This window comes from Raineya sp. (assembly GCF_053497555.1).
Genome location: NZ_JBRCWE010000015.1, coordinates 1 through 44,518 on the forward strand (window position 1 = coordinate 1; position 44,518 = coordinate 44,518).

Genomic DNA, 44,518 nt, shown 5'->3' on the forward strand with positions numbered 1-44,518 from the left:
TGCCCAAAACGAATAAAATTAGAGGCATAATAGCTACCAATAAGAGCTTGCAATGTTTCCATTGCGTTCTCAATGCTTACTCCCTTTTTGGCGGCAACTTCTTGGTCAAGATGAATGAGATATTGCGGAAAATCTGCATTAAAAGTAGTAAAAGCCGTTTTGATTTCAGGGCGTTTTTGGATAGCTTCTATGAATTTTTGCGTAATTTGGGCGGTCTTGGTAAGAGAAAGGTCTTCGGTTTTGTTTTGCAAACGAAGTTCAAAACCACTTGAATTTCCAAAACCAGGCACCGTAGGTGGTAAGAAAAACTCTATTTCTGCTTCTTTAATCTCTTCGGTAAGTTGTGCAAAAATTCGTGTGAGTTCTTCGGCGGTTTCTTTGCGATCTTCCCAAGGTTTGAGGTTAATCATTCCCATACCATACGAGGCTCCTGTGGATTCAGTCAGAATACTATAACCCGCAAGTGTGGAAATAGACTCTACTGCCGCGTGCTTTTGCAAAGCTCTCTGAATTTTATCCAAAGTAGCAGATGTTCGCTCCAAAGTAGAACCCACAGGTGAGGTTACACTCACATAAATCATTCCTTGGTCTTCGGTAGGAATAAATCCTGTGGGTAAAATTTTGCTAATGCCTACCACTAAAACAATTGCCATCACGGTAGTGAGCAAAGTAACTTTTTTCAGCGGAGCTATACGGGCTACTATTTTCTTATAGAAATTTTCAAACCACTCATACTTTTGATTGAACTTTTCAAAAAATTTATAAATCCAAGCCTTTTTCAAGGATTCTTCACCCTCTTCGGGGTCGTGGTAATGCGTGTGTTTGAGCCACAAAGCACACAAAGCAGGTGTAAAAGTAAGAGCATTGATACCTGAAATCACTATTGCAAAAGCCAAGGTGAGTGAAAATTGTCGGTAAAAAATCCCCACTGGTCCTGAAAGAAATGCCACAGGCACAAATACCGCCGACATTACCAGCGTGATAGCCAAAATAGCCCCTGCAATTTCATTCATTGCTTCAATGGTTGCTTGCAAAGGCGAACAATGTTTTTCGTGCATTTTTACGTGAACTGCCTCTACTACCACTATCGCATTATCCACCACAATTCCGATAGCAAGCACTAATGCAAACAGCGTGAGCATATTTACCGAAAAACCCAAAAGTTGCATAAAAACAAAAGTTCCCACCAGTGCCACAGGCACAGCCAAAGCACTAATCACTGTAGAACGAAAATCTTGTAAGAAAAGATACACTACCACAAAAACCAAAATAAACGCCTCTATGAGCGTTTTAATAACTTCGTGAATGGAGGCATCAAGGAAGCGAGAAACGTCATAGGCAATGCTGTAAGTCATTCCAGGGGGGAAAGAAGTTTCTTTCAGTTCAGCCATTTTGGCTTTGATATTCTTAATAACTTCTGCCGCATTGGAGCCAGGGCGTTGTTTTATCATAATAGACGCCGAAGGTCTCCCATCTGTTTTAGAGACCATTGAATAAGTAAGCGAACCAAACTCTACATCAGCAATATCTTTCAGACGCAAAATAGAGCCATCTTTTTCGGCACGGATAACCAAATTTTCGTACTCTTCGGGGGTTTTGAATTTTCCCGTATAACGTAGTACATACTCTAAACTTTGAGCTTTTTTAGCCGAACTTTCCCCTGTTTTACCTGGTGCGGCTTCAATGTTTTGCTTGCGTATGGCTTGTATCACATCATCAGGGCTTATTTTGTACGAACTCATTCGGTAGGGCTTGAGCCAAATACGCATCGCATATTCTTTGGAGCCTAAAATTTCACAAAAACCTACCCCATCGATGCGTTTGAGTTCCTTAATAATATTGATGTCAGCAAAGTTGTAAATAAACTCCTCGTCTGCATTTTCATCACTGCTGTAAATATTCAGGTACATCAGCATACTATTCACTTCCTTTTCGGTAGAAACCCCTGCACGGATAACCTCTTCGGGAAGTTCGTCAATAACCGTAGCCACCCTATTTTGTACGCTTACTGCCGCTACATCGGGGTCAGTACCTACCTTGAAGTATACCGTAATGAGCGTAACACCGCTATTATTGATAACCGTACTCATATAAGTCATACCCGGAACGCCGTTGATAGCTCTTTCAAGAGTAATAGCAACGGCATTCATTGAGGTTTCAGCATTTGCACCTGTATATTTAGCTGTAACGGTTACGGAAGGGGGAGCAATATCGGGGAATTGGGTTACAGGCAACTGAAACAAAGCCAGCAAGCCTAAAAGCACAAAGAAAATAGAAATCACCAGCGAAAGAATAGGTCGCCGAATAAAACGCTCTACCATAATATTATTTACAAGTTTTCAGCTAATAAACTATCTACGGAAATGATTTTGGGCTGAACACTCACCCCCTCTTTCAAACTTTGGATACCTTCTACTACAATTTTTTCACCCACTTTCAGACCTGATTTTACGATATAAAAATTTTCTCTTCTTTTCAGCGGTATAAAACTTCTGAGCTGTGTTTTATTGTTTTTATCCAATACATACACATAGTTTTTATCCTGAATTTCCATTACCGCTTTTTGAGGAACAACAATAGATTTTTGTATTTTATTTGAAACTAAGACCTTACCCGTAGCACCGTGTTTGAGCAGGCGGTCGGGGTTAGGGAATTTGGCTCGGAAAGCAATAGAGCCTGAGCCGCCCTCAAAATCACCTTCCAGTGTTTCAATTACTCCCTCATAGGCGTATTGGCTATTATTGGAAAGTATGAGCTTTACAATCTGCTGTTTGATAGTAGTATCCGCCTGACGCTTTTTCATATACTCCAAATACTCGTTTTCTGTAATCTTGAAGTAAGCATACATTGAAGAGTTATCGGAAATCGTAGTTAGTAGAGTTCCTTCTTGCAAAAGACTACCAATTTTGAGCGGAATTCTATCTATCAAACCATCAAAAGGGGCGTGAATAATTGTATAAGAAAGTTTAAGCTCTGCTTTTTGAAGGTCGGCACGGGCTTCTTCTACTTTGGCAAGAGCGGCTTTCCATTTAGCTTCTGCCATTTTTAATTCTACATCAGAAACTACTTTTTTATCTACCAAAAGTTTAACTCGCTCTACTTCAATTTCGGCAGTACGAGCTTCTGCAATGGCGGTTTGCAAGTTTGCATTGGCGGTAGCTACTTCCGCCTTATACTCTAAATCATTGATTTTGAATAGAGCCTGTCCTTTGCTCACTCTTTTTCCTTCATCTACAAAAATTTGTTCCAAAAAGCCCGCCACCTTATTGCGTATTTCAACATTTTTTACTGCCTGAATATCAGCTACATAATATTCATAGTCTTCAATATCTTGCTCCTTGACTTCAACGACAGACAAAGACACAGGGGCTTGTTGTCCATCGTTTTTAGGGGAGCAAGCAACAAAAAAAATCGTGCAAAGAAACCAAGCACTAAAACACCTCTTAAACATAATCAAATGATAAATTTTTAGAAAAATTCAATTTAGACGTAAAACGGATAATTATTAGGAAGGGTGTTCAGAATTTTGGTTATTTTTTTGCAAAGTTAGCTAATTTTCTAAAAACATAACTCTCTGAAAGAAATTTTTGTTTGAAATTATCTTTTTTTGAAAGTAAAATTTATTTTTGCACGAAATTTGCTTGTAGATTTGCAACTTTCTCGTTTTTCTCTCATTTTTGTTTTTTTAGGAATAATCTTTATTTTTGAAGCCCCTTAATTCGTGTGCTTATTGAATATTTTTACGAAAAAGGCTAATTAAACTTTTACAAATTGTTACGTCAAGGCTTACACTTATGGATAGTGGGCAGTGTGTTGTTTTCGCTTTGTATCTGGAGCGGCAACCGCCCCGCCCTATATGATAGCAATTTTGATGAATGGGATTTCCCTTCCATTCCCCAAGATACCCCCAAGTATCAGAAAAGTCGCTTTTCTACCTATCAGTTTCCTGATAGGCGTGGCGATTTGTTTGGCTCACATCGCAGTAAATCTCTACTAGACCTCAAACCATCCAATCTTAAAACCAACTTCAAAGTAGATTTAAACGATACTGCTCGCAGTTATGTAGTGGAAGAAAAAATTGGCGAATACGACTACCGCCCCCCCTCACGCATTACACGCAAAGATTTAGACTACTTTCAAGATTTAGAAATTAACAAAAAGTTCTGGAAAATCAATGGGGCAAATACTGCCGAAGAAACTGCTACCCAAAATTCTCGTTTCAATTTCAAGCCTCGTATCCCTATTGGAAGCAAACTTTTTGGAAAAATATTTGGTGGCGATGCCGTAGATTTCAAATTCAATGGTTTTGTGAATCTGGATTTTGGCTATAAAAGGCAAAATGTTGCCAACCCCGCTATTCCTGCCGATAGGCAAAGCAACGGCGTTTTTGATTTTGACCCCCACGCCAATTTCAGCGTAACAGGCAAAATTGGCGATAAACTTTCTCTCGCTACCAGCTACGACACCAAAGCCAGTTTCAACTTTGAAAATACCTTTCGGGTGCAGTACAAAGCCTATCCCGAAGAAGCTCTGCAAGATGTAAAATTTGGTAATGTTAATTTTTCTCCTGGTGTAGCTCTTATTCAAGGTAGCCAAAACCTTTTTGGTATTCGTACCGATTGGCAATTTGGTAAGCTCAAAATGCAAAACGTAATTGCTAACCAACGTTCTACTGCTGATGAAATTCGTTTGCAAGGCGGCAGACAAGTTCGCCGTTTTGAAATACGAATGACTGACTACGAGGAAAATAAGCACTTTTTCCTTTCACAATTTCATCGCAGACGCTACGAACCTGCTCTTGCCACAATGCCTATCATCAATTCGGGCGTACTCATTACACGGGTAGAAGTGTATGTAACCAATCGCACCAACAACACCCAAAACCTACGTAACATCATTGCCTTCTTAGATTTGGGGGAAGCACAAAGCTATCGCAATGCCCTCCCCTTTGTGGGAGCAAATGCTAATCCCAATTTCCCTGCGGGCAACCAAGCCAACAATCTTTTTGCCAATATCAACAACAATACTTCGGTACGCAACCCGCAAACAGCGGCAGACTTTTTGGAGCTACAAGGCTTACGCCGAGGCACAGATTTTGAAGTGTTGCGTGCCGCCCGAAAACTTGAACCCAACGAATTTACCTTTCACCCCCAATTAGGGTATATCTCGCTGAATACTCCTTTGCGTAATGATGAAATTTTGGGCATTTCTTTTGAATACACCTTCAACGGACAGCAGTACAAAGTAGGTGAGCTATCCGAAGACTACGTCAATCGTCCCCAAGAGGAGGCTATTTTTGTAAAAATGTTACGCCCTTCTACCATTCGCACCGATTTACCTTCTTGGGATTTGATGATGAAAAATATCTATGCACTGGGTACTGCTCAAATTCAACAACAAGGCTTTCAGCTACGAATTATCTACCGAGATGATATTTCAGGATTGGATAACCCCGCCCTACAAGAAGGAGAACGCACCAAAGATGTTCAACTTATCAAAATTTTTGGTTTAGACCAACTCAACCCTCGTGGCGATAGGGTAATAGACCCACAAGGAAATGCCGTAAAAGACCGCTTTGGCAGAGCCATAGGCGATGGAAATTTTGATTTTGTAGAAGGCATCACTATAAATACCCAAAAAGGCTTACTCATTTTTCCTGTATTAGAGCCTTTTGGCAGAACGCTACGCAGCGAGTTCAATGCCGCCACCGAAGCCAATCTGATTGGTAAGTATGTCTTTCAAGAACTTTATACAGGCACTCGCAACGATGCCCAAAACAATTTCGCTACCAAAAATAAATTTTTTATCAAAGGGCAATACGAAGGCACTGCCACAGGAAACACGGTCTTTTTGCCCGGTATCAATATTGCCCAAGGTTCGGTAATTGTAAAAGCAGGCGGCGTACCCCTTACAGAAGGTACTGACTACCAAGTAAATTACTCCACAGGGCAAGTAACTATCACCAACGATGCCGTTCTCAATTCGGGTAAAGAAATTACGGTTAGCTTTGAAAAAGCAGACTTATTCAACTTGCAAGTACGCAACTTTTTAGGCTCTCGTTTTGAATACGAAGTAGATAAAGACCTAAAATTGGGCTTTACCATTGCAAACTTGCGGGAGCGTCCTGTACTTACGCGTGTAGCAATGGGGCAAGAAGCTATCAACAACACAATGATTGGCTTTGATGTAAAACTCAAACGAGATTCTCGCTTCCTAACCAAGCTCACCGATGCCTTTCCACTTATTCAAACCAAAGAAAAATCCACAATTCAGTTTGATGCCGAAATCGCCCAGATACGCCCCAATGCGGCACGATTGAGCGGAGCAGTTTCTTATATTGATGACTTTGAAGGCTCAAGAACCCCTTTTGATTTGGGCAATACAGCTCATTTACGTTGGAAATTAGGCTCTACCCCACGCCGTATTCTTGACCAGCAAGGCACGCTCTCCTCACCTCTGGAATATGCCTACCGCAGAGCAAGAATGGCTTGGTACAATGTAGATAACTCTATTTTTTACAACCAAAGCCAAAGACCTTCTAATATTTCTGCCACCGACCTTGAAAACCATTATATGCGGGTAGTAGCTCCGCAAGAAATTTTCCCTAACAGACAATTTGAAAACATTGCTGTCAATCAAAACTTATTTGAAATCGCTTATTTCCCTGACGAAAGAGGCTCTTTCAACTACAATCCCAACCTAACGCCTGATGGCAAACTGCCCAATCCTGCTCAAAATTTTGCTTCTATCACAAGAGCCATTACCCAAGAAGTAGATTTTGATAATGCCAACATTGAATACATTGAGTTTTGGCTATTAGACCCTTTCATTGCGGGTGAGCGTGGGCGTGTGATTGTCAGCGGCGACCAAGGTGCCAATAATACCACAGGCGGCGAATTGTACATCAATTTGGGCAACATTTCAGAAGATGTAATGAAAGATACTCGCCATTTCTTTGAAAATGGCTTGCCCGAAACCGCCGAAAGTACCGCCAAAGACCCAACAGCTTGGGGATTTGTACCCCGAAATCAGTTCCTCAATAATGCGTTTAGCAATTCGCCCGGCGTAAGAGGCTTACAAGATGTGGGTTTAGACGGCTTGCGAAATGCCGAAGAAAACGACTTTTTTCAAAACTATCTCAATAGCCTCCCTCCTGCGGTGCGTAGCCAAGTAGAGGCAGATGTTTCAGCAGATAATTTCAAGTTTTATCTGGACGGCGAATACAATGCCCGTAATGCCAAAATTATTGAGCGTTACAAATACTACAACAACACCGAAGGCAACTCGCCCGAAAATACAGGCGGGCAATTTACACAATCGGCTACCAACTTCCCCGATAACGAAGATTTGAATACAGATAACACCATTAGCGATTTAGAAGAGTATTACGAGTACCGCATTTCGCTTCGTCCATCAGATTTGGTAGTAGGGCAAAATTATATTGTGGATAAAGTGGAAGTCAAAGACCCACGCATTACCAAAAACCAAGACATTGTTACCTGGTATCAGTTTCGTATTCCTGTCAGAGAATTTACCGAAAAAGTTGGTAATATCAATGGATTCAAATCTATTCGCTTTATGCGTTTGTATATGACTGGCTTCCAACAGCCCGTTGTATTGCGAATGGCACAATTCCAAATGGTAGCCAATCAGTGGCGAAGATATTTAGGAGATTTGCGTGATAAAGGCTTACAACTCCCCCCTGAGCCTTACAATCCCTCTTTTGTGGTTTCTGTGGTAAATGTAGAAGAAAATGGAACACCAGCCACAGGCGTAATTCCTTATGTAATTCCGCCCGGGTTTGTGAGGGATAGAGATATTACGACTATCAACAATCGTGAGTTTAACGAACAATCTTTGCAGATTTGCGTAGATGGCTTACAAGATAGAGATGCTCGTGCCGCTTTCAAAAACGTGAATCTCAATATGCTTTACTACAAACGCCTTTCAATGCCTATTCACGCCCAATCACCAGATAACAACATTCAGGACGGCGAACTTTCGGCTATTGTACGTTTGGGCACAGATTTTAATGAAAATTACTACGAAATTGAAATTCCTCTCTCTTTTACAAGAATTTCTGAAGTCCAAGCAGTGCCTACTTTGGAAGCTCTGCAAAGAATTATTTGGAAACCCGAAAACGAATTGGATATTGCTTTGGAAGATTTGGTAGAAACCAAAATTCAGCGAAACAATACTTTTGGCTTTCGGAACAACTTATTTGTTCCTTTTACAAGGCAAGTAGGCAGATACAGGGTAACCGTGGTCGGTAACCCCGATTTGAGTGCAGTTTTGGTACTAATGCTCGGAATCAAAAACCCTAATTTGCCCAATGACGACCGCCGCCCCAAATCGGCTTGTGTGTGGTTTAATGAATTGCGTGCCGTAGGCTTTGACCGCACCAATGGTGTTGCCGCTAATGCCCGCCTGATGTTCAACCTTGCCGATTTTGCTCAAATTCAGGCTTCAGGGGCTATCCGTACCGCAGGTTTCGGGCAAATATCCCAAAAAGTTTCTGAAAGACAACTACGCAACGACTGGGAATTTGACACCCAAGGCACTTTCGCTTTGGATAAATTTACCCCTGCCAAATGGGGCATACGCTTGCCCGTATTTTTAAGCTACCAACGCCGAAATTCTACCCCTCTCTTTGACCCCTTCGACCCCGATGTGAGAGTAAAACGTTCTTTGGAAAAATTTGCTACTGATGGTGAAAGAGAATTTTTCAAAAGTCTTATTGAAGACCGAGAAACCCGCCGAAGTATCAATTTTACGAATGTACGTAAAATGAAAACCAACAAAGAACGCAAAACAATGCCTTGGGATATTCCAAACTTTGGCTATACGTGGTCGTATTCCGATATTCAGCGAAGTAGCCCGTATGTAGCAAGCTATTTGCAACAAAATTGGAAACAAAGCCTTACCTACAACTATACACGCGAGTTCAATTATATTGAGCCTTTCAAGAAAAGTAAAGCCAAATGGTTACAATCGCCTTGGCTCAAATTTATCAAAGAAACCAATTTCAATCCTTTGCCCAATGGCTTTACTGCCCGAGGCGATTTGGATAGAACTTTCATTCGTACCCAACTCCGTTCAGGTGATTTTAGGGTAGAAAATTTTGAGCCTTTTTTTGAAAAATTCTATAATTTCAACCGAGATTATAGCTTGCAATGGAATTTGACAAGAAACCTCACATTCAGCGGAAATGCCCAAGCCCAAGCCATTATAGACGAGCCTTTCGGCGAATTGAACGCACCGGGTAGCAGACAAGCCGTGCAAGAAAATCTGCTCAAACTGGGACGTATGAAAGATTATTCCCAACGCTTCAATGCCAGCTACAAATTACCTTTGGATAAATTCCCTATCACCGACTGGGTAACGGCAAACTACACCTATAATGCCAATTATCGTTGGACAGCCGCCTCGCTGGGATTAGAAAAAATCTTGGGTAATAACATTCAAAATAACCGAGAGCAAAGTCTGCGTACTACCGCCGATTTTACCAAATTATACAACAAAGTAAAATTGCTCAAAGCCGTCAATGACTATAAACCTGCGAGTAAGCCCAATCAGCCTAAATTGAGCAAAGCCGAACGCAAAAAGCAAAAAGAGGCTGAACGCAAAAAGCGTTTGGAAGAAAAGCGTCAGAAGGAACTTGAAAAGAAAAAAGCCAAAGAAGCTAAAAAACAATCCAAAGATAGTTTGCAAAAAGATTCTTTGCAGAAAAAGCCACAAAAAACCACCAAAACCAAACCCGCACCAACAGGAAAAACCCAAAATCCACAGGTGAATCCTATACTGCGTAGCGTATTGCGTCTGCTGATGAGCGTAAGAGGTGGTACTTTCAATATTTCAAGAAACGAAGGAACTATTTTGCCCGGCGTGATTGGCAATCCTCGCTATTTAGGACTTACCGATGGCTGGGGGGCACCGGGCTGGGACTTTGTAGCAGGTAGCCAAAACCCTAATCAGCGTTTTGATTTTGTAAATAATGGTTGGATGGTCATTCCACCCGATACAAGCCTTATTCAAAACAACCCTTTTCAGCAAAATCGGACACAAAACATTAGCTTTACGCTCAATGTTGAGCCTTTCCCCGATTTTAGAATTACCCTTGATGCCAAACAAGTTCGTACCGATAACTACCAAGAGCTATTCCGCTTTGATACCCTCAACAAAGTGTATGCCTCTTTCAGCCCTTACCGAAATGGTACTTTTCAAAGTACAATCATTTCTTGGGGTTCGGCTTTCGCCAAAGATAATGGTATAAATTCCGAAACTTTCAATCGCTTCGTAGCCAATTTGGATAAATATCAACAACTTTTTTCTGCCCAAAACCCTAATGCCATTACAGATAGCTCCTATCGCAGACGCTCCCAAGATGTACTCATAGCGGCATTTATGGAAACTTATGCAGGGCAAAAAGCAGGCAGTTCGGCATTTCCTCGCTTTCCTTTGCCCAATTGGCAAATAGATTACAATGGTCTAAGCAAATTATCCGCTTTCAAAGATATTTTCACAACCTTTACCATAAGCCACAAATATAGCTCCGAATATCGTATCGGCAACTATACATCGGCATTAGAGTACCAAAACACGGCACTTCTGCAACTCAATAACAATTTTGGTAGCTATGTTCAGCCTTTTGTACTAAATGCTAATGGCGAGCTTGTGCCTATTTTGGTATTGGGGCAAGTACAAGTTTCGGAACGTTTTAGCCCTCTGATTGGCATCAATGCTCGTACCAAGAGCGGTGCAAATATTCGTTTGGATATTAACCGAACTCGTGAAATAGGCTTGAACTTGGCAAATGCTCAAATTACCGAAGCCCGCAGTAACGATATTGTGATTGGTTTTGGTTTTGACAAGAAAAATGTACGTTTGCCTTTCCGAGATGCCGAAGGACAAAGGGTAATTCTCCGAAATACAATGAACTTCCGTGTAGATTTTACTATCCGAGATAGCAAAACCTTCCAAAGACGTATTGATGAAGAAACCGTTATCACTTCGGGTAATTACAATTTCCAACTTCGCCCTAACATCACTTACAAAGTCAATAACAACCTGACTACTTCTTTCTACTTCGAAAGGCTTATCAACTCCCCTGCTACCACCCTTTCGTTCCCAAGAAAAAATACCAATGTAGGTTTTCAGTTGAGGTATAATCTGACAGGAATGTAGAATTCACGTTCAAAATTTCATTGTTTGAGGTTCAAACCATTAAGTGCCTTATCTTTCATTTTTTCTGTCCGACATCTATTTTTTTACAATCCTATTTCCTGTATCTTGCTTCCTGTTTCCTATTTCCTTTCTACAAACCATATTTGAGCAATTACAAATTTTGTAAAACTGAATGGAAGAAAAACAAACAGCAAAATATTTTTTCAAATTTTAGGATTTTTTCTTGCTTTTTCGGAAAATAGTTTATATTTTTGCTAATTAACACATTTTGCGTGTTTTTTATGAATGAAGCACTATTAGCAAGGCTAAATCTCTTGGAAAATAAAGTTCGTGAATTGGTTGAAAAATACAGACTCATTCGCCAAGAATGTGCATATCTTTCAGAAGAGAATATGACTTTGAAAGAAACGATAAAAAAGCAAAGCTTACAACTAAATAATCTTGAAAACCAGTATAAAATCAGTAAACTTGTAGCCTCTATTGCCCCAGATGCCGAAAGTGCCGCAGAGTTGAGGGAAAAAATAGATGCCTACATCACCGATATAGACCGATGCATTGATTTTTTGAGCAAATAAATTATGGACTATAAACTTCCTATTCGCCTCAAAATAGCTGACAGAGAGTACCCTATGCAAGTAGATGCCGCCGAAGAGGCTATGCTACGCAGCGTAGGAAGGGAAATCAATACGGCTCTCAAATACTATCGTGAAGAATTTGAGGTGGATAACTATCAGGATATGCTCGCTATGTTTGCCGTAGATTGTATGATGGGCAAAAAAAATATAGAACTTTCCAAAACAGAGCTGGAAAATATTGTCCTGCAAAAAATCAATTCTATTGAAGAAATGCTCAATTCGGTGTTGTAGCTCTCTCTTTGCTTGCTTTTCGTGCTTTTGGGTAATTAGGCTTTTCACCTAAATACCTTAATTTATGGAAGTTATCTATATCGTTATTACCGCTGTGGTATCGCTGGTAGCAGGGATTGCTATTGGTAGATACATCTTACTGAAAATTTTTGGCAGAAGAGAAGAGGAAATGAAGCAAAAAGCCGCTATGATTATTCAAGAGGCTGAAACCAAAGCCGAAGCCATACGCAAAGAAAAAGAACTTGCCGCCAAAGAAAAGTATCTGGAACTGAAGAATGAGTTTGAGCAAGATTTGAACAAGAAAAAAACACTCCTGCAAACCAATGAAAACAAACTCAAACAAAAAGAAACTGAACTCAAAAAACTTGCCGAGCAAATCAAAAAACGTGAAACAGAACTGGAAGCCTTAGAAAAGCAACTCCAAGAACAAAACGAAATTGCTCATAAAAAACGTGAGGAAGCCGAAAAATTACGCCTTTCGCAAGTAAAGCAATTGGAAAAAATTGCCGAAATGACCGCCGAAGAGGCAAAAGCCCAACTCATAGAATCGCTCAAAGCCGAAGCCCAAACACAGGCTTCCAGCTACATCAAAGAAATCGTAGAAGAAGCCAAAGCTACTGCCGCCAAAAAAGCCAAAAAATTAGTGATTGAGGCTATCCAACGCAACGGCACTGAATATACCATTGAAAACTGCGTTTCGGTGTTTCATATTGAATCTGACGAGGTAAAAGGTAAAATCATTGGTAGAGAAGGGCGTAACATTCGGGCTTTGGAAGCCGCTACGGGTGTGGAAATTATTGTTGATGATACGCCCGAAGCTATTATTATTTCAGGCTTTGACCCTGTACGCCGTGAAATTGCTCGTTTGGCTCTTCACAAACTCGTTGCCGATGGCAGAATACACCCTGCTCGTATAGAAGAAATTGTAGCCAAAGTACAAAAGCAAATTGAGGAGGAAATTGTAGAAATCGGTGAGCGTACCGTCATTGATTTGGGCATACACGGAATGCACCCCGAACTGGTGAAACTGGTAGGTAGAATGCGTTTCCGCTCTTCTTATGGACAAAATCTGCTGCAGCACTCCAAAGAAGTTGCCAACTTGTGTGCTATTCTGGCTTCTGAGCTTGGGCTAAACGTAAAACTTGCCAAAAGAGCAGGACTCCTGCACGACATTGGAAAGGTAGTACCCGATGAAAAAGAACTCCCCCACGCTATTTTGGGAATGGAAATTGCCAAAAAATACAAAGAACACCCCGAAGTCTGCAACGCTATTGGGGCTCACCACGACGAAATTGAAATGACAACGCTCATCGCTCCTATTGTACAAGCTTGCGATGCCATTTCAGGCTCACGTCCGGGTGCGAGAAGGGAAATGATGGAAGCCTACATCAAACGTTTGAAAGAACTGGAAACACTTGCTCTTTCCTTTGAAGGAGTGCAGAAATGCTATGCCATTCAGGCGGGTAGAGAACTCCGTGTAATTGTAGATGCCGAAAATGTAACTGACGATAAAGCCAGTATGCTTTCTTTTGAAATAGCTCAAAAAATTGAAAAAGAAATGCAATATCCTGGGCAAATCAAAGTAACAGTAATCAGAGAAATGAGGGCTGTGAATTTTGCCAAGTAGTCAAAGAAAAAGCGAGGGGTACGTTCAAACCCTCGCTTTTTTGATATTTGCTTACGTTATTTATCCTCTAAAACCTTCTCTACTTCGTCCATTTTAGGCATTTCACCGCTTTCAGGGAAACCTTCTTTCATCTCAAATTGCTTTTCCCAACGCTCCATTTCTTTTTTACGAATCTCCTCCGATTTTTTAGCCATATCTATCAGCACCATCAAAGCGTTTCGGTTCTTATCGCTCATATTGATAGTGATAAGCGTTTGGTTTTTCTTATTTTTTACTTTATCAGAAGTGAAAGTTACACTTTCAAAAGGGAAATTAGCACCATATACTTCCCCAAAAGCCGATTCCTTGTATTTTTTGGAATTGACAAGAGCATTGAAAAAGGGCTTACCAATATAAATGGCAGAAGCAAAAGAAGTTGCTTTTTCTACAAGCTCACCTTTCAATTTACTTTCACCTTTATTGATACCCTCAAAGAAAGATTGTTTTACCGTAATGTAGGCAACATTTTTCTTTACTGCAATACCTCCAAAACCTTGTAGCTCATAATTATCACCATTTTTACGAATAGCTCCTTGTGCTTGCTTGCTCAAAATACTCATTAGTTCCTCAAAAGCGGCTTTATCTTTGATACCCAAAGAAATTACGAAATCAACGGGGATTTCTTGTGCAAGAATATTGGCATCAAAATTCACTTTTTCGCTTACACCAAAAATCTCACCTGTGAGAGCTTTTGCAAGCAATTCACCTTTCAGACCCGCCTCTTTGAGGCTGTTATCTACTTCGGCGGCTACACCTTTTTCTTGCAAAAGTTTCCAAATTCCTTCTAAATTCAAGGCTATGCTAAAACCTGTGCTGGCTTCTGCAAAAGGGATATTTTTAGTCAAGTCATCAGAAATGCTTTTACGAGCAATTTGGTCATTCATTTTTTGCATATAATCATTACCCGAATAGTCTATAGCAGTTGTGATTTTACCTTTTTCAAAATTGAAACCCAAAACCATATAACTATCTTTGGTATCGGCTGCCATACTCAAAGCCAAAGCCGCTTGCATATTGCCTTGTGTGCCTGCTTTGGCAGTTTTATCGGCATCTATCCACATCAAAATATCGTAATTTTTCCCGAGAGCTTCTTTGAAAGAGGCGTTGCTAAGAAGGCTCTCACTCTCACTCATTGAAAAATACTTCTTCATGTCTTCATCAGAAGGCTTTTCTGAACGCAAAAGAGCGATTTTACCTTGCCAAGCAATTTTATTTCCATTGCTGAAAGTAGCGATTTTGATTTTGTCTTTGTCGTTAATTTCAGGCTTTTTTTCACCTGTTTCTTGCCAAAAGGCATCATCTTTCAAGAATTTCAAGAACTTTTCTTCATTATCCAAAGCGAAGGCAAGTCCGCCAATGGGTTCTTCTTTTTCTACATCAATGAGAAAAATATAGGCACTATTGAGTAAATCAATACCTGAATCCAAGAATTTTTTAGCAGTTTTTGAGTTTTTCTTGGCTTCTTCGCTACCTTGTCCCATATTTTTCAAGTTTTCTTCACTTACAAGCTCTTGCAAAGAAATAGTTTTGCTTGTAAGGCTTTTCATATCCACTTTGAACACAATACCTGCATTTTTAGGAATGAGTTTGCTATGCTCAGGAGCAGATGATTTTTTACAAGAAGCTATCAGAGCTACTGCCAAAAGCAGTAAGGTTGTACGAAAGAGATTTCGTTGTATCATAATTTTCTATTTTTGAGGTTGATTTTTGTGGTAAAAGTCTTAATATTTTGGCTAAAATCCAAGAAAAACTTACATTCTTTCAGGCACTTCTATACCCAACAGATACATTCCTTGCTTAATGGTTTCGGCTGTCAGTTTGCACAAAAGCAAACGGAATTGCATTGCTTCTGCATTTTCGGCTTTCAGAATAGAACATTCGGCATAGAAAGTGCTGAAAATTTTACAAAGTTCATAAACATATTGAGCCAAAATATAAGGGGCATATTTTTCAACAGCACTTTGTAAAGCATTAGCGTATTCAGAAAGTTGATACACCAAACTTATTTCCAAAGGGTGCAAATCTGTATAAGTTTCCCAAGAAGCGTTATTCGTGTTGCTTTCTTGTGCCTTACGCAATACTGAGCAAATACGTGCGTGTGTGTATTGGATAAATGGGGCGGCATCACCTTCAAAACTCACCGATTCTTCGGGGTTGTAAAGCATTTTCTTATGAGGGTCTATTTTGAGCAAAAAGTATTTCAAAGCCCCCAAGCCAATCATTTCAAAGAGTTTTTCTTTTTCTGCCTCCAAAAATGAGCCTTCTGTACCCGCCGATTGCATTTTTTCTAATGTTTTGGCTTTGGCTAAGCCTATTACTTCTTCTATCAGGTCATCGGCATCTACTACGGTTCCCTCACGAGATTTCATTTTGCCTGTGGGCAATTCTACCATTCCATAACTCAAATGATACAAGCCCTCGGCATAGCTTCTGCCCAATTTTTTGAGAATAAGAAACAGCACCTTGAAATGATAATCCTGCTCATTGCCCACTACGTAAATCATTTTATCCATTTGTTGGTGCTTGTAGCGTAAATCGGCAGTGCCCAAATCTTGCGTAATATACACCGAAGTTCCATCGGCACGCAAAACGAGCTTATGGTCTAAACCTTCGGCAGTGAGATCAATCCATACCGAACCATCTTCCTTTTTGTAGAAAATTCCTTTTTCTAATCCTTCCTGAATAATATCTTTGCCGAGCAAATACGTATCCGATTCGTAATAAACGCTATCAAAATCCACGCCTAATTTGGCATAAGTAGCATTAAAACCCTCATACACCCAGCCATTGAGTTTTTTCCACAATTCAACTACTTGGCTATCCCCTTTTTCCCATTTTACAAGCATTTCTTGGGCTTTTTGGATAGCTTCTGCCCTTTTTTCTGCCTCTTCTTCTTTAAGTCCTTCGGCTATGAGTTTTTGCATTTGCTCTTTGTAGAGCTTATCAAACATTACATAATACTTACCTATGAGGTGGTCGCCTTTCAAACCACTGCTATCAGGGGTTTCGCCTTTGCCAAAAAGCTCATAAGCAAGCATAGATTTGCAAATGTGTATCCCCCTGTCGTTGATGATTTGCGTTTTATGTACCTTATAGCCAAATGCCGAAAATATCCGAGAAATTGAAAAACCCAAGAAAATATTACGCAAATGCCCTAAATGCAAAGGTTTGTTGGTATTAGGTGAGGAGTATTCTACAACGACTTTTAAGTTTTTAGCAGGTAAAGAGAAATGTTTTTTTTCTGAAAGTTGTTTAGCTAATGAAAGCCAAGCCGTTTTTTTGAGAGAGATATTCAAAAATCCTTGTACAACATTGAATTTTTCCACGATAGGGCATTTTTCTACTAAAAAATTTCCAATTTTTTGGGCTATATCAGCGGGCTTTTCGCCAAGCTCTTTGGTAAAAGGAAACACCACCAGGGTATGCGTACCTTCAAACTCTTTTTTAGTGGCTTGCAGAGCGATATTTTCAACTTTTTTTCCAAAAATCTCTTGAAAGGCTTGTTGTATGGAAGCAGTTAGAATTTCATTGATATTCATAGCAATTTTTTTGCCTGCAAAGGTAAGAAAAAATTTAGCCCAATCGGGAAATTTTTAGACTTCCTTACATACAGCAAAAATTTTTGGTAACAATTTTTTAGCATTTGCCAAACAGAAATTGTATTTTTGCAAAAAAGGCTTAACTATGGCACAACAACTATCTTGCTCATTTTGCGGAAGAACAAAAAAAGACGGAGCATTTCTCATAACAGGCGTAAAAGCAAATATCTGCGAGCAGTGCGTAATGCAAGCTCACGAAATTGTAATGGAGGAGTTCAAAGTTGCCCGCAAGCAATTTCCTGCCAAGCCCAATTTGCTCAAACCTGTGGAAATTAAAAAATATTTAGACCAATACGTAGTAGGACAAGATGATGCCAAAAAGGTGCTTTCGGTGGCAGTCTATAACCATTACAAAAGAATTATACACGCCGAAAATCGTCAGAAAGAGGAAATTCAGGTAGAAAAGTCTAATATCATAATGGTAGGACGCACTGGCACAGGGAAAACCTATCTGGCTCGCACCCTTGCCAATCTTTTGCAAGTGCCTTTTGCCATTGCCGATGCTACCGTTTTCACAGAAGCAGGATACGTGGGCGAAGACGTAGAAAGTATTTTATCAAGGCTCTTGCAAGCCGCCGATTTCAATGTAAAAGCCGCTGAAAAAGGCATTGTTTATATTGATGAAATTGATAAAATAGCTCGCAAAGCCGATAACCCTTCTATTACGCGTGATGTGAGCGGTGAGGGCGTACAACAAGGTTTGCTCAAACTTTTAGAAGGTTCTATCGTGAATGTACCGCCCCAAGGTGGCAGAAAGCACCCCGAACAAAAAATGACTCCCGTGAATACTGAAAACATTTTATTCATCTGTGGGGGGGCTTTTGATGGCATTGAGCGTATCATCGCTAAGCGTATGAATACCAACCCTATTGGTTTTACGAATGAAAAAAATAACCTAGTACAAGATACCGAAGACCTCTTGCAATTTGTAACCCACCAAGACCTCAAAACTTTTGGGCTTATCCCCGAACTTTTAGGACGTTTGCCTGTGGTTACCAGCTTAGAACCGCTTTCACGCGATACGCTCAAAAAGATTTTATACGAACCCAAAAACGCTCTTACTAAGCAGTATCAAAAACTTTTTGAAATGGAAGGAATTAGACTGATATTTGAGGAAAGTGCTTTGGATTATATCGTTGATAAAGCCACTGAACTCAATCTCGGAGCCAGAGGTTTGCGTTCTATTTGTGAAGCTATTATGAATGACGCAATGTTTGAGCTACCTTCACAAAAGGATATAAAAGTTCTTGAAATAGATGCCGATTACGCCGCCGAAAAATTTGAAAAGTCAAAATTAGCTAAATTAAAAGTAGCGTAAAGGGAGCAATAGTCCAATAGTTCAAAAGTTCAAAGGCTTTAAGGGATTTTATACTTCAAACATTCAAACCTCAAACCTTAAACCTCAAATATTCAAACCTCCCACAATGATTTGGAAAATTTTCAGGCAAATTAGTCAAATTTCTTTGGATTGTATGCGTAAAAAATTAGTTGTACTTTCAGGAGCAGGCATCAGTGCCGAAAGTGGTATCCGTACTTTCAGAGATACAGGTGGATTATGGGAAAATTATGATATTTTGGACGTAGCCAGTCCTATGGGCTGGGCTAAAAACCCCGCTCTTGTGCTGGATTTTTACAACCAACGGCGTCGTCAGCTCTTTTCTGTTGAACCCAATGCAGGTCATAGAACCCTTGCAGATTTGGAAAAATATTTCGACGTTGTAATAGTTACTCAAAATGTAGATAATTTACACGAAAGAGCTGGCTCCACAAAAGTACTGCATCTTCACGGCGAACTGTTGAAAGTCAGAAGTACCATAGACCCCAATTTGGTGTATCCTTGGGAAAAAGATTTACATTTAGGCGATTTGTGTGAAAAAGGCTCTCAATTACGCCCACATATTGTTTGGTTTTACGAAGAAGTACCGATGATGGAAGTCGCTGCCATAGAAGCCCAATCTGCCGATATTTTTATAGTAGTAGGTACTTCAATGGTAGTGTATCCAGCGGCAGGACTTATCAATTATGTTGCTCGCGAAGTACCTAAATTCGTTATTGATGTAGAACAGCCCAACATCAACCTAAATTACTTTCATAATCTCACTTTTATTCAAGAGAAAGCAGGAGTAGCTTTACCTCAACTTGCCCAGAAACTTATTGAAATGTATGCAAATTAGAAAGCAAGACAGAAGGCAGAGTAAAAAAAATACAAAAGAACTTGTACTTATAGCATTTTTTTTGTCTTTTGTAGGAATTGCCCTTGCTCAAACGTCTCAAAAAAACTATCCCCTCAATTTACGAAACTTTGACGAAAATAAAATCAAAGAAATCAAAAAAAATCCTGAATTTGACTATTCCGAAGATATTGACGAATATAAAGAATACGACCGCGATTGGCAATGGAAACAATGGCGTTACGAAGAGCATCAACGCAATAATAAAAAAGACAACTGGAAAGCCGAAAAATTCCGTGAAAGAGATATTCCCGAATTTCCTAACATTACCTTAGGCGAAAGTTTTGTTTATGTAGCTATTACTATTTTGATTATTTTCCTGATTTTGATGCTTTTAGGCTTCGATGTGAGGTCTTGGTTTGCTTTCAATAAGAAAGTAAATGACGAGGCAATTATCATTGAAGAGAATTTAGAAGCTATCAGCAAAGACCAATTAGAGGCTTCTTTGCAAAAGGCTATTACCCAAAAAAGATACAACGAGGCTCTAAGATATGCTTATTTGAAAGCATTGCAACTACTTGCCAATAAAAACCTTATAGAACTTTCTAAACAAAAAACCAACTTGGACTACCAAATAGAATTGCGGCAGAAGAGAGCTACTCTTTCAGAAAATTTCAGAGATATTTCCACAATCTTTGCCTACATCAAATATGGTGAATTTATAGTTTCGCAAGAGCAGTTTGCTAGCATTTATCCTCATTTTGAGAGTTTTTATCAAAAAATTTGATACCCTTTTCTATGGCTTGCACCGCCGAAAATAATCTCTGCTCGGCTTTTCCTTCAATAAGCTCATAAGGAAAGTGAAATTTGCGTAAATAAAACTCATAAAGCCTGTGAATTTCTTTTCTTTTTTCCAAACTCGGTTGCTCACGCAATACATCATATTCCCAAGGCAAATCGGTGTTGCAAAGCAAATATAAATCAAAGTTTTGCTTAGATAAATTTTCTGCTATCCAAGAATGATGCCTTCCAAACACATATTCGCACCAAATATGTGTAACCAGTAATTCGGTATCTATAAAAATAATAGGTAGAAAAGGATTTTGAGTAATACTTTCCGAAATAATTTTGCTTTGCCCTTGGGCAATGGCAAGCACATCATCAAAAGTGTATTTTCTGCCCAAGTGGGTCAGATACTCGCGAGCGTATTCAGGCACCCAAATAGTTTGGTAATATTTTGCCAAATTTTCGGCAAGTGTGCTTTTTCCTGTGGCTTCTGCCCCTACTATGGCAACTTTGAACATTCTGTATTTTTTTGACTTGCAATGTAGCATTTTTTGCAAAAAAAACTTTTATTTGCGAAAATGCTACATCTATGAGAAAGCGACTAATTGCCGCCGCAATGTCTTTCTTGGGAGGCACCTGGGGCATACAACATTTTTATTTAGGAAAGATAGGTAAAGGAGTGCTTTCTATTGTTTTTAGTTGGACAATCATTCCCACCATTATCGGTTTTGTAGATGCTATTCGTTTTCTTTCAATGACAGACGAACAATTTGATATAAAATTCAATTTTGAAGAGTACAAAAAGAAAATTATTGAAGAAGAAAATCGTAAGAGTTTATTCCACAGAGATATAGGCTCTGAACTTGAAAAACTCGCCCAACTCATGGAAAAAGGATATATCACTTTTGAAGAATTTGAACGCCGAAAACTAAAACTTTTACAATGATGCTCAAATGGAAACTCATGTTTAGCTCTATGCCTATTGCTTTGGGGGTAGTAGCTCTGAAATTTTTACTTATAGAAACTTTGAATTTTGATGGATGGGTAGAATTGAGCGATATGGCTCTGGTAATCAGTGCAGGGGTGTTTCTGATTGGCTTTATGCTTTCAGGTACTCTCGCCGACTACAAAGAAAGTGAAAGAATACCCGGCGAAATTGCTTCTGCTCTGGAAAGCATTGAAGAAACCTGCCTCAATTTAGCAGAAAAAGTTTCTTATCCCAAAGATACTGTCCTGAAATACTGCCAAGAAATAGCTATCTGTATTGATAACTGGTTTTTGAAAAAAGCCTCTGATGAACAGATGTTTGCCTCATTGCAAAATTTCAACAATTTACTCAACGATTTGGATAAACAAGGAGCCACCCCACCCGTACTGGCAAGAGTTTTCAATGAACTTGCCTCACTTCGCCGCACCCTCATACGTACAAGTGTAATTTCTCGTACAGGTTTCCTTACTACGGGCTATGTACTATTAGAAGTTCTGTTGGTTGTTACTTCAGCTACTATGCTCATTATCAAGTTCAAAAACTTAGTGGCAATGAGTCTGGTGGTGTTTTTTATTACACTGGTATACGTGTATATGTATCGCCTCATTAAAGATATTGATGACCCATTTGAGTATGTTGAGGGCAAAGAAAACGTTACTGAAGTAGCTCTTTTTCCATTACACGAATACATTGAACGTTTAAGAAAGCGAATGTAATACTCATTATGCAATTTACTTGGACACAAAACGAAAAAATAGCCGTTTGGGCATTGGGCTGTGTAACCGTGGGGTTTATTGCATATTGGTTTATATCGCAGTCTGCTTTTTTGGAAAAAATTTTTGAAAAAAAATATAAACCTCGCGAAAAAGCTATCTATTGGGTAGTTTTTCAAAGATTTGTTGGAGCAATTTTTTTGGGTATCTTACCAATGATTGCTATGAGTTTTGGGGCAAAATTCTTTCCAAATCAATATGGAGATGTATTGCCTGTCAGCAACTCTACTTGGTGGTGGATTGTGGGGCTTTCGGCTTTAGTTTTACCTATCAATTACCTAAATGCCAAAAAACCTGATAATTTGGCTATGTATCCCCAAATTCGTACCAAAGAATGGACACTGGCTACTTTCCTTTGGGAATATGGTACTTGGGTGCTTTACTTATACGCTTACGAACTACTTTTTAGAGGTATCTTGTTGTTTGCTATTTGGCAAGCAACCCAAATGGCTTGGCTGGCTATTGCAGTAAATGTTGCGATTTATGCTATAGCTCATATTCCCAAAGGGCAAAAAGAAGCAATTGGGGCTATCCCTTTGGGAATAGTGCTTGCGTATCTTACACTTGCCGAAGGTAACATTTGGATTGCAGTAATTGTACATATTCTTTTGGCTTTGAGTAATTCATTTTTTTCATTTTTAGCTCAACCCGAATTTAAGTTTGCAAGAAAAAAATAGTGGAAAAAATAACAAAAATCTACTTCCGTGCCGATGGCAACTCGCAAATTGGTTTAGGGCATATCACTCGCAGTTTAGCCCTTGCCGATATGCTCAAAGAGCATTTTGAAATTTACTTTTTGATACAAGAACCCTCGCAAGAAATTATTGCTCAAATTCAAGAAGTTACGAAAAATATTATCATTTTACCTCAAACACAAGATTTTTTAGCTGAAGCTCACAAGGTTGCACAAAGTTACCTCGTAGGCAAAGAAATTGTAGTTTTAGACGGCTACTACTTTCAAACGGATTATCAAAAGATTATCAAAGCAAAAGGTACAAAATTAGTTTGTATAGATGACCTACATGCTTGGCATTTTGTGGCTGATGTAGTAATTAACCATGCAGGGGGCGTACAAGAGAGCGACTACTCTTGCGAACCTTACACAAAGTTATGTTTGGGTTTGGAATATGCTCTTTTGCGAAAACCTTTTTTAGAAGCCGCCAAACAAGAACGAAACATTGAAAAAATTGAAAATGTATTTATTTGTTTTGGCGGTAGCGACCCACATAATTTCACCGAAAAAGCTCTCAAAGCCTGCATAGAAGCACAGATTTTCAAAGAAATTCACGTGGTGGTGGGGAGTGCTTATACACACTTTGAAAGTCTGAAAAATTTGACTATTCAAGAAAAAAATGTTTTTTTGTATCAAAATCTCAATGCACAAGATTTGTGTAATGTAATGCAAAAATGCCATTTGGGCATTGTCCCTGCCAGCAGTATCGCTTACGAATGTTTGGCTGTGGGTATGTATCTGATAGTGGGATATTATGTGGAAAATCAGAAGGCGATGTATGAGAAACTTGCTTCCTTACAATATGTAATTGCTGCGGATACTTATCAAAACTTTTCTTTCAATAAAGAAACTCTATCTATTCAAGACACATCTATTCCTAAATTCTCGCAAAATCATTTTTGGAGCATAAAAAAAGTTCTCGAAGTTTTTATAGAATTACTTATTGAAATAAGAATTGCTAATGAACAAGATATGGATATATGTTTTGAATGGGCAAATGATGTCGAAGTTAGAAGAAACTCTATCAATCAAGAGCCTATCCTGTATGAAAATCATTACAATTGGTTCAGAGAAAAACTAAATGATAAGAATACCATTTTTTATATTGGACAAATCAACAGCATTCCATTTGGACAAGTAAGAATAGATAGGAAAGGTGGGTATGGGTACATCAATTATACCATAGACAGGAAGTTTAGAGGTATGGGATTGGGAAAAATATTGGTAAGCAAAGTTATAAATCTACATAAAGATTTCAAGTGGATTGCTTATGTCAAAAACAACAACAACCAATCAAAAAGAATTTTTGAAAAACTCAACTTTACAAAAAAATCAGAAGAGGAAATAAAAGGAGAACTTTACAACATTTATATTTTAGAAAAGAACTAACCTATGCACCCAATCCACATTCAAGACCGAATTATTAGCCCTAATCATAAGCCTTTTCTCATTGCTGAAATGTCAGGCAATCATAATCAATCTTTGGAAAGAGCTTTGCAAATTGTAGATGCTGCCGCCGATGCAGGTGCCGATGCTATCAAACTGCAAACCTATACCGCCGATACCCTCACCATTGATTTCAGAGAAAACGAGTTCTTTATTGCCGATAAAAATTCGCTATGGCAAGGCAAAAGTCTGTACGAACTCTATCAAGAAGCCTACACGCCTTGGGAATGGCACAAAGCTATCTTTGAACACGCAAAGAAAAGAGGCATTATCGCATTTAGCACCCCTTTTGATGAAACTTCGGTAGATTTTTTAGAGGACCTGAACGTTCCCGCATATAAAATAGCCTCTTTTGAGAACAATCATTTGCCTTTGCTCAAAAAAGTTGCCCAAACAGGCAAGCCTGTCATTATGAGTACGGGCGCAAGCACGCTTGCAATGATTGAGGAAGCCGTACAAACGCTGCGTGAGAATGGTTGTAAGGATATTATTTTGCTCAAATGTACGAGTACCTACCCTGCAAGTCCCGAAAATTCAAATATTCTAACCATTCCTCATTTAGCACAACTTTTTAACTGCCACGCAGGACTTTCTGACCATACTATGGGCGTAGGTGTTGCGGTTGCCTCTATTGCTTTGGGAGCAAGGGTAATAGAAAAACATTTTTGCTTGAGCCGTGCCGAAGGTGGCGTAGATAGTGCTTTTTCGCTTGAACCGCAAGAGTTCAAAATGCTTGTAGAAGAATGTAATAGAGCATTTTTGGGCTTGGGGCAAGTGCATTATGGCATTTTAGAAGCCGAAAAGAAAAGTCTAACCTACAAGCGTTCTATTTACGTAGTGCAAGATATAAAAGTAGGCGAAAAACTTACTTCCGAAAATATCCGTATCATACGCCCAGGTTTGGGTTTGCAACCTAAGTATTACGATTTTGTTTTAGGCAAAACAGCCAAGCAAGACCTCAAACGTGGCACAGCTCTGCACTTGGATATGTTGATGTAATTTGTTATTTTTGTGAAAATTAAACTTAAACTTAAAATAACTATGGGATTAGTATATGCCAAAATTACCTTGCTCAATGCAGGCGATATAGAAATGTATAGACGTGCCAAAATTGCAGAAAATGAAATCCGACAGGTAGAAGTAAAAATGCTTGTAGATAGCGGAGCATATATGATGGCAATTAACGAAGTCGTAAAAGAGCAGTTAGGTCTTTTCATTGTAGATAAACGTAAAGCCCAATTAGCTGATGGTTCTGTGCAAGAATTTGACATTGCGGGTCCCATAGAAGTTCGTTTCGCAAACCGAAAAGCAGTGTGCAATGCCATAGTTTTGAAAGGTGATACAGAAATGCTCTTGGGGGCAATTCCTATGGAGGAGATGGACGTACTTATTCACCCACAAAAAAACGAATTAGTGGTCAATCCCGACCATCCTGTTATGGCTCAATTACCTATGAAATAATTTTGTTTGGATATGGAAACTTTGGTAGTAGAAAAAAAGCCCACCCTTAGTAAAAACGAATTTTTGGCTTTGCAAAACCAATCTGAAAAGATTTGGGAATATGATAAGGGTGAAATTACTGAAATTAGTGGTATGAAGAATACAGAAAGACTTATTGTTGCCAATCTTTTGAGAAAATTCTCAAAAACTAAATTGTACGAACAACGAGCTGAACTTCTACCCGAAACTGACTGCTGGCTTACCGAAACCCAAATGCGAAGACCTGATTTAGCTTTTTTTACCAGAGAACAAATTTTACAATCCGCTGAAAAGAAACACCCTATCCCTGCTTTTGTCATTGAAATTATTTCTGAAAATGATAACGTAAATTACACTGAAAATAAAGTTTTAGAATATCAGCACGCAGGCGTGCAAGTGATTTGGCATATCTACCCCGAACTCAAACTTGTCATTGTTATTCGTGGAAAAGAGGCTCGTTATTATGAAGGCGAAGAAATTTTTGATGCCTCACCCGTAGTGCCTGATTTTCAAATAAGTGTTGCAGAATTATTTGCCCAATAAACTATGATGAATAATATTGCCATTATTACGGCTCGTGGCGGCAGCAAACGCATACCTCGCAAAAATATCAAAGATTTTCTCGGCAAACCTATCATAGCCTATTCTATTGAAGCTAGTTTGCAAAGTGGTATCTTTCAGGAAGTAATGGTTTCTACTGATGATACCGAAATTGCCGAAGTAGCCCAAAAATACGGGGCGAAAGTTCCTTTTTTGCGTTCTGCCAAAAATTCTGATGACTTTGCCACCACTGCCGATGTGCTAACAGAAGTTTTGGAAAATTATGCCCAATTAGGACAAAATTTTCAGTATGCGTGCTGTCTGTACCCCACTGCTCCCTTCGTAACGGCAGAAAAATTACAAAAAGCCTTTCAGTTACTTACCGAAAGCAATGCCGATAGTGTAGTACCTGTGGCGACATTTAGCTATCCTATTTGGCGAAGCCTAAAAATTGAAAATGGCAAGTTGCAAATGAACTTCCCTGAAAATTTGAACAAGCGTTCCCAAGATTTGCCCCCTGCCTATCACGATGTAGGGCAATTTTATTTTTTTCAAGTAGCAAAGTTTCTATCTACCAAAAGATTATTTTCAGATTTTTCTGTACCTTTGCATATTTCAGAATTAGAAATGCAAGATATTGATAATGAAACTGATTGGAAATTGGCTGAATTGAAGTATAACCTAACAACATCTTTTTATGAATAATGACAGCTTCAAAGAAAATGATATTCGCCCAAAAAATCTGATGGGAAAACAGGCTATCGCAGCCACTATAGACATAGGAAGGCTACTAATCAAAGCAAATGAATTTACAGAAGTTAGTTGCCCTGCTTGTGAAAGTACAGATTACCAAAAAAAATATAACAAATATAGCCTTACTTTTGTAGAATGTAGAAAATGCAAAACAATTTTTACTAATCCTCGCCCAACAGAGGAAGTTCTTTCATATTTTTACAAAGATTCTGTCAATTATGCCTACTGGAACGAATATATATTTCCTGCATCAGAAGAGGTGAGAAGAAAAAAAATATTTGTACCAAGAGTTGATAAGACATTGATGTTTTGTCAAAAATACAATGTAGAAACAAATAGTTTATTGGAAGTAGGAGCTGGTTTTGGAACTTATTGTTTAGAAGCTAAAAGCAGAAATATCTTTCAGCGAATAGTAGCCGTAGAACCTACTCCTAATTTGGCTGAAACTTGCAGAAAGCGAGGTTTGGAGGTCATAGAAGATATGATAGAGAATATTCATTTTTCAGAAGAAGAGAAGTTTGATGTAGTAGTAAATTTTGAAGTAATAGAACATTTATTTTCTCCCAAAAACTTTATCATAAATTGCGGAAGGCTTCTTAAAAAAGGGGGACTTTTTATTGTTACTTGTCCCAATGGTCAGGGCTTTGATTTTATGGTTTTAGGTGAAAAATGTAATAGTCTTGACCACGAACATCTCAATTATTTTAATCCACAATCTTTAAGTTTGCTTTTAGAAAATTGTGGATTTGAAGTTTTAGAAAGTTTGACACCCGGTAAGTTAGATGCAGATTTAGTAAGAAACAAAATATTGGAAGGAGAATTTGATGTAAGCCAAAATCCTTTCTTAAAAAAGGTTCTGATAGAAGATTGGGATAACCTTGGTGATAAATTTCAGGAATTTTTGGCTGATAATGGCTTGTCTTCAAATATGTGGATTGTTGCAAGAAAATTATGAAATACTGCAAGAAATGCCTTCAAACCGATAAAAGACCAAATACCAAATTTGATGAGTTTGGTATTTGTCCTGCTTGTAATTACTTTGAAACGCTCAAAGAAGTTGATTGGGAAGAGCGTAAAGCCGAACTTCAAGAGATTGTAGCATTTGGTAAACAAAATAATCATTCAGGCTACGATTGTATTATTGGGGTAAGTGGTGGTAAAGATAGTACTAGACAGGCTTTGTACGTTCGGAATGTGCTGAAAATGAAGCCGCTTTTAGTTTGTCTTGCTTACCCACCCGAACAAATTACGCAAAGAGGAGCAGATAATATTTCTAATCTCATTAGCTTAGGTTTTGACTGCGTTACGATTGACCCCGCACCTGTGATTTGGAAAAAATTACTCAAAAAGGGATTCCAAATGTTTGGTAATTGGGCAAAATCTGCCGAATTGGCTTTGTTTAGTAGCGTTCCCAGATTGGCTATCGCTTATCAAATACCACTTATTTGGTGGGGAGAAAATCCTGCTTTACAATTGGGTGATATGGGAGCATTAGGCAAAACAGGAGGCGATGGAAACAACTTAAAGCACTTGAATACATTAGCAGGAGGGGACATTACTTGGCTTTTGAGTGAAGAAATTAAAAGAAACCAAATCTTGCAATATATTTATCCCAGTGATGAAGAAATGCAAAGGGCTAATTTACGGATAGTTTATTTGGGGTACTATTGGAAAGATTGGTCTTTGGTGAATAATGCTAATTATTCATCTTTGAGAGGATTGGACGTAAGAACTGATAAACCTTGGGAAATAGGAGAACCCTATGGTGTTACTGCTCTTGATGACAACTATGTAGCATTTAATCAGATGATAAAATACCTTAAATATGGTTTCGGTAGAACTACCGACTATATGAATGAAGAAATACGCATCGGCAGAATAACACGCGAAGAGGCTATCAAAATCACAGAAAAATTTGATGGTACTTGTGATGATAAATTTATAGAAATGTTTTGCAACCATATTGAAATTAGCAAGCAAGAGTTTTGGGAAATCATAGATAAATTTGTCAATAAGGATTTGTTTGAAAAAAATGCAGAAGGCAAGTGGGTGAGAAAATTTAAAGTTGGAGAGGATTATGAAATATAAACATACGCAAGTTGCTATCATAGACTACGACTTGGGCAATACTTACTCTGTACTAAATGCCATTGAATTTTTAGGCTACAAAGTATTTGTAACCTCCGACTACGAAAAGCTCAAAAAAGCTGATGCCATTATATTGCCCGGTGTGGGGGCTTTTGAAGCCGCTATCAAGTCTATTATTCGTAAAAATTTGGATAAAATACTTACCGAATTGGTCTTACAAGAGCAAAAACCTCTTTTAGGAATTTGCTTGGGTATGCAATTATTAGCCAACTCTTCTGAAGAAAATGGCTTTCATCAAGGATTAGGATTTATTGAAGGGGCTGTCAAAAAAATTATTCCTAAAACCAAAGCTACCGTGCCTCACGTAGGCTGGAACGACCTTAATATAGTTCAAGATAGCAAAATTTATTCAAAACTCAAAGATAGCAAAAACTTCTATTTTGACCACAGCTATCATTTTGAGTGCGAAAGTAAATATGTTTCTGCTACTTGCAATTATGGTGGTTTATCCTTAGTTGCTTCTGTACAAAAGAACAATATTTTCGGCGTACAATTTCACCCCGAGAAAAGCCAAAATAATGGATTACGCTTGTTTAGAGCCTTTATAGAAAATTCATAGGAAATGCTAAAAAGACGAATTATAGCGGTACTTACCGTAAAAGATGATATTGTAGTACAAAGCGTAGGTTTTCAGAAATACTTGCCTATTGGCAAGCCTGAAATAGCCGTTGAGTTTCTCAACAAATGGGGTATAGACGAAATTGCTTACAACGATATATCGGCTACCGCAAAAGGGAAAAAACCTAACTTTGAACTCATTAAAAAAGTTGCTAAAAAATGTTTTGTACCTTTGGCTGTGGGTGGAGGTATTAGTTCTTTGGAAGATGTAAGAAAACTCACACAATCGGGAGCTGATAAAGTGATAGTTAATCATTTACTTTTGCAAAATCCTGATGTAGTAAAAAGCATTGCAGAAAATTTTGGTAATCAATGCCTTATTGCCTCTTTGGATATAAAAAAAGATGTGGCTACCTATAAGCCTTACCATTATCTTACACAAAAATATTTGCCATATACTTTGCAAGAATGGGTAAGCCACATAGAAACTTTGGGAGCAGGTGAGTTGCTTATCAATAGTGTTGATAGAGACGGCTCTTATCAAGGATTTGATATAGAAGCCCTCAAAGCTATACAAAACTTTACCTCTATTCCAATGATTGCCTTGGGTGGAGCCAAAAATGCTCATAGCTTTATAGAACTATTCAAAGAAACCCAAGTAGATGCAGGAGCGGCAGGTAATTTTTTCCATTTTACCGAGCATAGTGTCAATATTTGTAAAGCACAAATCAACCGAGTTCAGGCTTGGGTTCGGTTGGAAACTAATGCTAACTATCAAGATAATCCTATTGATGAGGAAGGAAGACTTTTGAAAAAAGAAGATGATATTTTAGAGCATTTGCTTTTTGTAAAAATAGAAAAAGAAATTATTTGATGAAAATAAAAGTTTGCAGTCGTTGTCTTTATCACGAAAAGCACCCTTTGTATCTTACTTTTGATAAGGAAGGAGTATGCAGTGGCTGTCGTGTTCACGAAGAAAAAGATATTTTGAATTGGCAAGAGCGTGCCGAAAAACTGAGGAGTATTCTTGAAAACTATCGCAACCAATCGGGTAATAATTACGACTGCATTATTCCTGTGAGTGGTGCAAGAGATAGTTATTTTATTGTGCATACCATCAAAAATGTATTTGGTATGAACCCGCTGCTGGTTACCTACAATAAGCAATACAATACCGATGTCGGGGTGCGTAACTTGGCTAATCTTCGTATTCAGTTTGATTGCGATATAATGACTCTTTCAGTAAATCCTGAAACCTTAAAGAAAATCACAAGAGCTACTTTCAGACGCTTGGGCAGTATCTATTGGCATTGTTTGGCAGGGCAAACGGTTTTTCCTGTACAAATTGCAGTAAAATTCAAAATCCCTTTGATTATTTGGGGGGCTCATCAAGGGATTGACCAAGTGGGTATGTTTTCGCATCTTGATGAAGTAGAAATGACCAGAAAATACAGAAAAGAACACGACCTAATGGGGCTTGAAGCAGAGGACTTGATTGATGATTTTGATGAAATTACCGAAGAGGACATCAAACCTTTTATGTACCCCGATGATAAAGAATTGGAGCAAGTTGGTGTAAGGGGAATTTATCTAAACAATTACATTCGTTGGGACACCAAAGCCCAGCACGAAAAAATGATTGAACTATACGACTACGAAACACATAAACAAACCCGAACTTTTGATACTTACAATGATGTAGATTGTTGGAACTATTCTGATGTTCACGATTTTATTAAATTTGTAAAGCACGGCTATGGCAAAGTAACCGACCACGCTTGCCGAGAAATTAGGCTTCGCAGAATGACAAGAGAAGAAGGTTTAGCTTTAGTAGAACAATACCAGTACAAAGAACCTGAAAATTTGGAACTTTTTTTGAATTGGTTAGGCATTACGAAAAATAGTTTTTATTATATTCTAGACCAGTACCGCAACCCTATTTTTTGGGAAAGAGATGAAAATTGGCAATGGCGTTTCAAAAAAGAGGTTTTTGAACAACCTACTCCCGAACACATTGAAAATGCCAGATTAGAATTAAAAGAAAAAAATACTAATTTTGTACTTACAAGAGAAAAACACAGCTCAGACCACAAAAATAAATATATCATTATCGGTAAAGGAAAGTAATTTATGCAAATTGAGCAAAAAACATATATTTTAGAAGCACCTAAAAAGTTAATACTAAAAACAGACTTTATTGATACCGATAAGTTAAGCCCCAAACAAATAGTAGCTCAAACTCTTTTTTCAGCTATTTCTACGGGTACGGAATTAGCAGCTTATTTGGGAGTAGAACCTCTTAGAGAAGGAAAAGCCTATCCTCGCTTGCTCGGATATTGTAATTTAGCCAAAGTAGTACATAAAGGAAAAGATATTAACAACATAGAAATTGGAGATTTTATTTTAACCTTTCAATCTCATAGGAATTCTTTTGTTTTGAATGAAAATGATTTTTTCATTTTACTAAAAAATATAGATGAGGCATCAGTGCAAAAATTCACTTTCGCTTATCTTTATCATTTAGGCTATCACGCTCTACTTACTGCCTCTGCCAAAGCAGGGCATAATGTAGGAATTATTGGTATGGGAACGCTTGGATATACCACAGCTACAATGGCTTGCTTGGCTTCTTGTAATGTGTTTGTGTTTTCCAACCAGTCTGATATAACTTTTCCAAATGTTCAGGTCTTTCCCAAAAATATTGAAAGTTTAGATAAAATAAATCTTGAAACTAATAACATAGGTTTAGATATTGTAATAAACACCTCAAACACTTGGGAAGACTGGAAATTAGCCATAAAACTTGTTAATAAGGGTGGTACGATTGTAAATCTTGGTTTTCCGGGCAGGGGGCAAGATTTACCCCAATTTAATCCCCTTGACCCCAAAGAGTTATATGTAAAAAGTGTTACTATCAAATACTTGAGTGTATTAGATGAAAATTCACTGCCTTATTATCATCAAAGATTTAATATTGAGAGAAACTTGCAATATATTATCCGTTTAATAAAAACAGGCAAAATAAACGTTGAGGAAATTTGTTCAGAAAAAATATCTTACGATAAATTAGAAAACCAGTATGAAAAATACGCAGAGCAAAGAACCAAGCAGATGTATTCAACACTTTTAATTTGGTAAGAAATGAAATTAAATTACGGCTTAATAGGATTAGGGAGAATGGGAGCAGAACCTTCCACAAGAATAGAGCATTATATGAAAAATATCAATGATTGGTTACCTGTAAGCCACGCCGAAGTAGCTCTCAAATTATCTGATAGATTAAATTTTATAGCTTTATGCGATAAAAACAAAGAACGACTTAAGCATTTCTCTCAAATGTATGAAGTTCAGCATACTTACGATGATTATAAAAAAATGTTGGATAGTCATTCCTTTGAATTTATTTCTATTGCTACCCGAAGTGATGTCAGAGCCGATATTATAAAGTATGCTATTCAGAAAGGTATAGCGGGAATTTATGCAGAAAAGCCTTTTGTTCAAAGTCTTAAAGACTGCAAAGAAGTGCTGGCAATAGCCAAAGAAAAAAATGTGAAATTAGCCTTAGGTACTACTCGGCGGGGAATGGCTATTTATAGAAAAGCAAAAGAGCTTATAGAAAGCAGTCAGTATGGAAGTTTAGAACATATATCCATAGAGTATGGTGTAAATACTCTGATGTGGAATCACCCCCATTCAGCGGATATGATTGTGTATTATGCAGGAAATAATACAGCTATCCATAGCATACAAGCTAATGGCTACTACAACAACATACAAAATGATAAATTTATAGATGACGATTTGAATGTAAAGTCTGCTTATATTGAGTTTCAAAATGGAGTATCAGCTTCCTTTGTTGCTGGAAAAGGATATAACATCAGGCTATTTTTATCGGAAGCTATTATTACTATCATAGGTGATGGCTATTGCTTGGATATTGAAAAAAAAGGCGAAAATCCTTATTATTTTCACGAAAGAGAGCGTATTTTTTTAGAAAAAAGTATCAGCGGAGCAGAATACATTTTTAATGCTCTCGTGAGTAGCTTGACTGATAAGACAAAATTTAATATCTTTACCTACGATGAAATTCTGAAAGGAAATGAAATCATTTTTGGCATAGCTGAATCAATTATGAGAAAGGGAAGTATTATTTCGCCACAAGAAATAGACGAAGAGAGAGTAATAACTGGCAAATTTAATGGTTTGAGTGCATAAATTTCTAATATATGCAAGACACTCCCGATTTTATTCGTCAGAAGCAGTTTGAAATTATTGCTCAAAAAAGCGATGCCGAAAAATTACAAATGACTATGGAAATGATAGAATTGAGTTTGCAAATGGCTTACAATTTAATCAAAGGGCAAAATCCTCATTTCTCTCACAGGGAAATTATTGCCCATAGATTTGAAATGCTGTATAAGGATTGCTTTCAGCCTGATGAACTAGAGCGAATAAAAAAACATTTATTATTTGTAAAAGATGAATAATTGAGTAGTAATCTCATAATCCTGTAAAGTTTGGTATAAAAATGTCAAATATTGTATTAAGAGTAGAAAATCTTTGGAAGCAGTATCGTTTGGGGGTTACAGGAGCAGGCTCGCTACGCGAAGACTTGAACCGACTTTGGGCAAAAATAAAAGGCAAAGAGGATACTTTGGGAAAAATTGGAGAAACCAATGATAGAGCAACTATCCAAGGGGAATATGTTTGGGCTTTGCAAGACATCAACTTTGAAGTAAAGCAAGGAGAAGTATTAGGAATTATTGGTAAAAATGGAGCAGGAAAATCTACTTTGCTCAAAATACTCTCCAAAGTAACCAGCCCTACCCAAGGTAAAATTTATGCCAAAGGCAGAGTAGCAAGTCTTTTAGAAGTAGGTACAGGATTTCACCCCGAGCTTACAGGCAGAGAGAACATCTTTCTGAATGGTGCTATTTTAGGAATGACAAAAAACGATATTCGGAAAAAGTTTGATGAGATTGTAGAGTTTTCAGGAATTGGTAAATACATTGATACGCCTGTAAAAAGATATAGCTCGGGAATGTATGTGCGTTTGGCTTTTGCTGTTGCTGCCCACCTTGAACCTGAAATTTTAATCATAGACGAGGTGCTTGCCGTAGGTGATGCCGAATTTCAGAAAAAGTGCCTTGGCAAAATGAAAGACGTAAGCGGCGAAGGCAGAACGGTGCTGTTTGTAAGTCATAATATGGGGGCGGTTCGTGGATTATGTACCAAAGCCCTACTAATGAAAAATGGGAAATTAGATTTCATTGGAGAAGTTGAAAAAGTAATATCTCAATATCTTATCAATCCCACAGGAAAATTTCAGATAGGACAAGAAGGGAAAGACGAACAAGTAATTATTCAAGAAGTTACACTTTTTAATAGCAAAGGGGAAGCAACGCAAGACTTCAAAACGGGCGAAAGCCTGACCGTAGAAATAAAATATTTTGCAAAAAACCTTTTTGAAAGACCTTTCTTTTGGATAGGTGTAGAAAGCCAATACGGCTCTTTATTCGGAGCCAATATGTTTATAGATGGACAATGCCCCCAAAAAATTCAGGGAGAAGGTGTTATCAGATGTACTTTTAAGGAACTACCACTTCTGCCTCAAACATATAGTATCTGGGTAGGAGCAAGAGCCAATGATGCTCGCACTTTCCTTACCAAATCCAAAGAAGTTGCTTTTTTTAATATTAACAATAAAGTTGAAGGTAATTCGGACTATGCCGACATTATCGCAACCCAATCAAGCCCAATATTATTGCCGTATGAATGGAGTTACTAAAAAGAGATTGGTTGTTGTTCCGGGTATAAGTCATTTATTAGAAGTAGTTGCTTTACTGAAACAAGAAACATTAGAAAATGAAAAATTCGAAGACTATTTAATTTTAGCTCAATTCTGTGTCTATAATAATCCAACTAAACTATCTATTTTTGAAAAAACTTGTACTGAAATAGCCAATATTATACATAATTGGCATAGTGTCATTCAATTGAATGATGAAGAAGACTTTATCAAACTTCCAACACAAGAAGCCATCAGTTATATTTTATCAAAAACAAAGATTAAGCAAGCTCATAAAATATACATTGTTAGAAATTTTCAAGCAACCAACGAGTTATTATTAAAGACTTACCCTGATGCTGATGTATGTATTTATGGAGATTTAGGTTATTTTGATAGTAACATACCAGAACAAGTCGCTCATAAATATCAAATCTCTCTTTCAGTTCCTATTGAATTTAAGCCAATACCTCCTTATAAAACTTTTAGCCTAATTGACAAAAAAAATATAGCTCATAATCACCTACAAGTAGAAGAGTATGTAAATAAAAAATTACAGAAGTATCTTGAAATAAAAAAGAAATCTAATCAAAATAATATACTCATTTTAACCAATAATCATACGGAGTCTGGACTAATAAGTAGTCTTGAACTTGAAATTCAGTATTATTTAGATGTTTTAAGTAAATATATTTCTTCTGAAACGGTAGTTTACATTAAAGCACACCCAAGACAAACCTTAAACCAGTCTTATTTGCTTTCTGAAAAATTAGAAAAAGAATTAGGCATTGGCTCTGTTGTTTTTGATGAAGACATATCCGTAATTCCATCAGAACTTGTAATAAAAATACTTGATTTCAAAAGTGTAATTACCCTAGCCTCTGGAACTTATTTGTATATTAAATACTTACACAATATTACTACAGAGCAGGGAATAGATGAATATATTATTCGTAAATATTTTAGGCGAATATATCAAAACTATATGACCTATGCGGTGGAAATCATGAAAAAACTATACGAAAATGTGAATGAAATTGCTGATAACAAAACTTTATTAAAGTTTGAAAAATCCAATATGGTACAAGTACCTAATCCTATCATAAGCAATGGAGAAGTGAGTTTAGTAAAAACTATTGAAAATAGCACGATAATAAACCTTTATCACAAAATTTTCAATTTATCAGTAAATACATACTTCAAAGAAACCGAAACATTTATTCTAAAATGTAATACTACTGGATATAGGTTTTTATATCCTTTTGACATTGCCGGTGATGGAAGTTTTTATGAGTTCTTGCAACAATATGATTGGTATTATATGCCTTGGAAGTGGGAACATCAAAAAGTCAGAGATAGAATAAATGAACTTGGCGATGAATTGAAAATATTGGAAATTGGCTGTGCAAAAGGTTCTTTTATTGAAAGACTCTCGCAAGAAGGTTACAAATGTGTAGGGTTAGAATTAAATAAAAAAGCAAAGCAAGAAGCACAAGAGAGAGAACTAAATGTGCTTGCTGAAACTATACAAGAACATTCGCTAAAATTTGAAAATTATTATGATATAGTTTGCTCTTTCCAAGTTATGGAGCATATACCTAATATTGGAGAAGTATTGGAAGCCTCAGTTAAGTCCTTGAAAAAGGGAGGCAGTTTATTCATTAGTGTTCCTAATAATGCATCTTTTTTGGGATTAGACGAGAATAATCCGTTAAATATGCCTCCACACCATATGGGATTATGGGACGAAACAGCACTGAAAAATATTGCTCCTTTTTTTGGATTAGAAGTAAAAAGTATTTATTTAGAACCTCTGCAAGAATATCATAAATCATACTTTAACTCTATAATAAATAATTTACTTTACGAGCAGTACAAGTATTACAGAGAAAAATATGGAATTATTGGCAGATTATACTTCAAATTTTTTAAATATAAAGTCAGAAAAAGAATTTATCGGGCTATGCCACAAATAGAAAACTTTACAATTATTGCGGAGTATATAAAACTATGAAATCCTACCTCAATCTTGGCTGTGGGCAACGCTTTCACCCCGAATGGACAAATATAGACTTTGTAAGCCAAAGCCCTTATGTGCAGGCACACAACCTACTGAATGGTATTCCTTTTCCCAATGAAAGTTTTGAGGTAGTGTATCATTCTCACGTTTTAGAACATTTTACCAAAACCGATGGCAAAAAGTTTTTAGCAGAATGTTACAGAGTATTAAAACCCGCAGGAATAATACGCATAGCCATTCCTGATTTAGAAAGAATAGTAAGAGAATATCTAAAAAATTTAGAATTAGCCTTGCAAGGCAACAAGCAAGCAGAGCATAACTACGAATGGATAATGCTTGAGCTATATGACCAAACCGTTAGAACTCAAAGCGGTGGCGATATGGCTAAATACATATTTCAACCTGAAATTCCTAACGAAAGCTATGTTTTTGAGCGAATAGGCGAGGAAGGACGTTTATTGCGAAAAATGTATTTGGATAGCTTAAAAAATCCCACTAATCCTCAGCCCGCTGCCAAAGATAATAGGAGCTTTATACGAAAAACATTAAGTAAAGCGAAAACCTTACTCAAAAATATCCTGCTAAAAAATGAGGTACAATTTTATCAAGAAAATTTGAAATATACCTATTTAGGGCAATTTCGTCTGGGGGGCGAAATACACCAATGGATGTACGATAGATACTCTTTGAGTAAGTTATTAAAGGAAGTTGGGTTTGATAATATTCAAATCAAAACGGCTTTTGAAAGCAATATACCCCAATGGAACAGCTATGAATTGGAAAGCAAAAATGGCGTTATTTTTAAACCCGACTCGCTTTTTATAGAAGCTAACAAATAAACTATGAAAATCTTACACATCAATACTTACGATTTTGGCGGTGCCGCCAAGTCATGCATTAGATTGCATTTAGGACTACTCAAAACTAATCTTTCTTCAAAAGTCCTTCTCAATCAAAAAACACAAAATGTTGAAAATACATTTGTTTTTCAAGATACTACCGAGCATAGCTTTGGGAAAAAACTAAAAAATAAAGTCATTAGAATAGCCAAAGAACTGAAGATTCTACCCTTGTATAACGCACAAGAAAAACGAGTTATTCAGTTGCAAAAGGAACGTAAGGGTTTAGAGGCATTTAACTTTCCTATTTCTACATCAGACATCACCCAAAACCCACTCTACTACGAAGCAGACATCATTAATCTGCATTGGGTAGCCAATTTTTTGGATTGGAAAACCTTTTTTGCCCAAAACACCAAACCCATAGTCTGGACTTTGCACGACCAAAACCCTTTCTTAGGCATAGAACATTACGCAGAACGATTTATAGGCATTGATGAAAACGGCTATCCGATACCAAGAAAATATACTGACTTAGAACTCCAAGAAAGTGCGTATTGGCTCATCTACAAAAAAAAGTGCTTGCAAAACGTTAAAAATTTACATATTGTATCGCCCTCAAAATGGCTTTTAGAAAGTTCAAAAAATAGCGAACTCTTTGCCCAGTATCCACACTATCATATTCCGTATGGCTTTCCTACGGATATTTTCAGACCTCTTGACAAAAAAGTATGCCGAGAAATATTAGGCTTGCCTTTGGAAAAGAAAATTATCCTTTTTGTAGCTGATAGTGTTGAAAGTACCCGTAAAGGCTTCGCATTCCTAAAAAAAGCCTTAGAACAATTACAAAACCCAGAAGTTTGCTTGTGTGCTATCGGTTCTAAAACCCAACTTGAACAAAAAGAAAATCTCATAGAACTCGGAAAAATTGTAGATGAACGACTGATGGCTATGGCTTATTCTGCCGCCGATGTATTTGTTATTCCTTCATTAGAGGACAATTTGCCCAATACTATGATTGAATCCCTGCTTTGTGGAACACCTGTTGTGGGTTTTCCCACGGGAGGAATATGTGATGTTGTAGAAAATGGAAAAAATGGTTACCTTTGTGAAGAGATTTCAGTGCAGAATTTATATGAAGCCATTGGTTGGACACTTGAAAATCTCAATAGTTTGAATAGATACCTGATAAGCAATGATGCAATACAAAAATTTAGCTTAAACAAACAGGCAGAAGCATATAAGAAACTTTATCACTTTGTACTTTATGGAAATGCCTAAAATATCCATTATAACTCCTAGCTACAATCAGGGGCAATATTTAGAAGAAACAATTTTATCTGTAATTGGACAAAACTACCCAAACTTAGAATATATTATTATTGATGGAGGCAGTACGGATAACTCCGTGGAAATCATAAAAAAATATGAAAAATATTTGACTTATTGGGTTAGTGAAAAAGATAAAGGGCAAAGCCACGCTTTAAATAAAGGTATTGCAAAAGCAAGTGGTTCTATTTTAGCTTGGTTAAATTCTGATGATTTTTATGAAAAGGACACATTATCTTATGTTTCTAATCAATTTCTTTCTAAAAATATAGATGTTTTATGTGGGGCTTGCTGTATGATTACAAATCTTGGAGAGAAAAAATATTTGATGAGTAAAGATATTAACCTTTCTTCATTGCTGCGTTATTGGGAGATAGATTTCTGTCCTCCACAACCATCAATATTCTTTTCTAGAAGAGCTTTCCAAGAGCTTGGTAAATTTGATGAAAATCTTCATTATGCAATGGACTATGATTTATGGCTGACTATTTCCAATAAATACACTTTTTATTGTACAGAAAAATTACTATCTTACTATAGAGTTCATTCTACTTCCAAAACGGGCACTTCCGATGGTTTTGAGAAATTTAGACCTGAATGGCAAAAAGTGGCTCATAAGCATTTACAAAATGCCCCAACTATTGTCAAAACAATATTTTATCTTTCAAAGTACAAAAATCAATTGCCTAAACAAACTTTGTATTATATTAAACGTATGTATTCCTTCCTTAAAAATGGTAAGTAAATGAGGCAAGAAAACATAGAAATATCTATAATTATTCCTTGCTTTAATAGTGGGAATTTTCTTTTAGAAACTCTGAAAAGTATAGATACTTCTCACCCAATAATGAACCATACAGAAATAATCATAATTAACGACGGAAGTAGCGACGTTGAAACAATAAAAATATTAAATGATTTATCTGCTAAATTTCTAGTTTTACATAAAACTAACGGAGGACCAGCTTCTGCAAGAAATTACGGAATAAAACATTCTGTTGGAAAGTATATTTTTACATTAGATAGTGACAATTTAATTTTGATGGATTACTTAGTCATCGGAAAAGAAATATTAGATAAAAATGAGCAAATAGGTGTAGTTTATGCCGCTCCTGAATATTTTGGTGATATAAATTCCGATAGTCAAACTTGGCAAAATCAAAGTTTACTATCGTTAGCAGAAGCAAATTTTATTGATATGTGTGCTATGTTTCGTAAAGATATATGGTCTAAAGTTGGAGGATTAAATGAAAGTAAAATTTTAATTGGACACGAGGACTGGGAGTTTTGGCTCAAAATTGCATTATTGACAAATAAGCAATTTTATTTTATTGACCAAAAATTGTTCAAATATAGAGTTCGCTTGCAAGACTCTGTTAGTATTGTGTATAATAACAGTTGTAGAAAAACTGCATACAAGTTGCATTATCTGTATGATATAAGAAAAAAGTTTCTTTCCAAATTTCTGAAAAGAAGAGAAATCAGTAAAGAAAAATATTGTGAAATTTTAGGTAAAATAACTGGTAATACATCTATGTTACACTTACAGTGTGGCAGTATTTGGATTGCACTTGTAAATCTGTTTAGAAATATTTTTTTATACAGATACAACTCTTTTGAATTTATTAAAGGTTTTATTTACTGGCTTAAAATAAAAGTTTTTAAAAAAAGCAATGTTTTATGAGTTTGATTCACAGGTTACAAAGTATTTGGAGAATATTTTATTTCACTGAACTTGTTTATGCATTATACCACTTTTTCGTCACCAAAAAACTTGCTCAGAAAAATATTCAACTCCAACGGTTGCTTATTTTTGCAATTGCCTGTGCCGATAAGGGTTACAAACTCACCTTAGAAGGCAAGGAACTTATCAAAGTAGCAGGGATTGGTAAAGATAAGAATTTGAGTATTTTAGTTAGAAAATATACACGTGATTTGTTGGTTTTTGAAGGATTTTTTATTTTTGATGACTACCAAAAATTCATCACACAAATTCAAGAAAAAAAGACTGAAGTAAAATTCATCATAGATGCGGGTGCTAATATTGGTTGTGCTACTCTATATCTACATAGTTATTTTCCTAAATCCCAAATCATTTGCATTGAGCCTGAAAAAACCAACTTTGAACTATTAGAAAAAAATATAATACTGAACAAACTGCAAAAACAAGTTGTATGTATTCGTAAAGCATTGTGGAATACCACTACTGAGTTGGAATTGAGAAGGATAGACTTTTCTAATGACGGCTTTCACGTCATTGCAGAGGGTATCACACACGAAATTATTGATAAAGTACCTACCTGCACAATACCTGAATTAGCCAAAGAAAAACAAATTGATATTCTAAAAATAGACATTGAAGGAGCAGAAAAAACAATCTTTACAGACCAAAAGCACTTGCAAGCGTTTCTGCCCCAAACACAAAGTATCATAATGGAAGTACATCAAGAACATATCAGCGATGAACAGATTATAAGCACTTTACAAAATTTTAACTTTAATGCTTTTTTAACTCAAATTGAAGGGCAACCCTCTGCAATTTTAGCTTTTAATAAGACAAAAGAAAATGGCTACTAGTTTTGTTTATTTCTCTTCGGGGAAAGATTTTTTACACAACCGAACTATATTTTCAGTTTTAAGTTTATTATGCTACTATCCTGTACAAATAGATGATAAAATACTCATATATACCGACCAGATAAACTACTATCAAAAGTTTCTTTCTGAAAGTTCTCTTGTAGAATACCATTTGCTAAGTCAAGAGAAAATTCAGGAAATGATGGGAGATGATGACCTTATTCATAGAGTAAAAATTGGAGTTATTGAAAATGCCACCCTACAGTATCCCCAAAACAATATTTTCTACATTGATTCAGACACTTTTTTCTACCAAGATTTCTCAGAAATTATTAGTAAAATAGAGCCTCAAACGTCAATAATGCACAAGTTTGAGTATCAGATGAGTTTTTTAGGAACTTATCCCACTAATGATAAAGACCATTTCAGAGCCGTCTATGATTTACTTTCACAGCACAAGTTTATTATTCAGAACAAAGAAACAGCCATACCCCCCGAAAGTTTTGCCTCTTGGAATGCAGGAATTATCGGACTGCACAAAAATAATTTTCATTGGCTTAAAGCAGTATACGAATTGACAGACCAACTCTATGCACCCACAAAAAATCACGCTTGCGAGCAGTACGCCTTTTCTTACTTTTTGCAAACTCGCTCAAAGCTTATAGATTGTGAAAAATACAATCGCCATTATTGGCATAGAATTGAAAAGAAAATCGTAGATGAATTTTTAGCCAAAAAACTTAATGATAGCTTTGCTAACTTATCTTTGGAAGAAAAAAAATCATTGACAGAAGAGTGGGCAAAATATCTGCTCAAAAAGATACCTAATCACGAGTATATGCATCGCTACAATGCAATGATCGCCTTTCAGGAAAAACATTTTTGGCAAGGTTACAAAGAAAGTCTGAAAACACTACTGGCTAATCCTATGCAAGATTTTACATTTTTCAAAGATATTGCTTATCATACTAAACGAATGCTTTTGGGCGATGCAAAATAAGGTTTCTGTAAAAGTCGGGTTCTTAATTTCATACGATTGGATTTTATTAAAAAATGCTTTACCACTTGTATATCAAGCGGCTGATGCTATTTATTTGGCAATTGACAAAAAACGCATCACTTGGAGTGGTAATCCTTTTGAAATAGATGAAGCAGATTTTCAAAATTTTATTAACCAAATTGATACCGATAAGAAAATTCAGCTGTATGAAGATGATTTCTACGTACCTTCACTTTCTCCTATGCAATGCGAAGTGAGAGAACGAAACCTGCTTGCCAAGGCAATGGGTGAAGGAGGCTGGCATATCCAGTTAGATGTAGATGAGTATTTTATTGATTTTGCTGGATTTGTAGAATACCTGCAACAACTATCTTGGAAGCAAAAAGCTGTAAATGTAAATGTTAGCTTGATTAACCTATTCAAAAAGACAGAAAGAGGTTATTTGGTTATAGCTAATAACGAATTAGACCTCATACAAGTAGCAAGCAATAAGCCTTATTACGAATATGGCAGGAAAAATGGATATTTCAATCATATAGCCCCTTTTTATATGTTACACGATACTTGGTCGAGAAGTGAAGAAGAAGTATGGCAAAAAATTTCTAACTGGGGGCATAAAACAGACTTTGATACAACAAAATATTTTGATTTTTGGAAAAATATTGATGAAAGCAATTATGCTCAAATACGCAATTTTCACCCATTACAGCCCGAAAAATGGAATAAATTAGTTTTCTTTGAAGGCAAAAATATTCAAGAACTCATTCAAAATTTTCAAAATTATCCTTTTCCTTTGTCTAAATTTCAGTTATTTTTGAAGAATAATCGTAATATTGCAAGAGTTAAGTATGTTTGGAATAAACTTTTCAAGTAAATGTTTAAACAACTAAAAAATAAGTTCCACGAGTGGAATGCCGCAAGAGAGCTGAAAAAATACGCCCCTTTACTTGCCAAAGAATCAGAAGGGCTAAATGCAGAACAATTGGTAGAACTTATCTATAGCCCCAAATGGGAGCGTTTCTTTTGGATAAAACAAGTACCAGAAGAAATTTTAAATCTTACCAAATTGATTGAACAGCAAAGACCAAAATGTATATTAGAGATAGGTACTGCAAATGGAGGTTCTCTTTTCTTATTTTCAAAATTAGCAGATAAAAATGCCACCATTATATCTATTGACTTACCAGGCGGCAAATACGGAGGAGGATACCCCAAATATAAAGAAAATTTCTACCACTCTTTTGCAAGTGAAAATCAGAAAATAATACTTTATAG

At 37.0% G+C, this 44,518-nt stretch carries 38 protein-coding genes; 33 read left to right on the plus strand and 5 right to left on the minus strand.

The window, feature by feature from the left end; genetic code table 11:
* On the minus strand, positions 1-2,321 hold a 2,321-nt coding region (locus ACWITO_RS01480; RefSeq protein ID WP_448528240.1), incomplete at its 3' end, for an efflux RND transporter permease subunit.
* 8 nt (positions 2,322-2,329) lie between these two features.
* Positions 2,330-3,364 carry an efflux RND transporter periplasmic adaptor subunit gene (locus ACWITO_RS01485; RefSeq protein WP_448528277.1) on the minus strand — a complete coding sequence of 345 codons (1,035 nt, stop codon included), beginning with the start codon at positions 3,362-3,364 and terminating at the stop codon, positions 2,330-2,332.
* 407 nt (positions 3,365-3,771) lie between these two features.
* Here ACWITO_RS01485 and sov point away from each other — a divergent pair, with 407 nt between their 5' ends.
* The 4 genes from sov (at position 3,772) to rny (ending at position 13,677) form a co-directional block, all read left to right on the plus strand.
* Positions 3,772-11,184 (plus strand): T9SS outer membrane translocon Sov/SprA, encoded by a 7,413-nt coding sequence (gene sov, locus ACWITO_RS01490; RefSeq protein WP_448528241.1) that lies wholly within the window; start codon positions 3,772-3,774, stop codon positions 11,182-11,184.
* Between the two features lie 281 nt (positions 11,185-11,465).
* The gene (locus ACWITO_RS01495) at positions 11,466-11,759 is read left to right on the plus strand and encodes a hypothetical protein (RefSeq protein ID WP_448528242.1); all 294 of its coding nucleotides are present in this window, start codon (positions 11,466-11,468) and stop codon (positions 11,757-11,759) included.
* A 3-nt stretch (positions 11,760-11,762) separates the two neighbouring features.
* Positions 11,763-12,050, plus strand: coding sequence for a cell division protein ZapA (locus ACWITO_RS01500; protein WP_448528243.1), 288 nt, complete (start codon positions 11,763-11,765; stop codon positions 12,048-12,050).
* 64 nt (positions 12,051-12,114) lie between these two features.
* Positions 12,115-13,677 carry a ribonuclease Y gene (gene rny / locus ACWITO_RS01505; protein ID WP_448528244.1) on the plus strand — a complete coding sequence of 521 codons (1,563 nt, stop codon included), beginning with the start codon at positions 12,115-12,117 and terminating at the stop codon, positions 13,675-13,677.
* A 56-nt stretch (positions 13,678-13,733) separates the two neighbouring features.
* Here the strand turns inward: rny and ACWITO_RS01510 are convergent, their stop codons facing one another.
* Together ACWITO_RS01510 and argS are read right to left on the minus strand one after the other, a co-directional pair.
* Positions 13,734-15,398, minus strand: coding sequence for a hypothetical protein (locus ACWITO_RS01510; protein WP_448528245.1), 1,665 nt, complete (start codon positions 15,396-15,398; stop codon positions 13,734-13,736).
* Positions 15,399-15,467: 69 nt separating this feature from the next.
* On the minus strand, positions 15,468-17,255 hold the full coding sequence (argS, locus tag ACWITO_RS01515; protein WP_448528246.1) for an arginine--tRNA ligase: 1,788 nt from the start codon (positions 17,253-17,255) through the stop codon (positions 15,468-15,470).
* A gap of 145 nt (positions 17,256-17,400) precedes the next feature.
* On the opposite strand from argS, the gene clpX reads away from it, so the two are divergent.
* The 3 genes from clpX to ACWITO_RS01530 all read left to right on the plus strand — a co-directional run bounded on the left by clpX (position 17,401) and on the right by ACWITO_RS01530 (position 20,273).
* Positions 17,401-18,633, plus strand: a complete 1,233-nt coding sequence (gene clpX / locus ACWITO_RS01520) for an ATP-dependent Clp protease ATP-binding subunit ClpX (protein WP_448528247.1) — start codon at positions 17,401-17,403, stop codon at positions 18,631-18,633.
* Between the two features lie 106 nt (positions 18,634-18,739).
* Positions 18,740-19,489 carry an SIR2 family NAD-dependent protein deacylase gene (locus ACWITO_RS01525; protein WP_448528248.1) on the plus strand — a complete coding sequence of 250 codons (750 nt, stop codon included), beginning with the start codon at positions 18,740-18,742 and terminating at the stop codon, positions 19,487-19,489.
* Positions 19,479-20,273: a hypothetical protein gene (locus ACWITO_RS01530; RefSeq protein ID WP_448528249.1), complete on the plus strand. Its 795-nt coding sequence runs from the start codon at positions 19,479-19,481 to the stop codon at positions 20,271-20,273. The genes ACWITO_RS01525 and ACWITO_RS01530 overlap by 11 nt, the downstream gene beginning before the upstream one ends.
* Here the strand turns inward: ACWITO_RS01530 and ACWITO_RS01535 are convergent.
* The gene (locus tag ACWITO_RS01535; protein ID WP_448528250.1) at positions 20,230-20,790 is read right to left on the minus strand and encodes an AAA family ATPase; all 561 of its coding nucleotides are present in this window, start codon (positions 20,788-20,790) and stop codon (positions 20,230-20,232) included. The genes ACWITO_RS01530 and ACWITO_RS01535 overlap by 44 nt on opposite strands.
* A gap of 71 nt (positions 20,791-20,861) precedes the next feature.
* On the opposite strand from ACWITO_RS01535, the gene ACWITO_RS01540 reads away from it, so the two are divergent.
* The 26 genes from ACWITO_RS01540 to ACWITO_RS01665 all read left to right on the plus strand — a co-directional run.
* Positions 20,862-21,218 (plus strand): NINE protein, encoded by a 357-nt coding sequence (locus ACWITO_RS01540; RefSeq protein ID WP_448528251.1) that lies wholly within the window; start codon positions 20,862-20,864, stop codon positions 21,216-21,218.
* Positions 21,215-21,976, plus strand: coding sequence for a hypothetical protein (locus ACWITO_RS01545; RefSeq protein WP_448528252.1), 762 nt, complete (start codon positions 21,215-21,217; stop codon positions 21,974-21,976). The genes ACWITO_RS01540 and ACWITO_RS01545 overlap by 4 nt, the downstream gene beginning before the upstream one ends.
* A gap of 8 nt (positions 21,977-21,984) precedes the next feature.
* Positions 21,985-22,710, plus strand: coding sequence for a CPBP family intramembrane glutamic endopeptidase (locus ACWITO_RS01550; protein ID WP_448528253.1), 726 nt, complete (start codon positions 21,985-21,987; stop codon positions 22,708-22,710).
* The gene (pseG, locus tag ACWITO_RS01555; RefSeq protein ID WP_448528254.1) at positions 22,710-24,155 is read left to right on the plus strand and encodes a UDP-2,4-diacetamido-2,4,6-trideoxy-beta-L-altropyranose hydrolase; all 1,446 of its coding nucleotides are present in this window, start codon (positions 22,710-22,712) and stop codon (positions 24,153-24,155) included. Before ACWITO_RS01550 ends, pseG begins: the two co-directional genes overlap by 1 nt.
* A gap of 3 nt (positions 24,156-24,158) precedes the next feature.
* Positions 24,159-25,211 carry a pseudaminic acid synthase gene (gene pseI / locus ACWITO_RS01560; RefSeq protein WP_448528255.1) on the plus strand — a complete coding sequence of 351 codons (1,053 nt, stop codon included), beginning with the start codon at positions 24,159-24,161 and terminating at the stop codon, positions 25,209-25,211.
* A gap of 42 nt (positions 25,212-25,253) precedes the next feature.
* On the plus strand, positions 25,254-25,673 hold the full coding sequence (locus ACWITO_RS01565) for a retroviral-like aspartic protease family protein (protein ID WP_448528256.1): 420 nt from the start codon (positions 25,254-25,256) through the stop codon (positions 25,671-25,673).
* A 12-nt stretch (positions 25,674-25,685) separates the two neighbouring features.
* Entirely contained in the window at positions 25,686-26,234 is a 549-nt protein-coding gene (locus tag ACWITO_RS01570; protein ID WP_448528257.1) for a Uma2 family endonuclease, read from the plus strand.
* A 3-nt stretch (positions 26,235-26,237) separates the two neighbouring features.
* Positions 26,238-26,936 carry a pseudaminic acid cytidylyltransferase gene (pseF, locus tag ACWITO_RS01575; protein ID WP_448528258.1) on the plus strand — a complete coding sequence of 233 codons (699 nt, stop codon included), beginning with the start codon at positions 26,238-26,240 and terminating at the stop codon, positions 26,934-26,936.
* The gene (locus ACWITO_RS01580; protein ID WP_448528259.1) at positions 26,929-27,939 is read left to right on the plus strand and encodes a class I SAM-dependent methyltransferase; all 1,011 of its coding nucleotides are present in this window, start codon (positions 26,929-26,931) and stop codon (positions 27,937-27,939) included. The genes pseF and ACWITO_RS01580 overlap by 8 nt, the downstream gene beginning before the upstream one ends.
* Positions 27,936-29,072 (plus strand): N-acetyl sugar amidotransferase, encoded by a 1,137-nt coding sequence (locus ACWITO_RS01585; protein ID WP_448528260.1) that lies wholly within the window; start codon positions 27,936-27,938, stop codon positions 29,070-29,072. Before ACWITO_RS01580 ends, ACWITO_RS01585 begins: the two co-directional genes overlap by 4 nt.
* Positions 29,062-29,691 carry an imidazole glycerol phosphate synthase subunit HisH gene (gene hisH, locus ACWITO_RS01590; protein WP_448528261.1) on the plus strand — a complete coding sequence of 210 codons (630 nt, stop codon included), beginning with the start codon at positions 29,062-29,064 and terminating at the stop codon, positions 29,689-29,691. The genes ACWITO_RS01585 and hisH overlap by 11 nt, the downstream gene beginning before the upstream one ends.
* A gap of 3 nt (positions 29,692-29,694) precedes the next feature.
* Positions 29,695-30,564: an imidazole glycerol phosphate synthase subunit HisF gene (gene hisF, locus ACWITO_RS01595; RefSeq protein ID WP_448528262.1), complete on the plus strand. Its 870-nt coding sequence runs from the start codon at positions 29,695-29,697 to the stop codon at positions 30,562-30,564.
* Positions 30,564-31,817, plus strand: a complete 1,254-nt coding sequence (locus tag ACWITO_RS01600) for an N-acetyl sugar amidotransferase (protein WP_448528263.1) — start codon at positions 30,564-30,566, stop codon at positions 31,815-31,817. Before hisF ends, ACWITO_RS01600 begins: the two co-directional genes overlap by 1 nt.
* 3 nt (positions 31,818-31,820) lie before the next feature.
* A complete protein-coding gene (locus ACWITO_RS01605) occupies positions 31,821-32,828 on the plus strand; it encodes a hypothetical protein (RefSeq protein WP_448528264.1) in 1,008 nt (335 codons plus the stop codon).
* A 3-nt stretch (positions 32,829-32,831) separates the two neighbouring features.
* The gene (locus tag ACWITO_RS01610) at positions 32,832-33,905 is read left to right on the plus strand and encodes a Gfo/Idh/MocA family protein (RefSeq protein ID WP_448528265.1); all 1,074 of its coding nucleotides are present in this window, start codon (positions 32,832-32,834) and stop codon (positions 33,903-33,905) included.
* A gap of 11 nt (positions 33,906-33,916) precedes the next feature.
* A complete protein-coding gene (locus ACWITO_RS01615; RefSeq protein ID WP_448528266.1) occupies positions 33,917-34,177 on the plus strand; it encodes a hypothetical protein in 261 nt (86 codons plus the stop codon).
* Between the two features lie 41 nt (positions 34,178-34,218).
* Complete coding sequence (locus ACWITO_RS01620) at positions 34,219-35,478, plus strand: ABC transporter ATP-binding protein (protein WP_448528267.1); 1,260 nt, start codon at positions 34,219-34,221, stop codon at positions 35,476-35,478.
* A complete protein-coding gene (locus ACWITO_RS01625; protein ID WP_448528268.1) occupies positions 35,462-37,492 on the plus strand; it encodes a methyltransferase domain-containing protein in 2,031 nt (676 codons plus the stop codon). The genes ACWITO_RS01620 and ACWITO_RS01625 overlap by 17 nt, the downstream gene beginning before the upstream one ends.
* Complete coding sequence (locus ACWITO_RS01630; protein ID WP_448528269.1) at positions 37,489-38,337, plus strand: class I SAM-dependent methyltransferase; 849 nt, start codon at positions 37,489-37,491, stop codon at positions 38,335-38,337. The genes ACWITO_RS01625 and ACWITO_RS01630 overlap by 4 nt, the downstream gene beginning before the upstream one ends.
* A gap of 3 nt (positions 38,338-38,340) precedes the next feature.
* Complete coding sequence (locus tag ACWITO_RS01635) at positions 38,341-39,618, plus strand: glycosyltransferase (RefSeq protein ID WP_448528270.1); 1,278 nt, start codon at positions 38,341-38,343, stop codon at positions 39,616-39,618.
* On the plus strand, positions 39,605-40,411 hold the full coding sequence (locus tag ACWITO_RS01640; protein ID WP_448528271.1) for a glycosyltransferase family 2 protein: 807 nt from the start codon (positions 39,605-39,607) through the stop codon (positions 40,409-40,411). Before ACWITO_RS01635 ends, ACWITO_RS01640 begins: the two co-directional genes overlap by 14 nt.
* Positions 40,412-41,350, plus strand: coding sequence for a glycosyltransferase family A protein (locus ACWITO_RS01645; protein WP_448528272.1), 939 nt, complete (start codon positions 40,412-40,414; stop codon positions 41,348-41,350).
* Positions 41,347-42,243, plus strand: a complete 897-nt coding sequence (locus ACWITO_RS01650) for an FkbM family methyltransferase (protein ID WP_448528273.1) — start codon at positions 41,347-41,349, stop codon at positions 42,241-42,243. Before ACWITO_RS01645 ends, ACWITO_RS01650 begins: the two co-directional genes overlap by 4 nt.
* Positions 42,233-43,243: a hypothetical protein gene (locus ACWITO_RS01655; RefSeq protein WP_448528274.1), complete on the plus strand. Its 1,011-nt coding sequence runs from the start codon at positions 42,233-42,235 to the stop codon at positions 43,241-43,243. Before ACWITO_RS01650 ends, ACWITO_RS01655 begins: the two co-directional genes overlap by 11 nt.
* Positions 43,200-44,117 (plus strand): hypothetical protein, encoded by a 918-nt coding sequence (locus tag ACWITO_RS01660; protein WP_448528275.1) that lies wholly within the window; start codon positions 43,200-43,202, stop codon positions 44,115-44,117. Before ACWITO_RS01655 ends, ACWITO_RS01660 begins: the two co-directional genes overlap by 44 nt.
* Positions 44,118-44,518: CmcI family methyltransferase (locus tag ACWITO_RS01665; RefSeq protein WP_448528276.1), on the plus strand; the 401-nt coding region annotated here is incomplete at its 3' end.

Coding starts and splice junctions, on each gene's coding strand:
- ACWITO_RS01565 (WP_448528256.1), top strand. CDS start 25,254: ATGGGATTAGTATATGCCAAAATTACCTTGCTCAATGCAGGCGATATA.
- pseF (WP_448528258.1), top strand. CDS start 26,238: ATGATGAATAATATTGCCATTATTACGGCTCGTGGCGGCAGCAAACGC.
- ACWITO_RS01655 (WP_448528274.1), top strand. CDS start 42,233: ATGGCTACTAGTTTTGTTTATTTCTCTTCGGGGAAAGATTTTTTACAC.
- ACWITO_RS01545 (WP_448528252.1), top strand. CDS start 21,215: ATGATGCTCAAATGGAAACTCATGTTTAGCTCTATGCCTATTGCTTTG.
- ACWITO_RS01645 (WP_448528272.1), top strand. CDS start 40,412: ATGAGGCAAGAAAACATAGAAATATCTATAATTATTCCTTGCTTTAAT.
- hisH (WP_448528261.1), top strand. CDS start 29,062: ATGAAATATAAACATACGCAAGTTGCTATCATAGACTACGACTTGGGC.
- clpX (WP_448528247.1), top strand. CDS start 17,401: ATGGCACAACAACTATCTTGCTCATTTTGCGGAAGAACAAAAAAAGAC.
- ACWITO_RS01510 (WP_448528245.1), bottom strand. CDS start 15,398: ATGATACAACGAAATCTCTTTCGTACAACCTTACTGCTTTTGGCAGTA.
- ACWITO_RS01540 (WP_448528251.1), top strand. CDS start 20,862: ATGAGAAAGCGACTAATTGCCGCCGCAATGTCTTTCTTGGGAGGCACC.
- ACWITO_RS01500 (WP_448528243.1), top strand. CDS start 11,763: ATGGACTATAAACTTCCTATTCGCCTCAAAATAGCTGACAGAGAGTAC.
- ACWITO_RS01630 (WP_448528269.1), top strand. CDS start 37,489: ATGAAATCCTACCTCAATCTTGGCTGTGGGCAACGCTTTCACCCCGAA.
- ACWITO_RS01535 (WP_448528250.1), bottom strand. CDS start 20,790: ATGTTCAAAGTTGCCATAGTAGGGGCAGAAGCCACAGGAAAAAGCACA.
- ACWITO_RS01620 (WP_448528267.1), top strand. CDS start 34,219: ATGTCAAATATTGTATTAAGAGTAGAAAATCTTTGGAAGCAGTATCGT.
- ACWITO_RS01635 (WP_448528270.1), top strand. CDS start 38,341: ATGAAAATCTTACACATCAATACTTACGATTTTGGCGGTGCCGCCAAG.
- rny (WP_448528244.1), top strand. CDS start 12,115: ATGGAAGTTATCTATATCGTTATTACCGCTGTGGTATCGCTGGTAGCA.
- ACWITO_RS01530 (WP_448528249.1), top strand. CDS start 19,479: ATGCAAATTAGAAAGCAAGACAGAAGGCAGAGTAAAAAAAATACAAAA.
- ACWITO_RS01570 (WP_448528257.1), top strand. CDS start 25,686: ATGGAAACTTTGGTAGTAGAAAAAAAGCCCACCCTTAGTAAAAACGAA.
- ACWITO_RS01640 (WP_448528271.1), top strand. CDS start 39,605: ATGGAAATGCCTAAAATATCCATTATAACTCCTAGCTACAATCAGGGG.
- argS (WP_448528246.1), bottom strand. CDS start 17,255: ATGAATATCAATGAAATTCTAACTGCTTCCATACAACAAGCCTTTCAA.
- hisF (WP_448528262.1), top strand. CDS start 29,695: ATGCTAAAAAGACGAATTATAGCGGTACTTACCGTAAAAGATGATATT.
- ACWITO_RS01585 (WP_448528260.1), top strand. CDS start 27,936: ATGAAATACTGCAAGAAATGCCTTCAAACCGATAAAAGACCAAATACC.
- ACWITO_RS01610 (WP_448528265.1), top strand. CDS start 32,832: ATGAAATTAAATTACGGCTTAATAGGATTAGGGAGAATGGGAGCAGAA.
- ACWITO_RS01605 (WP_448528264.1), top strand. CDS start 31,821: ATGCAAATTGAGCAAAAAACATATATTTTAGAAGCACCTAAAAAGTTA.
- ACWITO_RS01625 (WP_448528268.1), top strand. CDS start 35,462: ATGAATGGAGTTACTAAAAAGAGATTGGTTGTTGTTCCGGGTATAAGT.
- ACWITO_RS01650 (WP_448528273.1), top strand. CDS start 41,347: ATGAGTTTGATTCACAGGTTACAAAGTATTTGGAGAATATTTTATTTC.
- ACWITO_RS01600 (WP_448528263.1), top strand. CDS start 30,564: ATGAAAATAAAAGTTTGCAGTCGTTGTCTTTATCACGAAAAGCACCCT.
- pseI (WP_448528255.1), top strand. CDS start 24,159: ATGCACCCAATCCACATTCAAGACCGAATTATTAGCCCTAATCATAAG.
- ACWITO_RS01495 (WP_448528242.1), top strand. CDS start 11,466: ATGAATGAAGCACTATTAGCAAGGCTAAATCTCTTGGAAAATAAAGTT.
- ACWITO_RS01580 (WP_448528259.1), top strand. CDS start 26,929: ATGAATAATGACAGCTTCAAAGAAAATGATATTCGCCCAAAAAATCTG.
- ACWITO_RS01525 (WP_448528248.1), top strand. CDS start 18,740: ATGATTTGGAAAATTTTCAGGCAAATTAGTCAAATTTCTTTGGATTGT.
- ACWITO_RS01615 (WP_448528266.1), top strand. CDS start 33,917: ATGCAAGACACTCCCGATTTTATTCGTCAGAAGCAGTTTGAAATTATT.
- ACWITO_RS01550 (WP_448528253.1), top strand. CDS start 21,985: ATGCAATTTACTTGGACACAAAACGAAAAAATAGCCGTTTGGGCATTG.